The organism is Gimesia sp. (assembly GCF_040219335.1).
In the GTDB taxonomy this organism is placed as follows: Bacteria; Planctomycetota; Planctomycetia; order Planctomycetales; family Planctomycetaceae; genus Gimesia.
This window is the reverse complement of the sequence record NZ_JAVJSQ010000040.1, coordinates 173,015-229,999: the sequence shown is the minus strand read 5'-3', so window position 1 is coordinate 229,999 and position 56,985 is coordinate 173,015. Positions and strand designations below refer to the sequence as shown.

Sequence of the window (56,985 nt, the reverse complement as noted above, 5' to 3'; positions counted from 1 at the left end):
ACTTCGTCTTTTTCCCTGCCTGCTTAATAAACTCGCGCAGTTGCTGAATTTCATCGGGTGAGAGTTCCTCTTCTTCAACAATGAACTGCAACAGCGGTGATAAAGCACCATTGAAGGCGCGGCGCAAGAGGCGTTTCAATTCTCCCCGTTTGGCTTTATCGGGGCTGATCGCTGAGCTGAAGAGATTCAGATTGCGGATTGCTTTGCGGGTCAACAGCCCCTTGGTCACCATCCGGTCCATCGTGGTTTTGACCGTACTGTAGGCCCAGCCCTGCGAATCTGCTAACGCTTCCTGTACGGTCCCCGCTGCACAAGGCTCCTGTTCCCAGACGACATTCATGATGACCCACTCCACATCAGTCATCGCCTGCGCTGGCAGATCAGATTTTGTTTTTTTCGCCATGTGAATCTCCCTGTTCTACATTCGCCGACGTTACACTACATTTGTAGTGCCGTCAAGTCCCTGTCTGCAGATTTATGCAATCTCAGCTTCAGACAAGGAATTTTAAGCCGCGTGCAGACTGTGATTCTTCCTTCATTTTCTCAACAGCATTTCCAGTTAACTCCTGTTCTGATTTAATGTAAGAACCCGGATAGCGATGTGTGTCTCAGATCATTCAGGCTTGCAATACAATTTCCTCTTTTTTTAATTACATAGAACAGAAGTCATGACTCCGCCGACTGATCGCTGGTTATCGCTCCCTCTCAATGAGATTCAGCATTCGCTGGGAGAGTTCACGGGCTGGGTCCTCTGTGGCGGCCGTTCGCTGGACTGGCTGTTGGGAACAGAGACTCGCCCCCACGGCGATACCGATCTGGGTGTGTTCCGCTCAGAACTGGCGGACTGCCTGCGTTCTCTTGATCAGCGGCGCGTTTATCTTTGTGATCCCCCCGGCCAACTCGTTGCCTGGGAAGGGGAGCCTGTGCCGGAGCATGTGCATGACATCTGGATCACCACTCCGGACTTGAGTCACTGGGAAATCCAGTTGATGGTCTACGATGACAATGACGACTCGGTGAGTTACCGCCGGGATTCGAGAATTCACTGGCCCCGGGAGGCGCATGCGATTACAGTACGTAAGATCAGGATACTGAATCCGCTGATCACCCTGCTATACAAGCTGCATCGGCGTGAACTTCAGGAGAAGGACTGTCGGGACGTGGCGAACCTGATTACCGGATTTGCCAACCAGCGTCTGCAGTCGGACTGACTGCTATTACCCAGGATAATTCGAAGAGGAGCACAGCGAATGCAGCCGCAAAAGGAAAGAATGAACCGGTTTGTCTGGTGCATGCTGTTTATCTGTTGCCTGATACAGAGCCCCGCCGTTTTGGCGAGCCCGCCGAATATTCTGTTGATCGTTTCAGAAGACAATGGCCCTGAACTGGGCTGCTATGGCGATCCGTATGCACAGACGCCGCATCTGGATCGACTGGCCGCGGAAGGGGTGCGGTTCGAGAATGCGTTCGTCCCCTACTCCGTCTGTTCGCCGTCGCGGGCCTGTTTTCTAACCGGAAAGTATCCGCACCAGAATGGACAGATTGGCCTGGCGACCCACAAGTTCGCCATGTACCACAAAGAGACGCCCAATTTTGTGACGCTGCTCAAACAGCATGGATATTTCACGGGACTGATTGGCAAGCTGCACGTGAATCCGGAAGCCGCTTTTCCCTTCGATTATCGTGCGATTCCCGGCGCGAATTTCAATCGTCGTCAGCCGGTAACGGCTTATGCAGACAAGGCGAGGGATTTCTTTAAACAGGCACAGAAAGCCCCCTGGTTTTTATCGGTGAACTTTCCCGATGCTCATCTCCCGTTCCTGAAACAGGCGAATGGCAGACCAGCCCAGCCGCTCACCGCAGATGATGTCAAGCCGATGCCCTGGGTGGGCGTCGATACGGCCCGGCTGCGGGAACATGTCGCCAATTATTACAATTGCCTGGCGCGACTCGACATCGGCGTCGGGCTGCTGCTGGAAAAACTAAAGCAGACGGGAGCAGCTGAGAATACGCTCGTCATTTACATCGGCGATCATGGTGCCCAGTTCCCCCGCGGCAAAGGGAGCGTGTATGAAGGGGGCCTGCGTGTTCCACTCATTGTTCGCTGGCCGGGTGTCGCGGAACCGGGACTGGTCCGCACCGAGCTGGCTTCCACGGTGGATCTGCTACCGACCGCCCTGGCGGCTGCCGATATGTCGATCCCCCAGGACCTGCCAGGACGAGACCTGAAACCTCTGTTGACTGCTGGTCCTGCGAAAGACTGGCGGGAGTATATCTTTGGCTTTACCACAGGTTCCTTTGCACGGAACTGCTATATCCAGCATTCGTTGCGGGACGCCCGTTATAAGCTGATCTCCAATCCGCGTCCCGGCACCGAAAACCTGATCGCAGACAGTTATCTGGATGAATCGCATCCCCACTTTGTCATCTCCGGTGCGACTGCCGCCGACCAGAAAACGATTTCACCCCGAACGAAAGCGGCTTTTGCACGCTGGTCGACGCCACCTCGATACGAACTGTATGACCTGCAGCAGGATCCATACGAATGGAACAATCTGGCCGACGATCCCGACTATGCTGAAACGAAGCAGCATCTGATCGACGCCTTAACAGCGCTCCAGCGACAGACGCGGGACCCGTTTCTCGCCCCCGAGAACGTCGAGGCTTTCGTCAAAGAACAACTGGCCCACCGGGATATGCGTTACCGCAAGCAGAAGCAGTTCCGCTGGTCTTATCTTGATACATTCGCCGACTGGCGTTCAGCCCGGTAGAACGATACTTCATTCAAAGGACGCAGTGAGACTGCTCCAGGAAACTCATAATCCATGTTGCCTTTTAACTTCAATGCCCTGTTCTGCGTCATTGGCGGACTTGCGGGACTGTTTATCACTCTTAAATTCAGTGACAGTCGGATAATGATACTGGCTGTGGCGATCGCATCCACCATGCTGATCGATCTCATCATGCGTGTTACCAACGACGAAGTCCAGGACCCGATACTCAATCCCGAGGCGGGCGGTTATATCAGAATCCCCGGACTCGGACCGATGTCATTTATCCCCGTCTGGATTATCTGCATCGCTCTGCTGCTCCTGGTCAGCCTGGCGTATTTTGAAATTGTCTGAATTGATTCAGGCTCCTCGTCACCATATCTCAGGAAAGCCGTCCATGGCTCTCACGCTGCAACCACTGGACCACCCCGATCAACTGGACCTGCTGGCAGAGGAAGCCCGCAGCCAGGGCTATCGCATGCTGGATCGACTGCAGCAGGAATGGCGGGAAGGTACTAATTGTTTTGACCGGGAAGGTGAATGTGTGCTGATCGCGGTAAGGTCAGATCGCATTGTCGGTGTCTGCGGATTGAACCGGGATCCGTACTGCGCCCGAGACGATGTCGGTCGGGTGCGGCGGCTTTATGTATCCGTAGAATTCCGTCGACAGGATATCGGTCGACAGCTCGTGGAGACAATCCAGCAACATTGTCAGGAAAAATTCTCTCAATTCCGACTGCGAACGCATTCTCCTGAAGCGGACGCCTTTTATCTGTCCCTGGGTTTTCGTCACACGACTGAGGATCCCTGTTGTACTCATGTCCGGGAGGTTCAGCCCGTACTGGAAAGACCGATTGTGGACGGCACTTAATTCACAGTGCAGACTGTCAGTTGTTTATTTTTCTGAGTCACCGGAAATGTTGTGAGAAGCCGTAACCATGCCCGAAGTAATCTATACCATTGATGGAAACGATTTTGAAAATCTCACCGAGCTGTCTCAGGTCTTCAGCAAAACCGTTCTACAGAATCACACCTGGCACGGGAATTTCAATGCATTGAATGACCTGCTGCGCGGTGGATTCGGAACGCCCGAAGAGGGATTTACGCTGGTCTGGAAGAATTCAGGTAAATCACGCGATGACCTGGGGCAGAATGCCACTGTGAAATATTACGAACAGCTTTTAAAAGTCTGTCAGCCTGACAACCGTGTGTATCTTGAAGAGGAACTGGAAAGGGTCTGCCAGGGGGCAGGCCCCACACTGTTCGAAATCATCGTGAAAATCATTCATGACCACGGTCCGGGAGGTTCAGAAGCAGAAGATGGCGTGCTGCTGCAATTAGAGTAACCATCACTCCATCTGACAACAGAATAATGAACCGCTCATACTGGTCCAGTCCCAGCATCAGCAAGCCTTCGTGTATCACAAGATACGGTTGTTCAGACATCCATAGTAAAATACAACCTGGGCATGTCCCATATTTTTGATCGATGACATTCTGGTATCAGGAGCTGACTGTAATGACTGCGAAATCTGCTCTGCTGACAGTGCTGCTCTCCATCATCGGCTTTGCTGTCCTGGGTATCTGCGGGAGTCTGCTGGTAAACAGTTTATTGCCCGACTATTACCGTTCGGCCTTCCGGCTGGATGCGAATTCTTCCATCCCTCCCGCCGCGCTGGGAATGCAGTTGGGAGCGTTGCAGGGAGCAGGACTGGGAGTCGTGTTTGCCCTGGGCATGCTTGCTCTGGCAGCAATGAAATCCCCGCGACAGTCCCCATCAGTACCAACGTCTGAGACGACTGTGGCCCCTGTCACCGGTAAACGGCACTGGGGGTTGTTGTGGTTCCTGACTACTGGCTGTCTGATTTTCGTCTGCAGTTCGCTCACCCTGTTTGTCGGCATGATCATCGGGGAACTGCAATATACCCAGCGTCTGACAGCCCAGAAACTGGAGGTCCTCGATCAATTAATAGCGGAGAATTCCTATCCTGATCTGGAATCAGACTACTCCTCGGCAGCGCAGGTGTATCTCGTGGGATCGGTCAAAACCAGGGCAGACTACCAGAGCCTTAAACAGCAGCTGGTGATTACGTTTGGCACTGCTGAGGCAAAAAATATGATTCGGCTGGTCGACGTGCAGCAGGCCGATCAATAAACAAGGGCATCTAATAGTTCGATCAACCTGCTTTCCGTAATAATTCTACTATGAGTCAACTTCCTCCAGTTCCGGATGAAATTCAGATCGAAGTCGAGCATGACATTGGTGGTACCACTTATCGTCTGGCACTAACGCGCGAGCGGACGTATTACATCATCACCTTCCCCGTCTTCCTCATCCTGCACTGTTTTTTTCTGCTCTTTTTCATTTCCCTTTCGCTAAGATTTTTGAGGCTCCTGATACAGGCTCCCGATGTATTTTATCTGCTATTTCTTGCTGGAAGTATTGCAGGCACATTGTGGATCCTGTTCAACATGTACGTACAGATGCGACCGCAGCATCCGGAGATCATCACTCTGAAAGAAAAGGCGTTCTGTCTGGATTCCGGCAGTTCCTCCTTCAAGAGACTTTATTCCCGTTACTTTAAATTACAGCATCCCCATCCTTATGGACTCCTTGGCGGCTATTTCAGAAATCGTATCCAAATTGAAATTGACAGACAGAACCTGGGAGAGATTTATCGGCTCCCCCACAGAAAAGCAAAACTGCTGTATCTGAATTACGATGGGAAACACATCGAAATCGGCGAAAGACTGAATGATACCGAACGCGACTGGCTTAAGGAGCGAATCAGGGAATGGCGGCTGGCATGATTTTCATTACCACTGCTGAACCTGCTCTTCTCTTTGCTGAGAACCCGCTATAATAGACGTTAGACTATCAATGACTGACCGACTGCAGGCGGGAGCCCGTTTCGATGGCTGAGAAGTATTATGTTGAATGCGACTGCGGCAAGCGGGCTCGCGTCGCGCTGCATGAAGCTGGCACTGATAAGCGTTGTGAGGCCTGCCAAAAGACGGTCAGGGTTCCTGATACAATTACCTTGCAGCAGTCTGCGGGTGACAATTACCCGCTCTTGCGACCGCTGCAGAAGATTCTGATGACGCTCCGAAAAGAAGAGCCTCCGTTTGACGGTCTCTGCCATCATTGTGAAAGCAGAGAGGCTGATATTCTGATTCCCGTCAAACTGAATCTCCTCATCGAACGCCATATGAAGAACGATGGGGGGATTCGCCCGACAATCACTGGTGACATCGCCCTCGTCGCTTCTGCTGCGGAAGAATTCTGGAAAGAAGTCTGGTTTCCTTTGCTACTCTGCAACGAATGCCGAGCGCAGTATGTCGAAGACCGGGAACGGCAGCGTCGCAAACGCCGCTGGGAATTATGGGGACTGTTCTCACTCCTGGGGGCATTTCTGGTATTTGCCTATTTCTTCGCGGTAATTATTGCGATGTTTTCGTTTTTCTTCTGGCTGTTACTGGCCTTTGGCTGGGCCTCCCAGTTTCGCGATCGCAAAAAAATGGATGCCTGGCAACTCCCGTGGCTGGAAGAAATCCGCTGGTTCCCCGAAGCGCTGGCCATGGAAGATGAATATAACCTGGAAACCGGTAAATCGCTCGACCTGCATAAAATCAGACAGATCATTGAAGAGTCCGATGATCTGAGTCATGAGTTCACTCCCCTGCAATGGTGGATGCAGCAATTTAAACCCGGCTATTTTGAGTTTCCCTGATCAATAAGAAATGAACAACAGGATCGACATGTGAAAGGATGGTGAAGTGATGCAAAGCGATGAACAGGATATTCGTGATCTGGTCAGCACCTGGCTGGAAGCGACAAAAGCAGGCGACACCGAGAAAGTACTGGAACTGATGGCCGAGGATGTCGTATTCCTTGTTCCGGGAGAACCTCCCATGGTAGGGAAAGCACCTTACAAAGAAGCGGCGCAGCCCCACCCCGAACAGCCGGTTCCGGAGATTGAAGGTGTCAGCGAAATTCAGGAGATCAAAGTTCTGGGCGACTGGGCCTACATGTGGACTGAAATGGCTGTCAAGGTGACGCCAACAGGCGGACATCCCATCAAGCGGGTCGGCCACACACTGTCCATTCTGCACAAAGAGAATGGCAAATGGGTGATCGCCCGCGACGCCAACATGCTGGTACCGGTTACGGGAAACGGATAAACTCAGTTAATGAACGGTCTCGCAATATTCAATTCGACCGGAAATTGTAAGAAGAGAATACCGCCCGACTTCGTCGCCTCAGTCATTTCGGGCGGTACCCCGAGCTTGATATACCAGGCTACTCCGCACCAAGAGCCTTCATGATCTGTTCTACGCGTTTATGCTGCTTACGATCCCCTTCGAGGAGAATGGCTTTCTTCGAATTGATCTGGAGCTGTTCCGCGAAATTAGCAGGCATGACGATTTTGTGATTGTCGTAATCTACCAGGCTATTTTCTGCCACTACCAATTGGAACTGCTGCGCAATTTTGAACGCCTTAATTGTTTTTGCGAACGACGCTGCAGCTTCTTTTGTATCAAAGAAATACGCTCTCACAGAAGACTCAACTCCCCAACTGACCAGCCGGGCATTATTGATCCCTGGTTGATGATAAGTGGCAGTCCCAGGGCCGTTTGCTTCGAGTTTTTGTTCAACTTGTTGATCGGGCTGCGCCAGTTTTGGCGCTGTCGCGGCCGGAGACTCAGCAGATTCTTTCGCTGCACTGACGGGAACCCAGACCAGTCCCAGCAGGCCACAGGTGAGAGTCAACAGGCAGGCTGAGCGTGAAAGAGTGAAGCGGACTTGAGAGCAGGCAACCATTTCTATTCTCCTTTTCAAGGACTGGAATTCACCGAACTGTGCCCCCGCCGCAGGCAGCACAGACTGATTTCCTGACAGTGTAGAAACCACTTTCAGCAGGGTATGAGCATAGGATTGACGCGAGCTGACCGAGCGTTTCATAGCTAATGCATCACAGCTGGCTTCCATCGCAATCAACATCTCGCGACGGGCAAACCAGGCCACAGGATACCACCAGAACAGGCTGGTGACCAGAAAAGCAAAGAGGCTTACCAGAGAATCTCGGCGAACCAGGTGTGCCAGTTCATGCGCCAGTATTTGCCGCAGCTGTTCATCACTGGCTTGAGTAGAGAAGGCACTGGGGAGGATGATCGTCGGGTGACTCAGACTCCTCCAGAGCATCGGTGAACAGGGGATATCCAGCAACACGGCTTCCGGTACCTGCACCAGTTGATAAGATTGGGAAAGTTCTTGAAGAATTCGATTTATCCTCGGAGAAACAGATTGAAATTCCCGAGCCATGTTATGCATCCGGAGATGAATCATGACGGCCCTGCTCCAGAGAATGATTGATCCAAGCAGACTGAGAAACAGGAATAAGAAGAACAGATTGAATCCTGAGACTGCCGGATAGTTGCGATTGAATTTTTCTGGATGCCCTGTTCCCACTTCGCTGCTCTCTTCAACAACAGCCAGACCTGTATCAGTCGTGACAAAGTCGATCACTTTGCTTGCTCTGGCTTCCGAAAAGAAATGTAACTGGGGCAGGACAGGAAGTGCCAACAGGGGAGGAGTAATCAACTTCACCAGCACCAGCATCCAGAGTAACTGCCGGAGCGCAGGCCGGTGCTTCAACCAGGTCGTCCATGAGCCCGTCCAGAGAAACAGGGTAAATACTGAAACCAGCATCAGATTCCACATCAGGCAGTAAAGCAAACTGGACATGAGGCCGTGTTCCTAGTCTTTGATTTGATTAATGATTCTTTCCAGAGTAGCACGTTTTTTGTCATCAAGATCAACCTGTTCCACCAGCGAGAGCAGCATCGGGGTTAAAGAGCCCCCAAAATGATGATCAGCCAGGTGCTTTAACTGTCGACCTACAAAAGATTCACGCGAAAGTGTTGCTGAAAACAGATGTGCAAAACCGCTTTTGTCGACGGTTACCAACCCCTTGTCCATGAGGCGGTCCAGAAAGCTTTTTACACCACCATGCAGGGAATGCTCGTGCCGACCATACATCGCCAATACAATCTCACGAACCGAGCTTCCTTCAGGTCGTTCCCAGAGAATCTCCAGCACTGTGCGTTCTGCTTCGGTCACATCAGTGCTGCTAACGGGTTGATCTTTCTTAGACATGGGATACTCCGACTAATTTCTCTCATACATTCCGCATGAGATGTTAATGCATTTTGCATGAGGTTCAATATCTATTTTGAAATGTATTTTGAAGCGTGACGCTAAACCACAACAGAATAATGAGATGCAACTTTAAGAATTTAATGCTACGAACAGCAGGAAACGCTCGACGGCATCAACCGGGAAGACGATTTGCCTTGTTCTTTACGCGGGACATTTTCTCTGAGAGAAACGACTTCCATAATGCTCATTTCAATCAGGGCACCTTGGGCAGTACTGATTCTGAGCTTCCCTCTGCAGCAACCGGATACTGTGCCTGATGAGATTGCAGACTGTCGATCAGGGACTGCATCATCTGCTTGAGCTTCTGTGGATTCGATTCCGCCAGGTTGTGCTGTTCGAACGGGTCTTTTGCCAGGTTATACAGCTGGTAGTGAGAACCCTCCGATTGTTTGGAGGGGAAATAGTGGTAGATCACCTTCCAGTCGCCGTCCCGGTAAACCGTAAAATAGTCGCTGCGATGCGGTGCATGGGGATAGTTCATCAGGAACGTTTCCGGACGTGAATGGTCCTGCTCGCCCAGCAGCAGTTGATTAAGGGGCATTCCGTCCATGACATAATCTTTGGGCGGGAGGGTGTGCGTCAGATCCAGAATCGTGGGAAACAGATCGTAAACGGCAGCCACCTGGTCCTGAATCATATTTGCGGGAATGGGGAGCTGCTTCTGATTGGCATTTTCCGGATTCGGTTTGGCCCAGGCCGCGATGAAAGGCACCCGCATGCCCCCTTCATAGTGAGCCCCCTTCTTGCCTCGCAGAGGGGCAGCACAGGCAACTTCGTGTTCATGCCCCAGGGGTGCGTCGGAACCGTTGTCTCCCAGGAAAAAGATGAGGGTATTCTCGGCGACTCCCAGTTCGTTGAGCTGCTGCATGATATCACCCAGAGATTTGTCCATGCCTTCAATCAATGTGGCAAACGCCTGAGCGTTCTTTGGTTTGCCTGAATCCTTGTAATGGTCGGCAAAGCGGGGATCGGAATCGAAAGGAGCATGCACTGCATAATGAGCCATGTAAAGGAAGAACGGCTTCTTCTGCTTGACCGTTTCTACCAGCGCTGCATTCGCTTCCAGTGTGAGTGCTTCGGTCAGGAAGGTATCGGTGCCATGATATTTATCCAGACCGGGAACGGCGTGATGTGCCCGGCGGGTGCCCAGACCGTATTTCTTCTCAGCATAATAACTGCCCGGTGCCCCGAACGAAGCGCCGGCGATATTGACGTTGAAGCCCAGATTCAGCGGTTCCGCTCCGGGGAAGTTGTCTGCGCCAAAATGGCCTTTACCGACATGAATCGTCTTATAGCCAGATTTCTGCAGCAAGCGTGGCAGCGTGACGTCTTCTTTTTTGAGACCTTCCCAGTTCCAGTCAGGCGGTCCCTGGGGACCCGCATTATTCTTACGGGGATTGATCCAGTTCGTCGCATGATGCCGGGCTGCGTTCTGGCCGGTCAGAATGGAAATCCGGGTCGGCGAGCAGACACTCATCGCATAAAAGTTATTGAAACGAATCCCCTGCTTTGCCAGGCGTTCCATGTTGGGCGTGATGTAATAATCGTTGAGTGGGTACCGTTTGGGGTTCCCCTCGGCGTCGGTCAGAAAGGGAACCGAAGTATCCATGACTCCCATATCGTCCACGAGGAAGACGACAATGTTCGGCGGTTGCGTCGCATTCAGATTTGCTGCTTTGAGCGTGGAAACTGAACTGAAAATAAGACCACAGATGACTGCGATTAGAGACTGGCGCAAAAATCGTGAATTCATAGGAGATGACTTCCTTCCTGAAAGAGCGCTGCATGAAGACCAACGGCATACTGGCGGAATTTGCATTAGATCCACTATAACAGGCATGCCCCGATCCTGTCTAATGATACCCGTCCGGAACTGCAGCACTGTGGTTCCCCCCAGCAGTTTAAAATCAATATCACTACTGGCAACTGAAAGCGGGAGACAAGCGACAAATCATCAGTTCCTTGAAAATTCAAATTGACAACAATATTTTACTCTAGTAAATTGACATTAGTAAATGACCATCCAGACAAGGAGAGACGGATGAACGCCAGCCAATTGGGTCGGGTCCAGCTGCAGATCATGCAGGTCCTCTGGGATCGAGGCCGCGTCAATGCGCGTGAGATCACAGACGCCCTCAACCAGCATTCGCGTATCGCCCACAGTACAGTCCAGACACTACTACGTCAGCTGGAGGCCAAACAAGCTGTAGCCCACGACGTCGAAGAGCGTACGTTTGTGTTTTACCCGCTGATCAAAGAGGACAAAGTCACGCGGCAGGCTACGCGTGGACTGATCGATGACATATTTGATGGTTCCGCAGCCGGACTGGTTGCCTATCTGCTGGAGAACGAAAAGATCCCCAAATCGGAGTTACAACAGCTGCGTAAGCTGATCAACGACGAGTAATCACGGAGCATACACTACGGGCAGGAGGACGAGTCATGATTGAGACAACGGTCGCTTATTTTGCTGTGCTGGTGCTCCTGCAGTCTACTCTGCTGATAATGACCGGTTGTCTGGCCATGCGGTTCTGTGGTCGACAGAAGCCGGTCGTGCAGTCTGTGATCCTGCGTGTCACTCTGCTGGCGATACTCGTCTGCCCGCTGGTATCACTCACCTTCCATCATTTCGGCGCGACGAGCTATGCCCTGCTCCCTGCCTGGGAGATCAATGCTGTCGCTGTCACAGACAGCATTCCCGCTACTGAAGTCTCGAGTCCACGACCGACTGAAGCTGGGAACAGCAAGGGGCTTCCTGAGTTACAGGCTCCATCAAAGCCAATTCATTTATCGCAAGATTCCGTTATGACCGGGAATATTCCTGTAGCAGGAGATGCCTCCCCCCCAGCTGCAGATAATGCGACGGTGTCAACAACAGTGATCGAGAATCAATCAACAGAATTCAGTCTCAAGGCTCTGATCGCCTGGAGTATTACACTGATCTGGTTGTCCGGCACCTTCGTGCTGTTGACGAAGCTGCTACGGGCGTATTGGGGAATAACCCGGGTGGTCAGGAACAGCCTTCCTGCGGAAGCGCAGCTGCAAAACCTCTGTCGGGAGACAGCGGAACGTCTGGGACAACACCCACCCGAGGTTCGCCTCTCTCCCGTCGTGCATGCTCCCTGCCTGACGGGGATCCGAAATCCGCTGATTCTGCTGCCCGCACAAAACGACCTGTCGGACAGTGTGCAGCGGGATATTTTTCTACACGAACTGGCGCACCTGGCGCGACGGGACTGCCTGTATTTTCTGCTGGCCCGTGTTGCGACTGTGGTTCTATTTTTTCAACCGCTGGTGTGGTGGCTTTCGCGACGACTGGAACAGCTGGCGGATGATATCTGTGACGACTACGTAATCCACTACGGTTCCGGTCGGAAGCATTACGCGAACACGCTCGTTGATTTTGCGGAACGGCTGCCAGCCCCTGCACTGACGACCGAAGTGGGGCTAGCCATGGTTTCGCAGCGTTCCGCGTTGAGCCGTCGCATGCTGCGTATTCTGGATACATCCCGCGTGCTGAAACTCCGCCTGCCGGTGAAATGGGGTGCCCTGATTCTGCTGCTGGGGATCTCCGCAACCACCAGTGCCGCTCTGCTGGTGACGACCCGGGCAGAGGAATCAGCACCGCAACAGGACGCACCGGCACAGTCAGACGAGAATCAGGGAACAGCGGTGAAACCGAATTCATCCGAACAAAAGCAGGAGAGCGAGAACACGGGATTACACCTGCGAGGGAACGTCGTCAGTCCGGCGGGACAACCGGTTCCGCATGCATCGATTGGTTATGTCAGTACCGGCTGGGATCAACGCCAGCGGACCAGGCTGGCCACCAGCGATGCACAGGGGATTTTCAACATCACAATTCCCGCCTCAGATCCACGCTACGCTGCCCTCCACAATGACAGTATGCTGGTCGCCCTGGCCGACGGTTATGGCCCGGTAATTGAAAGTGTCTATCAGTTCGATGCTTCCAGGGAAATGCGCAAATCAGTGTTGAAAAAAATTGAGAACTTCCACTACTCCCCTGAACAGAGAAATCAGATCCGACAACGAGTTCTCAATGCCAAATCCACCTTTCAGCTGGTGGCAGATGACACTCCCCTGACGGGCCGCGTCGTGAATATTAAAGGACAGCCGGTACCTGGCGCCAAGGTTGAAGTTGTCCGGTTGAAATATTCGGAATCGGGGAAACTTGACGAGTGGGAACAGGCAACTCAGAAGGCTGGGATCGACCACTTTCATTTAATGCGTCTGCTGACGGGATCCCTGGGGAATGATGTGGGTGGTGCGACGCTGGAATACCTTCCGACCGTCATCACGGATCAAGACGGCCGGTTCACTTTCCAGGGCCTGGGAGACGAGCGGCTCGTCAGGTTGTTGATTTCCGGTCCGGGAATCGCCGCCAGCGAAGTCTATGCCCGTACCCGCCCTGGGAGTCGCATTGAAGTCCCCAAATCGGTCAGTGGATCTTCCAAGGAGAACATCGTCTATCATCCATATGATTTTACACACATCGCCGGACCATCAGTGCCTGTAACAGGAGTCGTTCGCGATGCGAAGACAGGCCAGCCCCTGTCGGGAGTCAAATTGAGAAGTTACCACCTGACAGGCCGCCGCGTGATACACCAAAGCGAAGGCCTGACCCATACTGTCACCGACGACCAGGGACGCTATCGCCTGGAAGGACTACCGCTCGGAAAAAACGAAGTCATCTTTCTGCCTCCCCCGGATCAGCCTTACCTGATCTACCAGTTCAAAACGGAGCTGAAAGCAGGGAGTCCGGCCATCCAACGGGATGTGGGACTGATTCGAGGAGTCTGGGCAGAAGGTCGTGCATTTGATAAAGCGACTGGAGAACCGGTGCGCGGCGGACGCATTGACTATGCTCCACTAAAGGGGAATCCCTTCGCCGAACTGATCAAAGAGTCTTTTGGGCTGCTCCCCAATTATTTCCGTCTGGAGGAGGATGGAACCTATCGGATTCCCGTGCTGCCGGGGCCCGGAGTCATCGCGGTCCTCGCAGACGACTTCAGGAAGTACCAGCGCGGCAGAGGCGCTGTGAACCTGATTGATACGACCCAGGCAATCAACGTGTTGAAAACGACACCTTCAGCGTTGGTTGCATTTAACTACCATTTTCTGGCTGAAGTCAATCCGGCAGAAGATGCCGAATCTGTCCAGGTCGACTTGCCGTTTGACGCGGGTCGCACCCTCAAAATCAAAGTGGTGCAGCAGAATGGCCAGCCGGTTTCGTTCGGTAAGTATACCGGCATGTTGGAAGACTTCCCCACCTGGTATCGCTTCACTGACGGTCAATTGGAAATCAGAGGCTATCGCCCTGACCGCCCCCGTAGGGTACAGGTCTTTGCCCCAAAAAGCGGGCAGGTCAGTTTTCATGTCATCGATGAGAAAGATCCCCGGGAGTTAAAAATTACACTCGAACCCGGGGCGGAAATCACGGGCCGTCTCGTCGACGAATTCGGAGAACCGAAAGCCAATTTCATGTTCTCTGACGCTTACGGAAGCACCGCAGAGACTCCTGAATATGCTTTACTGCCCCCGAATCCCGAGCAGACATCAGGAGGATCGGCGAAACATCACACTGACAAAAACGGACGTTTTCGGATCAGGGGTCTGGTTCCCGGGAAAAAATACAACGTCTATGCCCGCGAACTTCGTCAGAACAGCACTGCGGTCTACCTGGGTGATCTTATTGGTGAAAAGCCGCTCCAACCAGGTGAGGTGCGCGACCTGGGAGACATCTCAATCAAACGGGCATCCAAAACAGAGTGATTCAAACGCCTTCTCTTCCGAGCTGTGGATCAGCATCCAGATCGTCTTTGTCAGCAAGGGTAATTTACCTGACTAACTTTTCTTCCATGCCGTCTTGACACCTGGGACACAATGTCCTACCCTTGCCTGCGACATAACGTCCCAGGCTTGGAAAAAGGAAGCATTGACCATGGTCAAGACACCCCGTGATGTGACGGAAGCGGAACTGAGTGTACTGCAGGTCCTCTGGCAACAGGGACCGGCGACGATTCGCGCCATTACCGAACAACTCGAACCCGACCGGGTTGACGCGTATTACTCCACCGTCAAAAAACTGCTTGAACGCCTGGAAACAAAGGGTTTCGTCAAACGGGAACCGGCGGGAATCGCCTTTGTGTATGAAGCTTGTATCGCGCGTGACGAACTGGTGGGGCGACGCCTGCAGGAGGTGGCGGAGACGCTGTGTGAAGGATCGCTGACGCCGCTGCTGACACAACTGGCGCAACACACGGATCTGAACCGGAAGCAGCAGAAAGTGCTGATGGATCTGATCGACGAACTTGCCAAAAAGAATTCAAAACCATAAGGAGATGGTCATGGATCTGCTCTGGAAACTGCTGATCAGCAACGCGGCGATCGCCGGCGGACTGTTTGTTATCGTGCTGTTAATCCGCCGATGGATCAAAAACCCGGCACTGCTGCACATGCTGCTGGTGCTCGTGCTGATCAAACTGATTACCCCGGCCGTCTGGCAGCCGCAGGTTGCCTTACTTTCACCCGGCACCAGTTCGAGCGTCTCGCCGGTCGAAAAAACCCCGGTGACAGATGGCACTGGTCTGCTTGCTGAAAATAAGTCCAACGCCAACACAGAACTGAATGCTTTCAATTCTCTGCGAAAGCGAATGCAAGAGACCAGCAAAGGCTCGTCTCCTGCTACGATTACTGAAACTGTATCCAATACCTCGACAGCTCAGGCTACGACAGAGATCCCAGTAAGCAAGCCAGCTTGGTATTTGAGACTGGCTGCCGCTTTCACAGCCCGTGGATGGACCTGGGCAACATCGTTATTTCTGATCTGGACTATCGGGACAGCAGTCTGCTGTTTCATTGCAGCGTTGCGTATCTTTCGTTTCCAACGACTGCTGAAGCTCGCACGGCCTGCCTCCGAAGCACTGCAGCAACGGGCCGGGGCACTGGGCACGCGCATCGGTCTCAAGTCGGCCCCACAGGTTGTGTTGCTTCCGGGAGCGATCTCTCCCCTGCTCTGGGCGTTCTGTTGCAGAGCACAGATTATCCTGCCGGAACGACTGCTTGCAGAACTGGATGAAGCAGAACAAGACACGCTGCTCCTGCATGAGCTGGCGCATTACCGTCGCGGCGATCACTGGGTGCGTCTGATTGAACTTGCCACCACGGCGCTGTACTGGTTGTATCCGGTCGTATGGTGGGTGCGTCGAGAAATCCGTCTGACCGAAGAGGCGTGTTGTGATGCCTGGGTTATCCAGACAGAACCGGACAAACGGCGGGCATATGCAGAGGTGCTCGTCAAAGCGACCGGCTTCGTTTCCCAGGCGCAACGCATTCCCATCGCCACCGGCATGGGATCAGCCCGGATTCTGGAACAGCGTCTGACTTCGATTATGTGTAATACATTAAAGCACCAGGTTTCGCGGCGGGGAAAATTTCTGCTGGCTACAATCGCTCTGCTGTTATTATCGCTGGCCCCCCTGCCGGGTACTTCGCAGGCGGAGACCAAAGTAGCAGAGAAACCGGACCAGTTGCCGAGTGTGGAAGAAATTCTGAACGGTTACCGGGACAACTTCCAGCGTTTGTTACCGCTGGAGATGACTTACCGGATCACGGCGCAGGAGAATATGAACTGCATCACGCGGGACCGCCAGAGCCTGAAAGCACTCAAACATATTCAGAATGCCGATCGGAATGAGGTCAAGTTTGGTGACAAGGTCTTGAGTGAGCAAGAGTTCCAGATGATGGTTGACTACTCGATTCCTCAACAGGAAATGTTTCTACAAAGCCAGTTGACCAAGGAAGCGGTTCAGAAACGGATGAGCGAAACAGTGATGGATCAACGTTACTTCTGGACTGACGGACGGGCCTTTCATCAACGACGTCCTTATCAGTTACAACAGAAGAACTATAACTTAGAACAAGGACCGGTCTGGCCGGCGGAGAATTTAAATCAGCATTATAACCAGATCGAGCTGATCTCGTGGTCCGATCAGAACCAGCCTCCTTTGCGGCGCTGGTACGGCAGGAAGAAGCGCCAGCAATTTCCGCAGGGTGAAATCGGCAACGAACTGAAGCAGATCTCCAACCTGAAGACGACTGCGCCGCTGGGGCTCAAAGAGTATCAGTGGGCAGAAAAGTTGTCGGAATACAGTCTGGATGCCTGTCTGACAAAGCCGCCACACCGGTATCGTGTTGTGGGACGGGAAAACCGGGACGGCAGAACGTTGATCCTCGTGGAGTACCTGAACGAACCGCATGAGCAGAGCCCGGAGAAACGCTGGCGGATGCGCGCCTGGGTCGACCCTGCCCAGGGTTATCTCCCCTTACGGATCGAATGGGGGTATGTCGACCAGGAGCACCGGCTCGCCTGGGGTTTGAGCCAGCATGCAGAGGTGTTGCAGGTCAAACAGGTTGACGGCAGCTTTTATCCGACACGTATCAAATACCAGGAATACACGTCTGACGTCCGTAAAGAACAGGAGCAATACGAGAAACTGAAGCCGGAAAACCGCCTACTGAAGAACTTTCCAGTCGTCCCTATGGTTCCCGGGCGGAGTACCATCTGGGAGGCTCTCGACATCCAGCCGCATCAGCAAATCCCCCCTGAGACACTGGCACTGCGATTTCCAGAGGGGACCGTGTATGAAAACCTGCTTGATGGCCAGAATTATGTTGCCGGTACGGAAGAGCCACTGCCCGAACCGCCCAGGCCTCCCGAGATGCTACCTCTTTTCGCGCAGGCTCCTCCCCTGCAGGTCGTAGAATGGCTGGACGGCAACCAGCATCAACTGCACGACTTCGAGGGTAAAGTGGTCGCACTGTTATTTATCAGTGGCATAGAAGAAGGAGATTATTCCGAAATTCCTCCCGATGCGCAAGAGCAGTTTTCCATGATGTTAAAATTAATGAAAGCTTTCCATACAAAGTATTCCAAGCAAGGAGTGGTCTTTGTCGAGATTCATTCGCCAGGCACGACCAAAGAAGCAATTCGTACCTTTCATCAGTTTCGCAAATTCGAGACACTGGCTGCGATCGATCAGGGCGATCTGCGTAGTGGCATTACTAACATCAAGTTTAATGGGAGCAGCAGAGACCTGAGTCTGTTTCTGATCGGGCGTGACGGCACAATCGCCATGAACCAGAGCCTGCTGGAAGGAGACCATGCCGAACTTTATTATCATCGCGCTGCTCATAAACTTTCGATCCCACTGAAGTTCAACCAGAGCCCTTCCATGGAAGAAGGGATGCGGATTGTGGAATTCATGATCAGCGAACAGATCGATTACGCACTGGCCGGGAAAAAATTCCCTTTCCGGATTCCTGTCGAAGAATGATGCCTGCCCGAGATTATCAAGGGGCTGAATTAGCCAGTTTCTTCCGCACCAGTTTCGACTGTTCGTCATTCAGAATTTCCCAGCAGGCCAGGCCGTTGCCGACGAGGTTGAAATCGTCGAACTGCCAGACGATCTTGCGGTTCTCGTCGAGTTCCAGGATCTGTGGATTCTCGGGGCCGGCGTGGCAGTTGCCGATGACCAGATTGCCGTTGTCGAGTTCCTGCAGACAGGTGGTCCATTGGAGGGCCACATCCGTGCCCGGCACGCGTTCCTTGACTTCCCAGATGGTCCGTTTGTCGGGGGTGACTTCGCGGACGCTGTGACCGCTGCCCGAGGCGATCAGTGTGTTCCCGTTCTCAAGCCGCAGAGCGCCGTAGACGCGGGTACCGATCGGATATTCCCAGATGATTTTCCCGTCGCGATCATATTCAAGCACCACGCCAGGCTGTTCTGAACAGACCAGGTAGGTTCCCGCGGGAGTGATCCGCATCAGCCGCGTGGATTGTGTGCCCCCTTTCTTCAAAGGGAACTGGTGCACGAGCTTGCCGTCGCGATCGACTTCGATAATCCGTCCGACTCCACTTTCGACGATTACCGTATTGCCATTGGGCAGGCGTTTGAAGGCGTGCACATCCACCCGCTTCCCGGCGTTGCCGTTACTGCTGGCTGAATCGTATTCCCAGACAATCTCTTTATTGAGATTGATCTCTTTGAGCCCGGTCCAGCTGTCGTGAAACAGGATGTTGCCGTTGGGCAGCAGCTGCACATCGTGATGGCCGGCATGACCTTTGGCAGGCCCCGCGGTTTTGTACGACCAGAGGACTTTACCTTTTGCATCACAGATCGCGAGAAGATCTTTCTGATAGGAAGCGCTCACCAGAACCAGTCGTTCCGCGGAAGCGACTGTGGTGACCATAAGTGTGCAGAGAAGGACGATGAACTGTGCGGCGCGTTTCATGTTCCTGTTATTCCTGATTAACGAATAGAAGTGAGCTCTTTAACCGACAGGCTGAAAGACATCCTTCTCATCATATCAATGAAGGCAGGTCTCTGAAACTGAATTCAGCTTTCGTCAAGAATCATCCCTGATCCCAGCGTTCGATGACAAAGCTGTCGTTGATCTCTTCGATGCGGGACTGCAGAGCCAGCACCCGTTCTTGAGACAGCGCGTGCGTCAGCATGTTGAAGGCGGATTCCGGACAGGGATTGTGAAAGTATTCTTCGGAAGTCTGACGGGGCATCATCGTATCCAGCGGAAAGTTACTGGACCGGACAAACGCGAGCAGGCAGCAGATCAATTGATCATCGTTGAGATCAAACTGCTCAGATCCCAGATGGGGCTCCAGTCGGTACTCCAGCAGGCAGTTCCAGACAATGTGCTGCATTTCTGATTCGGGATGAAACAGATCAACCAGATACGCGGGCAGGAATTTCAGGAACCCTGCATAAGACATTGAGAGCGGCGCTTCGTGATAGCGCGAGATTAAAGCATGATCCACCTGATCCCAGGTTTTGTGAGCATAGTCCCGGAGGATGGCGTCGCCTTCAGCATCGGACGTACGAAGCAGATCGGTGCCATCGACGTGGGTCAGATACTGTTTCGGTGGAAAGGCTTCGCGGATCAGTCGGATCACCGTCTGATCGTAATTCTGTCGCCAGTCCTGATTTTGTAAAAGCATCATATCCTTGACCCTTTATGTGACCAGCGCTTTGAAACACATCTCAGGCGTCTGATTCCATTATACGCCAAAATACACATCAAGCTCTATTTATCTCGTGCAGACGAAATGCTTGCAATCCCAGTTTTTTTTCAGAATGCCGGTAGTTACGAGGAGGGGTTCCCCGTTGATGGTTAATGAAGGGGCCTTTCGCTCAGGCCCTGACAGCATACATTTCATAACCTTTTATATATTTCATATTTAGAGTTCAGAATTATTTCTGTTCGATTTCATCCTCCAACTGATTCTGTCAGGCAGCCCCCATGGAGCACCTGTGAAGGGCACTGATTAAAACGCGTTTCAACAGTATCGGGCCAGCTGTTTTTTATTTCGACACTTTGAGTCCGATAAGGGGGAACCTGCTTATGCGAAACCTCAGTACATTTCTCACTTTGTTTGCGTTGCTGCTGTTTGCCAGCGATGCCTTTGCCCAACGGGGCGGAGGTGGTCGTGGCGGTGGCGGTCCGCGTGGCGGTGGTGGCGGGATGCAGATGGGGCAGGGAGGCGGCCAGTGCCAGAGAGGTGGCGGCGGCGGTGGCGGTGGTGCCGGCGGCGGAAATCAGATGCAGATGATGATGGGGGGCAACCTCACGACGAACCAGTCGACAACGGATGCGGTCGAGATGGTCACCCAGATGATGATGTCGATGGACCGGAACAGGGATGGCATGATTTCGGCCAATGAAGTACCTGCGCCATTACAGAGCCGTTTAAATGGTGCTGATGCAAACGGTGACGGAGTTCTAAACCGACAGGAACAACTGGCAGTGATTGACCGGACCAAAATTCTCAGCGGCAAACCTTATGCAACGGGAATCGGTCTGAATGCGGCCATCTTTCGACAACTCGATCGTAACCGGGACCAGACCATTAGTCGCAACGAAGTACCCCCTTCCCTGCAACGGCTGTTCCGTACTCTGGATTCAAATCAGGATGGGGCTCTCGATTCTGAGGAGCAGACTGCGATTCTGGCTAAAGTTCAGAATCGCTTGAATCCGGGAGCGCAACGTAAGAAGGATCCAGCCTTGTAAATTACTCTCAGCTGTGTGTGAACAGCAAATGTGCCGGGAATCAATTTGAGACATATGGTGTGCTCCTTGGGGGCGACTGCAGCTTCGAGTTCCGAGATCGAGTCTGCAGCCTGCTTTGCCTGTCACAGAGGGGTTCCCGGCACTCTTTTCTTTCTTCTACTCCCTTCTACCAGTGTTCCACTGTGAGTACATCCCATTCAGACGAACAGCGGATTTCCCCAGCGTAAATCTGTTCTATTCTGGATTGTTCTGACAGTCGCTTTTAAGATAGAGTCCTGCGATTCTGCTGACCCGCCGGAACTCTACACCAGCCAGAAGAAAGCGACTCGATGAAAGCTGTTGTGCGTCTGCCATTCCTGGTTTGCCTGCTCTGTTGTACGTTTCCTTCACTGATCTTCTCCCAGGAACCGTCGAGTTCCCTGGAACAACAACTGCAACAGGCCCCCTTAAGCAGGCTGGCACAAGAAGCCCGTCTGCGCGGGAATCCGGAACGAGGTGCACTCGTCTTTTATAAATCAGTCGCCGCCTGCATCAAATGCCACGACAGCGGAGCCAACGCAACACCTCTCGGCCCAGACCTGACCAAGGCAGACAAAAACGTCAGCGATGAATACCTGGTTGAATCGATTCTCTTTCCGTCCCGCAAAATCAAGCAGGGGTTCGAAACGGTTAACATCATCACCAGTGCAGGGAAGCTGATTTCCGGCCTGGTTGCAAAGGACCGTCCCGATGCACTGGTGCTGCGTGATGCAGCCAACCTGGGTCAGGAAATTGTCGTCCCCCAAAATGAGATCGACGAACGGACCAGCGGCAGTAAGTCGATGATGCCCGAGGGACTCGTGGCGACGCTGCACGATCAGGCGGAGTTTTATGACCTGGTCAGCTATGTCTTCGAGATCGCCCGCGGCGGTGCGCAAAGGGCAGCGGAACTCAAACCCTCAGCAGAAGCACTCATCGTCAAAGACGATACTCAAAACCTCGATCATGCAGGAATCATTAAAAGGATGAACCAGCGTGACCTTGTCGAGGGGGAACGTATTTATCACGGTCTGTGCAAGAACTGTCACGGTGTGGACGGCAATACGCCTTCGCTGCCCACCGCCCGGGCCTTTGGAACTCAGCCGCTCAAATTCGGAGCGGATCCCTATCGAATGTTTCTCACGCTCTCAAAAGGAAACGGTCTGATGGGCCCGATGCAGCATCTGAGCCCCAAAGAACGCTATCAGGTCGTGCATTACATCCGCGAAAAATTCATAAAGCCGAGCAATCCCGCCTATCAACGTGTGACGCCTGACTATCTCAAGCAGCTCCCCCCGGGGACGGAATCGGGGGAATTCGATCTGAAAATCGAACGCGACTTCGGGCCGGCTCTCGCTTCGCAGCTTTCCCGAATCACCACCAGCGCGTTGACCGTCAAACTGAATGCAGAGACGACCATCTCCTATGATTTGCATACATTGAATCAAGCGGGACTCTGGCAGGGCGGATTTCTCAATTTGAGTGAAACCCAACATATCCGGGGGCGTGGCGAAGGAGTTCCTGAACCAGAGGGCAAGCAACTCGCCGGACTGGCTGGCTGGCAGTGGGGTCATGAAGGAACGCTCGATTATCCTCGTGAGCAATTACGCCCCCGTGGACCGCTGCCCGCTGAGTGGATGCGATATCATGGTCACTATGTGCATGGAAATCAGCTGGTACTTTCATATGCCATCGATGACCGGGAAATCCTGGAACTTCCCCAGGCGATCCCAGGCAAAACCGCGGTCCGGCATAGCCTGCGAATCGGTCCCGGGAAGGCACTGGTTCTGGCTACGGCTGCACCACAGATTCCTGATGCTTTTACCGGAGTCTTTGTTCCTGGAAATCAGCTTTCTCCAGAAAACGAACGGGACGCAAAGGGAGCTATGGCCTTCTGTAATCAGTTGGGGGAGGACCAGGCCGGGAGATTTACGGTATGCGCAGTTCGTGGAGACACCAGAGGGATGATCTGGAGTGTCGACGACAAACAACGCTTCGTGCTTTCGATTCCCGCGGATCAGGCATCACGGCTGATTGAAATCACCCGTGTCACCGGTACAGGGAAAGCAGAGGACGCTTCGGCACAAATCCTGTTCCGGGAAGCGGAGCAGACAGAAGTGACCGATCCCCGGTCCCTGATTCAGGGAGGCAAAGCCAACTGGCCCGATGTCCTGACCACCGTCGGTTATCCGGGGTTGGAGACGGGCGCTTATGCTCTGGATACGATCACCATTCCTCGTGAAACGCCTTGGAATACGTGGTTTCGGACTTCGGCCCTGGATTTCTTTCAGGACGGACGGATGGTGGTTTCCACACATGGGGGTGATATCTGGATCGTCTCCGGTCTCGATGAAGGTCTCCTGAATTTGAAATGGAAACGCTTCGCGGGAGGACTCTACGAACCCTTCGGCATCAAGGTGGTCGATGGTCTGATTTATGTGACCTGTAAAGATCGATTGACGCGACTGCACGATCTGAACCAGGACGGCGAAGCCGATTTCTATGAGAGTTTTTCCGCAGACACGGACGTATCACGGTTCTTCCACTCTTTCAACTTCGATCTGCAGACCGATTCGCAAGGTAATTTCTATTACACGAAGTGTGGTCAATACACGAGCTATGCTTTGCCGGGGGCGGTGATCAAAGTCTCCCCCGATGGCAAGCAGCGGGACGTTGTCTGTACCGGCTTTCGCACGCCCAACGGGATGGGCATGCTGCCCGATGATCGGATGACCGTGAGTGACAACCAGGGAAACTGGATTCCCGCTTCGAAGATCAGCCTCGTCAAGCCGGGTGGCTTTTATGGGTACGTCCAGACTCATGCAGGTGGGAAGAACTGGGCCCCTGATGGAGGGCGGATCGATCATCATAAGGTGATTCGCCCGAAAACATTCGATCAACCGTTGATCTGGATGCCCCAGGACTACGACAATTCCTCAGGAGGCCAGCTATGGGTAGATGATCCCCGCTGGGGACCGCTGTCAGGGCGTCTGTTGCACACCAGCTTTGGAAAGGGCTGGATGTATTATCTGATGCTGCAGGATTTCGAAGATGTGAGCCAGGCGGCGATCATTAAGCTCCCCTTTCACTTCAGTACGGGTATCCATCGGGCCCGCATCAACCCGGCAGACGGTCAGGTTTATGCAGTTGGGCTGGATGGCTGGAACGGCGGGGGACGCAGAGGTCTCCGCGACCAGGGGATTCAGAGGTTGCGATACACGGGCAAGCCTTTATCAATGGTGACGGACTGCCAGGTGGAAGCGGACGGACTGCGGATCGATTTTAATTTCCCCCTCGATCCGAAGAGTGCTACGGATCTCAAATCCTACTTTGCCGAGCAGTGGAATTACCACTGGCGACCGGAATACGGTTCAGACATGTTTTCTCCTGCGACCGACCGTCCCGGGAAAGAGAAGCTGAACATATCGGGTACCCTGCTCTCCGCGGACGGGAAGAGCGTGAAACTAATGGTGCCTAATCTGAAACCAGTGAATCAGGTACATCTCAAGTTGAATCTCATATCGAAGTCAGGTGAACCATTTGCTGAAGAGATTTACTGGACGATCAATCGGGTGCCCAAGCCTTAACTCCGGTTACTGCTTGCGATCCACTTTGGAGTGCGATGCGCCGCTATCCTCTAGCTTACCAAACATGATGCGTTCTTTGCGACTCGGCGAATGATCTCCCTGAGTGACTGCCAGCCAGATTGCTCCGTCGTACTCACAAAAAGTGGGATACTGGAACGAGTGAGGCGTCTCAAAACGGTATTTGCGTTCCCAGTTTTTCCCGTCTCGTGAAATATCGATATTGAAGACACTCCGCGTGACGCCATCGACTTTTGTGGCTTCCTGCCAGCCGAGGTAATAAGTATCGCCAAACCGATCGAAAGTCGGTTTGGAATTCGTCCCATCAGAAACGAATGGCAGCTGTTTACCGACACTCCACGTTCGACCGTCCGGGCTGGTGGTAAAATAGTAATTCCGCTTGCCGCCATCATTGCGACAGATTGCCATCCAGGAGCCGTCCGGCAGACGATTCACCGCAGACTCACTGAGTGCGACTGACTGTGGTTCGTTATAGTGCCCGATGATTTCAAACGTATCACCGTCTGGATTGACCTTCGCCAGCGCGTTCTGTTTGCCTGGAAAATTATTAATCGCGACATAGGTCTGGCCGTCGAACTCTTTAAACGAATCAAACAGATAGAGTCCGAAATCTTTCGCTTTCTTCTCGAATCCCTGTGACGCCGCATCTGCGTGAAAATACCGGGGCTGCATCTCGAAGGTTCCCGCGGCGGTCTTCACTTTTGCTTTGTGGATGGTATCAGCGAAGCTCTGCGTTTGCAGGTTAAAATCGCGATACCAGGTTTGTGCCTGTCGTTTGCCTGGTTGCTCGCTGGCGAAGTAGCAACGCAACGTGTGCTTATTCAACTGTAGAATGCGGGGCACAAAACAGGCGCCCACGGGCAGTGTGGCATTCTGAAATACCTGTTCGCTGCGAGCGAAGGGTATGACTTTCTCAAGCGTTAAGGTCTTGAGGTTGACGATCGACAGGGCACAGTAGATTTCCGGCCAGCCTGCACTTTCCCCGGCACGGGTGTCGTTGACTTCAGCCACGATATAAGCACGATTGCCGGTCAGCACCATTTCAGCATCGTGGGCTCCTTTGACTTCTTTGCCAGTCACGGTCACCAGACATTCCATCACCTGATTACCTGCCTGAACAGGGTCCCATTTCTGCCGGATCAGGGTGGTGACAGGCTCCGCTGCGATGAGAAACGTATAACTGCATAGATTGAGGATCAGAAATGAGAGTGCGTATTTCATATTGATGTCATTCGAGCGACAGAAGAGACTGATTGGGAATTCAAAGAATTTTTATTGAGCCGGTTTACCGTTACGCCGATCAAAGTGAAACGGATTGGATTTGTCCTGCGTGACAGTGATCTTCAATGGCGGAGCAATGCCCCCCTGGTCGACCTGCACACGCAAGATATTTCTGGCTGCATAAGGTCGATCATAAATCCAGACGTGTCCATCGCCGTGGATGTAGAGGATAGGCTTCTGGAACTTCAGGGCTTCTTCAGTGAATGGTTCGAAAAATTCGTTGTGGTTTTTGGCTGGTTTGGCATGCCCCATCAGAACCAGACTGCTGACTTCCTTACCGAAACGGCGCAGATTGTGGCGGACCCAAGCCAGATCGTCTGCGTGGCGCTGCTTCCATTCCGCAGCGTCCTGCACGCGACCACCGACAAGATTTAAACCAATAAACAGCACGCCCCCTTTCACAAACGAAAAGTTCTCTTCCCGTTCGAGCTGTCGGAAGACCGGAAGTGTGTGCTGCCAGCGACGATCAAACCGCATAAAGTACTTGTTCCATAACTGCCAGGCCTGCTCTGGATTGCTGCAATCGTTCCACTCGTTGTCACCCGGAATAATAAATACGGGCTTCACGGACTGTCTGAGCATGCCGAATACTTTTTTGTAAACAGCCTCGTCGCAGGGAGTCTTACCGGTCTTGATATCACCGAGATGTATCACAAACTCAGCATCTTCGGGAATGTCAGCAATCTGCTGTGGCAGGTGTTTATCTTCTGCCGGCTTGTAGGGAACATCACCCATCACATAGAAGGTGACCGGCCCCGCGGCGTGATCGTCTGGCTCCGGTTGGAGATCCTGCCCCACGGCGGACGAACTGATCAACGACAGCAACAGGATTCCCAGGGACAGTATCTTATATGGCATCGGAGGTGTTCCTCAGCGGGGTGCAAATGAATTTCGAGCAGGGTATCAAAATACCTGACTGCAGCTGAAAAGTCACCTCTGGAGCTCTGACAAAAAACCTGCACACTTGCGAGTGATTCATTTCTTGATCAAATCATAATATTCAATCACCTGATTGAGATCAGGAGGCTCGCAGCGGAGTGCAATATGACCATCGGGGCGGATCAGTAACAGGCTGGGATCGATGATCCCCAGTTTTGCATGTACGCTACCTGTTTCATCAATTAACCATTTGACCCGAGTAGAATCTGTCTGTTCGAGTTTTATCGGCGATGTTGTGGAGATGACAACGCAGGTATCACCGGGCTGCAGAACGGATGCGAGATCAGCGGCATTGGGTGCTTCTATCTCATCCGTGGCCAGCCAGAGGAGCAGATGACCGGTTGATCTCAACAAATCGAACAATGTGAGTGTTGCGGCTGTCTGGGGATGTAACAATGGGCCGGCTTCGGGTAGACAGTCGCCGGGTCGGGGGCCGAGCCAGTTCTGTTGTGCGGTTGCTCCAGAGGTATGATAGCCGCGGACCAGGGGACTGTCGCGATAGTGAAAGCTGATTTCGGTTTCGCCTCGGCTGCCTGCAGTTGTCCCCGGACGGGGAGCAGCATGGCACACAAGGCACGCTTGACCCGTTCGACGGCCGCTGGTTCGTCGGGGATCGTGCGTAATTCTTCGGCAACGTCCCCCGAGGCACCAACCGCGTTGGCAATGGGGCGGCGTTCGAGCTCGTAGCTGTTCAGCAGACCATCGCCGGCTTCTCCCCTGATGACGTGCGCCAGTTTCCAGCCCAGGTTGAAGGAGTCCTGAATGCCCGTATTCATGCCATGCCCTTCAATGGGACTGCAGGCATGTGCGGCATCACCTGCGAGGAGCACCCGGCTGGAACGGTAATGGGCACTCAACTGGCGAAAGGTGTGATAGAGCATCGGCTGATCCGGATTCTGCAAACGGGTTCCGGGAGAGATTGAAGCCAGCCCCGCGTCGATCTGTTCCAGCAGATTGTCTGTCTGGGTTTCATCGAAAACCCGGAAATAGATTCGCCAGCGATTGCCTGGCATGGGAACCGGATTCAGGGCAGGCGCGTCGATCTGAATCGCGGCCCGGTCCGGTTCGTGTTGCCAATTGGGAAGATATCCGTCGACGACGCCCCAGCGGGCCGGGTACTGATGACCGGAGACAGCCACTCCAATCGATTCCCGGACACGACTGTGAATACTATCGGTGCCGACCAGCCAGTCGGCTGTGACGGTTTTCTCAACTCCCTCGGCTGATTTGAGGGAGGCGGTCACTCCAGTGTCGGACTGATTCAACCCGTCCAATGACCAGCCTCGAGAGCCCCGGCCTCCCAGGCTTTCCAGTCGCGTGGTGAGAATTTCTTCGGTTTCATTCTCAGCGAGATTCAGGTCATAGGGATGGCGGCACTCCAGACTTTCAAAACTGGTCTGTGCGACGATTTTTCCAAAGGCGAAGATATTAAAGCCCCGCATGATGTGACCGCGTGCGAGAAATTCGTCGATGGTGCCCATGCTCTCGAAACATTCCAGCGAGCGACTGTGAATCACGGTGGCCCGGTCAAAGGGGAGCGGTGCGGGATTGCGGTCGATGAGCAGACACTCAACGTTCCGCCGCACGAGTTCGATGGCTAGCGAGAGGCCCGTCGGTCCGGCTCCGACAATCAAAACCGGCGTATGTGATGGTAGTGTCTGCGAGTGACTCACAATCTGTTCCTCTGCTGCATCTGGGATTTGCCTCAACCGGACCTGACAGTTTTACGGAAACCAGTTTAGCAGTTCTACAGCCGGAATCTGCGTTTAATTCGATTTTTTCGCGACGGCCTGTTGCATGGCCTGTAGAGACTCGCGGGCGAACTGTTTCTGTTTGCTGCGGACATAGGGGTAGGCAATTTTAGAGAGCAGCGTGTTTGGTCGAGAAAACGCATAGAGATCGTACCAGACGGAATCATCATCGGGGTGCCATTCTACCTGGAAACGTTCTTCGCCACACTCGGCGTGGACGGGAAGCGTGCCGTAGGCAAATGCGAAGCGGGTGAAGGGCTCTGTTTCTTCCAGTACGTAAACGATCCGACAGGCATTCAGAACCCAGATTCCGAGCACATGTGCCAGTGCGGCGACGGTCTGTCCCGCGGCCGGCGGTGCGTCGGGGCGATGCAGATACAGCCAGTCAAAGCGATAATGCTGCCAGTCCGCCAGGGCCTGTTTTGCCTGTTCATAGACTGCTGCCCCCTGCCCCAGTCGGATGCGATTGTGATCGACGCGGAATCCAGCAGGGGGCGACTGATTGCGGGTGGCCTCCCGATGAGGATAGGTAAACTCCTGCTGTGCCTGTGATTCGATAAACTGGAGTATCTGCAAGGAGTCGGGCTTTCGGATCAGTAGCTGCATCTCAAGAAGTCCGGCGTAAGAATTAATTCCTGTGAGTCACCAGAGTTTGTTACAATTCTGCTGATTCATTTTGAAAGGGTGTTCCATGAATCGATCTGATCATTCTGCAGACAGAGATAAATCTAATATAAGCACCACATTCCCCTGGCAGATTATAGCATTCTGGTCTGGAGGATTACTACTGGCGACTCTGATCGGTGGTGCTTTCGTGTTGTTCGGACTCCCCTATCTACTGAGGCCCCTCTTTCCTCGAGGGCGGTTTATGGTTTACCTGTTTCGTCTGCTGCCCCTGCTGTTCATCAGCATCTGGGGAGGGGGAATCTACATGGCCTATCGTAAGCATCGCTCATCCAGAATCACAGTCTCTCTCATCCTCGTCAGTGCCGTCGTTCTATTTACTTCTCCCGTGTGGGGTTACCTGTTAGTCCTGATGCTTGCCGGTGGATGGAACGTAAAATGAACTCACCTGAAAAACAAAACAAACGTTTTTCATCAAATTTTTACGAATATCTTGAGCACAGGCAGAATAATTGATCCAAGGACGACCAACAGCGTTTCACTATTCAAAGAGACCGCCTGGTATTCTACTCGAACAGTGCCTGTCAATTATGAATGTAGATATTGCGAATAAAGCATCAACCCCTACCCCTGATAATGAAACGCTGACCTTTCACCCTCCAAAGGATTATCGCGATGGCGGGTTATTTTCCCTGATCTTTTTTACGCTTATCGGCATAGCCTGGTGTAGTTTGATGATAATGGCGACACCACCAGATCGTCATATTTTTGTCATCCTGTTTACAGTCACGTTATGGAGCGTTCCTGCGATTCTCTCCTGTTGGATGTTGCTGAAATACCGAAAAGTTTCACTTACAATTGAATCGGGAACCATCACCGTTCAAAGTATATTTTCTCGTAAAGTCATCGATCTCGTAGAGGTGCAGAAAGTCTGCTGGCGACTGTTCCCCATCGGATTACGTGTTCATACAAATCACTTTGAAACGGTCTCTCTCACTGTGAGTCATTTCAGCCGTGAAGACCAGGTCTGGCTGATCCGCTATTTTCGTCAGGTCTTTCCTGAAGCGATTCAGGAGAACTGGCCGTTGTACTGCCTGCATGCAGCCAACCGATTGAGACCAGAGAAACATACGGTGGTACCGCCGCCCGGCCCGGATGAAATCATGATTACGCGACAGCGCTATGATCGCATACTCATTCCCTTAATTCTTGTTTCCACTGTCGCAGGAATCGTTGTCGTATTCACACACCATGATTTCGCACTATTCATCCTGCCTGTGCTCTGTCTTATGTTCTGGTTCATGTTTAAAATAGTGACTCCAAGGGAAGGACGTATTCAAAAACGACTTATCGCCGATAAGGAAAACAGAGGGGTATTCGTCCTAATGGGTTGTTGGGGAGTCTTGCTTCTCAGCTTTCTGTTCATTCAGCGACTGGAAATGCCAACATCATCAAAAAACACCTGGATGCTGGTATCGACTGTCGCACTTCTTCCCGTAATGATTTCAGTTATCATGCGAGCAGAAAAAAAGCGAAAGCAGCTTGACTTAATCAAAGCGGAACAGGCGGCGCGGGAGTGGGAAGCGGAAGCAGCGTACTTCCAAAGCCGCACTGAACAAGGTCCCGCAGAATGACAGACCGGCCTGTAGAGATTCAAGACATTTCCCCCTTCGGTCAAATCGAACGGGTTATCCGACCACCAAAAACGTTTCGAACAGAGGGAATCATCAACCTGATATTTTTCTCAGTGATTTTTTCCGGTTTTGGATATGCAATGTGGTTGAGCGCACCTCCAGATCGTGGAGTCTATGCATGGTTGCTTGCAGGAATTTTCTGGCTGTTAATGGCCTGCATTTCAATCTGGGGTATCCTCATCTGGAAGTACGTTTCAGTTACTTTCCATCAGGGAGATTTAAGCCTGGTTTCCATTTACTCCAAACGCGAACTGAAACTGTCTGAAATTGAGGTGGTCCACTGGTCTCTGTTTTCACATGGGCAGATCAAAGTCAAAAATGACACTGCAACGGGCAGGATCAATCTATACTACTTCAGTAACAAGGACCGACTCTGGCTGATTCAATATTTTCTTTTTCGATATCCACACCAGATCCAGGAGAACTGGCCCCTGTTCTGTCTGAAGATTGCATTACCACTACGAAACAAGCTGAGCGATAAGCCGCGCAAACCGCGTGCTGATGATGTCCTCCACACGCGGCAGGACTGGGACCGTCTCATCGTTCGGATGACCTTAATCGCAGCAATAATTGGAATTCTGTCTGCCTGGTTTTTCTCCCGACCTGGTTTTTTATTATTCCCATTGGTTTCTATTGCCTGCTGGTTTTTTCGCTTCTCAACCCCCAGGGAAGGAGAATATGTGCCGTCAGTGAGTGCAGACAGAGAATTTATAAATACGTGGAAATTTCTTCTCTGGTGGTCGCTGGCCTGGCTGGCATTCTGGATTCCGTTCTGGCTCGATTTACTTTCGGCACCTTTCAGTCCAGGATTTGGATCGACAATAGCAGCCTTCTGGACAGCTGGTCTGTATGGGAGAGTCATCCTGATGTATCGCAGGGAGATTCAGAAAGATCTCGAAAAAACAGCAAGTGCGGTGAAAGAATGGGAGTCGGGTTCTGCTAAACTACTCCCCCATGACCAGGAAGGTGCTGCACCATGATCGATCTGACTGATATTTCACCCGACTCTGGAAATGACCCTCTGATTTTCCGGCCATCGAAGCAATATCTGTACGGGGAACTGTGGTCGCTGATTCTCTGCCTGATCAGCTTCCTGGGGATTGGAATTCTGATCGTGCTTGATGACCCTTTCAATATGTATCTTTCTGGTTTCCTATTTGTGGGATCTCTGGCATTGATCCCTGGCTTGATTGCCCTGTGGGGAATAATGGTCTATCGAAATGTTTCGCTCTCTCTTCACGATAATATCGTGACGCTGCAGGAGGTCTTTCAGCGTCAAGAGGTCAACCTTTCAGAGGTGACGGAGGCCAGATGGGGAAGCGACTCCGAACTTTTTCTGAATTCCCGTCCCAATAGCGTTGTGATCAATCTCAAGTATTATCATTTTGAGGATCGGCTCTGGCTGATTCGCTATTTCCATCGTGAACTCAAGGAAACCGCTCAAATTCATTGGAACCAATTCTGTTTCCAGGTCGCGATCCCGCTTGAGGAGCGTCTGCAATTGCTTAAACCCCCTGAGACGGAGCTCCGCACTCCGGGATCGGAAGAGATTCTGATCACCCGCAGACGTTATGATCGGATTGGAATCCCCCTGAATGCCATATTAACGCCGACTGTCATTTTGATTTCATGGTATCAGGGTCAGTTTGGTTTCCTGATACTCCCAGCAATGACAATCGGCTGGTGGCTTTTCCTGCGTTACAGTATTCCCAAACGAGGTATGATTCAGAAGCGAATCTGGGCGCGTGAGGATTTTCGAGTGATGACTTACCTGCTCGTGGCCTGGGGAAGTGCAGGACTGATCGGCTTTGTGATTCTCCTGAGGACTGAGTTGCCTGAGCTCGTCAAGGTCATAGGGGGCCTGTGCCTTTTCCTGCTATGTTTAGAATTACTTCTGAAAATGTATGACAGCGCGACAATACACTGCCAGGAAGAGCGACGAAAAACGAAAGCAGCAGCGGTCGAGGAATGGGAGGCCGGGCAGAAAACAGACCTTTCGTGAGCACCTGCTGAATCATCAGGCCTGTTGCGTACTATTTTCTCTGTAGACGCAGGCGGGCGGTAGAGGCTCGGGCCAGGTCTGTCACTTTTTCTGCCAGGCGGGCGCCCCAGCCGATCATCGGGCGTTCTACTGCCTGATAGGAAAGCTGGGCTACCACGAAAGTGAGGGGGACTGAAACGACAGCCAGAAGCAGGCTCAACAGTAGTGGATAATTCGCTGTGGTTTCCACACTGACCAGATGGAGCAGTCCCCAGGCGAGCCAGTACATAATGATGAAGTGATAGATGTAAAAAGAATACGAAATCTGCCCGAGTTTGTGGACCAGCGGTAAATCCAGCAGGCGGCTTCCCCAGACCTTGACGGTTCCTTCCGCCAGAATGGCGATAATCGTGGCTGCAGCCAGTGCTTCGAGCAGGACGGTAAAAAAGCGTTCCTGAGGTGCAAACAGGGAGCGGGCACACAGCAGAGCGATGACACTGACCAGAAACAGGGTGTGCCGGGCTGACGGGGCGACTGCCTGTTTCAGTTTTTCTATCAGGGCCGGCAGCATCAGTCCCAGGTAGAAGACGAACCCATACAGCAGATAAATAATTCCCGGTAGAATACAGGAAAGTGCCATCAGAATTAGCAGGATGACATAATTCCCTTTCTGTGCGCGTTTTCGACTGAGGAGATAAAAGAGCGGAAAGCCGAACGACATTACCAATTCTACTTTCAGCGTCCAGGCAATCTGATTAAGGTTTGTCTCCAGCAGGGCATAATTGGCCAGTGCGTTGTTCCAGGTGATATTCTGCTGATACCACTCCTGAAACCAGAGCGACGTATTCGGGAACCGCTGGTAAGTATGGAATCCCATGATGGAAGCTATGATCAGCGTGAGACAGACGAGATACGCGGGATAGATTCGCAAGACGCGTTTCACATAGAACGCCAGATACGTCATCGACTGCCGAGGCTTGCGATCGAGCGACAGTCCCAGGACATAGCCACTCAGAACGAAGAACACCGTCACCGCGGCGCCGCCGTTACAGGGAATCAGCAGCAGTCTGGTAAGGAAGGCCTGGGTCCCCTGCGTTTCCCGGAGACTGGTCGTCCAGATCATCGGATTCTGATCAACGGTAAACACGATCAGACAGTGACTGAGCGCGACCATCAACGCAGCAATCCCGCGCAGAGATTCCAGTTGTTTAATAAACATCGGTCAAATTCGCCGGTCGTATCTCAGATGTTCTACTTCAGAAAACTTACGCAGAGAGAGCAGGTGTTGACACCCAGTGTAAGCTTGTTGCAGGGGGAGTTTCAAAGAGAAAAACGGTAGCGGAACTGATTTCGAACGAAGCAGCCGACATCGGTTGCTGTAAATGCATTGATGTCGGCTGATATTCCTCTTTCTCCCGGTTAACCGTAAGTGGGCTTCTGGGGCCAGCCGGCTGGGGAATCTTCGAATTCTTCCTGGCGACCATAGGGGGTCAGGTCCAGCAGACGAAAGGAATCGGTCAGGCTTTCACATCCCCGGGCGTAGGTCGAATAGGTGTGATAAACGTCGTCGTGCACGCGGAAAAAGACACTAACGCCGTGCAGTTCGCCCGAGAGGAAAAACGGTTCTGCCTCCTTACGCTCCTGCAGTTCCTTCTGGCTGCGATAGTTATATTCAGGCGAGGCAACGGTGTCGTCGAGAGTGACATGGAAATCGTAATTGAAGTCACTTTCGAATGAAGAGACCCAGGTGCGGTCCCATCCCTGTTCGGCCTGATATTTCTGAAGTTTCTCCAATGGTGCTCGGGAAACCAGAACGAATGTCGTATCCCGTTTATTGAGCAGAGACAAATCACCGAGACTGTTGACCAGCATGGTACACCCCTGGCAGCCCTGCTTCCAGTCCGGCGCGAACATGAAGTGATAGACAATTAACTGACGACGACCCGCGAACAGATCGATTAGACCGAGTTGGCCTTCAGGACCTGCGAACCGATAATCCTTTTCGAGCTTCACCATCGGCAGGCGCCGTCGTTGAGCGTTGACGCGATCCCGGTGCCGGGTAAGTTCTTTTTCTGCTGCCAGTAATTCGAGTCGCTGTGTGCGCCATGCGTCGTGGGTAACCACATCCGGATGTGCCAGCGTCTGTTCGGTTGAGTTCATCGCTTCTCCAGTTCAGGTTGATTGTGATACAGAAGGGTTCTCTCTGTTGTGAGCCGAGTTGCGAACACACGCCGCAACCGTATGAGAATCACCAGAATCAGAACACCAGAGCTGCCCCCAATCAGGAACAGACGCAGCCAGGAGGCCACCGTCAGCGAAAGCCCGACACCCGTCAGACAGGTAATCCAGGCTGCCAGGCAGAGCGGGCACTTGGGCATTAGAATCAACAGGAATGCCGAAACCAGTGTCATCGAGGCCTGCTGGAACCATGCGAGACGAGTCTGCGACGGTGAATGTTCCGCAGCACACGCTGACTGGCGCGAGACTCTTTGGCAGCCACAGGTAACGGAGGGCTTCATCGGATGTTCCTTGAAGACAGGGGAGAATGGTGTTCTACCCTGTAGTCGATTGGCACGAGGGGCGATCGACAGGAACTCCGAAATAATTTTCAATTCGAACGATTTTTTCAGATCGATTTAAATATCAGTTGGAACGGGCTTTAGGGCTTCCAGCGGCAGCGTCTCCTGCTTTTCCGGTTCCGGATGAGCCTTGAGTACCGTCATAACGAAGGCATAGATTTCGCCGCCTGATTCCGGAGCGGCTACGCGCGGACAGGGAACCATGTAGGTCTGACCGCCGTTTTCGATTCGCAGCTTGAGCCTGTCCGGTTTGATCCAGTGCCGGTCCTCTTTTCCGGGCCAGAATTCGGAATCACTGAGCATCACTTTCAGGTTCCAGTTTCCCTGTGTATCGGTGGTTGTGGAGGCATACTTCCGGTCTCTGAGAAGGAGAGTCACAGTGGTCCCCTGCACGGCCTGTTGCTCTGCCCCGGCCAGTAGCTGACCTTGCAGGAACAATGGGTACGAGAAACTGCAGCCCGGCAGGTACAAGACCAGAGTCAACAGTAAGAGAGAACGACAGCGCCGGTAAGTCTGTTGCATGCGCATCACCTCAGATCGACAGGACCAATTCCCGGTCTCAGTAATAAAAGTCTCGTGAGTTCACTGATAGAGATCTAATTCAGGTGGGTTCTATTCCACTCAATTTCAGAAATTGAGGACTCAGTTTCTGAAAATGCCGCTTTCAAGAAGTTGTTTCAGTTGAAGAGTTTGTTTGCCTGAGGATAGACGAAGATAAACCAGAGACCACTGAGAGCAGCAAACGCGGAGAGTATTGAGTACTGGGGTTGAATGTAATCAGGAAAAATCAGCCAGGCAATGAAAGTACCAAACATGAACCCAACCGGCAGGTACCAGCAGGCATGATAAACACGGCACTTTTGCATCAGTCGCCGATGATTATCACCACTCGGTGAAAAAGGGTCGATGTCTTTGTCGACATAATTCAACCCAAATCCCTCGTATGTATCTAGAAATGGAAAGAGGAAGAACAGTGCCCCGATTAAACAGACCATGCCAGTTGAGTCTGAATGTGTGAACTGAAACAAGGAAATCCGACTGGCGTATGCAAAAACTGCCATGCAGATTCCATAGAGGATTGCCAGAATGCCGAACAGGTTGGTGGCCATGAGTGATGCCGTTGTCTTTCTGATGCTGCCATTGTGAACAGCCAGGCCCCCATCTTCTTCTTGGGATTAATAACCGCGAAAGAACAGGATGTATGACCAGGCCGACAAAACGAAACAGTCCAGCAGAAAACTGATACTTACTTTTTTCTGTTGAGATGGAGTCAACGCAAGACCGGTAAAGAGAATATCCAGCAACAGAAAAAATGAATAGACCTGGATCGGAAAAAATATTATGCCCAGGACGGCGGCTTTAAAAGCACGATTCACCTCCTGATCCAGGTCTCGCTCAGCAGCCGATTCCACAACGGTTTCTTGTGCATCGTCTTCCGTGGCTTCATCCTCGTCCCAGCCGTTCTCGAAGCCTTCGACGGTTTTCCAGTCTTCCTCGCTGATGGTCACCGGATCGTGTTCATCGAGTAGTTCAAAAGCGCGATCGGCGTCTTCAGAAGCGACCTGAACCTTAATTCCGCCGAGTGCATTCCCAAGATACCAGGCCATACCGACGGCCTCTTCGTCTGAGAGATAGACCCGAATTCCCTCCGCTTCCAGCTGGTTGCGGATCAGGCTGGCTTCGGTGGGGGTGCTTGTCGTGGCGATGGTGATGAATTCATCAGACATGACCTCTCCTCTCGTGGAAGATTAAGGTACACGGACTTTGACATTGTCGTAATGGATCGACTGTTTGGGGGTGACCAGGCCGATCATGTCTTTGGTGGGATGGGCAATGCCTGGGGAACGGAGGGAGCCAATCAGCTTGCCGTCGATGAAAGCCTGCATCTGGTCCCCTTTAATGCGGACGGTGACGGTGTACCACTCGCCTTTTTTCAGTTTGACCGGGAAGACGGCCTGGGAGCGTTCCAGGATCTCCTGTTCGGCTTCAGTCAGTTTTTCTTTATTCTGACGTTTCTTGAAGATCTCATTATTGAAGACGCCGGTCTTGCCGTCACGGAGTGTGACTTTTGTGGGCGAAACCACCACGCGGCAGAGATGGCCTGCATGTGAGCCTTTGAATTTATGCTGATTGAAGGTCAGATTCGTGTAGGGTGAACCCTCGAACTTGAGATCGACGGTGAGTTCGACATCGCTGTAGGGTTCGGTCTTCAACTGATGGACGGCTGCGTGTCCGCCCCCTTCGAGTTCGACGCCTTGCAACACACCAGCTTTCACGACTGAGGAGCCTTTATAGAGGCGCCACTGCTTGCCGAGTTCGGGCCCGGAGAAATCATCTGAGGCCAGCGTCTGCTGATAATGGTCTGCGGAAATGGCTTCCGGTGCTCCCGCGAAGACCGATACCGGTGCCAGCAGACAGGCCACAGTAAGCAGATAAGATTGAGCGGACATAATGAGCACCTTTATGCTAAGCAGAAATGGGATGGATCAGGAAGCCTGCTATGGTTTTGGAAAAACAGAGCAGTGCTTCCGGGAATCCAATGTACTCACCCGTTTCTGTTGCGTCAATTTAATTGTGTGCAACGCGGATATCCTGCGGGAGACGCTGTTACTTCGAAGTGAGCGGGAAATCGATCTGATTGCTGCCCGGCTTCACCTCAGCTGTGAGCGTGGTCTGGGTATGATATTTTGCCGGCAGCAGTTCGGCACGTGCTTTCCGGTCTTTACCTTCGCCGGTCTCGTCCGAATAGGCATCCATGGCGGAAGTAATCACGACCTTGTGAGCACCAATCAAGGCCCCGGTGCTGGTGCCCGTGTAAGACAAAGAGTAATTTCCTGCACTGTCGGTTTCTGCGACCGAGGGACGACCATTTTCAGGCTGAAATGTAACCTGGGCATATTCCAGTGGCTCCCCGTCGAGAGTCACGACTCCTGAAACCTGGCCCAGTTGGGGACCATCGCTGCCGCTGCAGGCACACATTCCACAGGCGAGGATCAGGACGCTGAAGATTTTTCCGAGACGATAAACGAACATGTGATAGAACCTTGATGAATCTGAATGAGAAGGTGGCGGGTTCATCAGCGCGGGGAGCACTGCGAAACGAAAGCGACCGCGGAGCGTCAGGCTCCCGGCCGCTTGAGAAAACAGCGGTGCGGATTAATATTCGCCGAGAATGGCGCCATCCGAAATTGAAGAGAGACGTTCGAGTGTGCTGTCGACGACGCCCCCGTTGGTGATGTTCGTATCGATGTTTTCGCTGATGAAGCGAACTGCACCATCGCCCATCAGGAACTGAGCTCCGCCCACGTGCCGACTGCTGTATCCGCCATTAGCCTGATCGGTTGAGGAGATCGGATTGATACCGAAATGAGTGGTGCCGGTAATGCTGAGCAGCCCCTGGTTCGCAGCGGTGTTTCCGGTACAATTGGTACACGTAGGTCCCAGTCCGAGATTGTCGCGGACGGCGAACAGCATACCCGCATACATGGGATTGCCCGGAATCTGGTAGGCGCGCTCGCCGGCCAGGATCGTGTTGCTCAAGCCGTCGGTCACATCGCGGAAGCGACAATTACTGTTACCCCAGAATGCGCCGGTGCCTCCCGTGGTGCCATCAAGATAGTTGGTCGCCCGGGTCGCACGGTGATAGGCATTGTTATTCGAGACAACATAATTGGTGACCGAGACACCGACGTTGGATGTCCGGCTACCAGAAACAAAATAATCGATTGTGTAGCCGGCTTCCGTATGCGTTGCCGGTCCGGTATCGGACGGACAGCGAAATACGGGGTAAGTCTGTTGCATGGCCTGAATGTTGTTGCCGAATGCGTAGCTGGCCGGTGTGTTTCCCACCTGGAACGCATTGTAGACCGAGGTTAATTCAATATGAGGGGCAATAAAGGCGGACCAGGTCCAGTGGCCTTCATCATCTCCCACATTGGGATCACGTACATAAGCGGGGGGCAGCATCTGGAACGTGGAATGGTAGTTGTGCAGTGCGAGACCGAGCTGCTTCAGATTATTTTTACAGGTACTGCGGCGGGCCGCTTCTCGAGCCTGTTGTACAGCCGGCAGCAGGAGTGCAATCAGAATAGCGATGATGGCAATGACCACCAGCAGTTCGATCAAGGTAAAACCTCGATGTGATCGCGAGCGTCTTGGAATACTCATGAATCAGTCTTTCATTCAACGTAACCAGAAATAAATCGGAACAATACGATAAGTACGCAGCGGGAAAATGACTCGACAGCCAGGAAAGGCGAACGACGCTGGACCAGAAGTCTTCGCATCAGGAATGAGCAACCACCGGAAATCACACTTCCGGGTGATTTCGCCTGTGTCAAATTACAAATGAACACATCCCACTAAGAGCATTCGTATGTAAAGGCGGACACTTACCGATGAAAAAAGAAGTTTCCATCAATTTCCTTTAATTTGTTCTTCATTCTATTCGTAACCTATTACTAATAGAATACTTAGAGCCAGATACACAATTAGGCGAAAATGATGCATTTCTTAACCTGGTTATGAAATACTGCGGAAGGACCACCGAGCCTGTCAGGCAAAAATATACACAGAACTCTAATCGCGCAAAACGAGAGTAATGGTAGACAAAGAAAGCTGGGGGGTGTGTAATCGCAGTGCAAATTCTCAGGTAGAGGTTGGGACCAGTATTACATCACTGGAACCAGGAACTGGAATGGTTCTGCGGGTTGGAAGCCGTGGGACTGGTCGCCGGCCAGGTCGGGGTTGCCGTCCAGGGTCAGTTTCTGGACTGGGGCGCCTGCGCTGAAATCGAGCTGGCTCAAACGGATCCAGACCAGTGAGGGACTGGCTGTGTTTTCGAAGAAGTAGACGCGGTTCTTCTGATCGCTCACGGTACGCCAGATGGTTGTGGAGATATTGGGTTGATCGGGAGTACTGATGCCACGGGGGACGCTTACGTTCCGCATCACGCTGAAAACGCTGGCCACTGCTTCGCGGGCGTCGGCTGACTGATGACAGGCGTTGACGTAAAAGGATGCCCGGGCAAAGCGATCCGCGGCCCGGTTGGTGCCCGGCAGCATGACCGTACCGCCGATCTGTTGCCAGTAGCGGTTGAGAGCCAGCTGTTCGTCAAAGATGGGGGAATTGGTCATCACCTGGTGTTCGCGGGCGTGATGGATTCGCAAGCTCCCGTTGATGTATTCCAGGATCGCCGAATCTCCCGTTGGATCCGAGATCGAAAGATGCACGGTGCCTTCGGCGCCATTCGGTGCAACTACGGGGACAACGCGGAATTCTTCTCGACTCAATTCTTCAACGGCTTCGGCTACGGTGGCAAACTGATCGAGGACGTACTGAGCCCAGGCGGTGATTACCAGGGCCGGTCGTGAGTCGTCTGCCGGGGGGTATTCTGATTCCACCAGATAGAGCAGATTGGTCACCAGCCCTTTCTCATTCATGCCATCGGCTGTCCCGCCTTCGTAAACGGAGGCTACCAGGCTGCCATAGCGACTGGTCCAGGTGATGGAGTGCTCTCCCAGTCCACAATCACGGTCCATACCACGCGGAAAGACCCAGAGGTTGGTGTGCATCTCTTCTTTCCAGTCCATTGTCCGGCCGGTGACGATCTGGTTTTCCTTGCCAAAATAGACGGCGCGTGTGCACATGACTCTCTGACTTTCTAATAGGATTCAACGTTAGCGGGATAACTGACCAGGTCGTATTTCTTAATTCGAACGAAGCATACCAAAGACAGCCCAACCGAGGCTAATGCCCTGCGGCTAATTTATCTTTTCTGCTGTCGATGTTCCAGAAAATAAGGTCACGGTACAACATCGGCTACCGTTATTTCTTACCTGGGCCGAGTTAAAAAAGTCCTCAGAACTATAAAAAATACGATCCAGGGAGGATAACCGATCTGCAGGCTGACTGAATTTATAACTTACTCAGTTCGTACACATAGAGTATCGGCATGACGAGCAGGAAAAACCAGCCGATCAAGTCCAGCAGTGATGGAGGTGAATCGCGTCGCAGACCTCGTGTCAGGCCAGTGACGGACAACGCTTCCTTATTCCAGATCACGAGCATTCCCGGCAGTGACATCAGGACGGCGAACGTCGCTTCCCAGAGTCTGCTGTCGGAAAACTTGCCGATGGTTGCTCCCAGGATGCCATTGGCGATGACTGCCAGCAGCGTGATGATGCGTTCTTTCGTCAGGTTCATCTGCTGATTCTCCTCAGTGGATGCGTGCGACTTTGCGGCGGGTCATCTCCATGATACGAAGAAATGACAAAACAGCAAAAGGGCAGCTGTATGAAAATCAAGATATCGGTACTGCGACCAGGTGTTTTAATAAGGCATCGATTTCCGGGTTCAAAGAGGTCCCTGGATATTCTTTCTGAAGAAAGTGATCCGGATCCAGCTGAGCTCGTGAATCTTAATTGAATAATCCACTACTTTCTCTTTGCAGTAAGTCAGGGAATCTGTCACTATTCAGACAGGCTTACTCATATCCTTTGTAAAATGGAAATCATGCATCTGATCTCATGTCGAAATATCACGATGATAACTCTTATGCCAGCGATCCGGGGGGCATCTCACTGAGTCGCAGCAAATTAATGGCGTTCAAAAAAGAACTCCCTTTTTTCATGAGGCTCTTTTCCCGCATCCGACATCCAGAGGGATTGCTGGCAGAGCATCTGCGTCTGGGAGACAGCCGGGCTGCGATGGTCATGCCGACTTCGGGCAAGCTGGTGATTGCCGCCTACACAGACGAACTGGATTGCGTGGCTCTGCTGGCCTTTCCCGACCGCGTTGCACACCAATATAAACTTAACCCCGGCGACCGCTTACTGACGGTAAACACGTATTACCGGGGATCGAATGTTGTGCCCGATCTGGAGCATGGCGAATACAGTCATCGTCGCTATAACAATTTTTTCCCACTGATCGCAGAATTTCTCTCCGAAGACAGTCTGTTGATTGAGCACCGCAAGGCACATATCAGCGAAGAGGAGTGGGTCGCGACCTATGTGAAGGGAGAAGAAAAACTGAATCGAGAGGGGCTGTTCATGCGAAACGGAAATCCCTATCTGAGCCAGATCCCTGCCAGTGGAGATCCCTTGAAACTGGGCCGGTAAATGCTGCATTGCTCAAAGCAATCTTCATTTTGACAATTGTCGTTTTCCTTATTGACAAAAAGACATTTGTCGTTATTAATGAAGGCATGAATCAGTCCAAACAAAAAATCCCGGATGCGGAACGTGATGTCCTGGTCTGCCTGAATCAGCTGGGGGAGGCCACGGTGAAAGAGATCAGCCAGGCGCTGGAGCCGGTGCGGAAGATGGAGCCTTCGTCTGTGATGACGCTGCTCAAGCGGCTGGAGGCCCGCAAGCTGGTGACGAAGCGCAAGGGGGACAAAGGGAAAGCCTTTCTGTTTCGGGCTACCCGGGAGTCGGTGCGGGCGTATCGGCATCTGTTAAACGACCTGTTTCAGGGGGTGTTCGGTGGTGACACGCTGGCTTTCATGTCGTCGTTCTTTGAAACGCGGAAGCCAAGCGAAGAGGAAATCACCCAGTTACAGGAATTGCTGGATGATCTGCGCGAACAGAAGAAAAAGGGAGATCGGTCATGAGTGAGTTCTTCCAGCAAACCGTAAATACCGGGAGCACGTTCCTGCTGGTGGCGGGAGTGCAGGCTGCGTTTGTAGCTCTGTTCGTGTTTGTGTTACTGCTGCTGACCCGGCGTTTCACCAGTTCTCCCCTGCGGTATGCACTGTTGCTGATTGTGCTCGTCAAATTCGCCACTCCTCCGTTTTATGGATTTGCAACTGGGGTCTTTACGCAGTACTCCGAAATTCGCAACCACCCGACCATTGCCCCGGGACCGCCGATTGTAGTTTATGAAGATTACGTTCCCCCGATTGTGATCTCTCCTCAGAAAACTGCTGCTACAGCAGCACAGTCCTCTGTTCCGGCAGTTGCGGAAACAGCGAAAGCAGAACCCGCTCCTCTCAAGCGAAACGTGCCAACTGCTCCTGAGCCAGACAAGGACTTTCGCTGGGCGCCGCTGCTGATGTTGTTCTATCTGACGGGCACATTGTTCGTTGTGGGGCGATTGCTGCTGCAATACCGACGTATCAGACGCCTTGTTCGCGACAGTACGATTGAAACAGAAGGCGCCTTGTGGACTGAGTTGAGTCAGGTTGCGGAACAGATCGGACTGCGCAGGGTCCCGAGGTTACGGATCTCCGACGAAACAGACGGCCCCTTTGCCATCGGCACCTGGCGTCCGACGATTGTACTACCCCGCGGGCTGGCAGAGGAATTGCAGGCGGATCAACTGACGATTGTGCTCGCACACGAGCTGGCACATGTCCGTCGCCGGGACCTGCTGGTTGGCTGGTTTGAAACGCTGGTGAGTATCGTCTGGTGGTTTCATCCGGCACTGTGGTGGTTACGCCGTTCGCTCAGACAGACCCGCGAGGACTGTTGCGATGACCTGCTGCTGGCCAGAGAGCTGGCTCTGCCGGAACGGTATTGTGAAACGCTGATTGAGGCTGCGGCTCGTCAACACAGCCGACTGGCGGAGCCGCTGGTCCTCGGGTTTGTGCATCGCGAACATCCTACCGCGCGGCGAATCAGGCGATTGATGGATGCGTCGCTCTTTCGGTCAGATCGCCTGCGGTACCCTGCCCTGTTCCTGGTGCTGCTGATTGCTTTGATCATGTTGCCGGGGATTCAACCGGAAACACAGCCGGTTACTTCTACTACGCTGGAGGGGATCGGCGGCTGGAGGAATCTGGCTTTTCAACTTGATAAAAAAGAAGAAGCGGTCATTGAAGAGTGCAAGCAACTGTCACAGACCTATTTCCATATGCGAAGCGATAAACGAGTATTCAACGATACAGAAACGCGTGACAAGCTGACCGCGATTCTGAAACAGAACCCTCAATGTTTCTATGCCCAGTATCTGCTGGGGACGTGGTATCGCCTCCAGGGTAATCGGGAAGAAGCACAGCGACTGATTCAACAGTCTCTGGAGAATGCACCGGTCATGCTGACACAGACCTACAAACTGGGGACAGGACAACCGGCCGCGGGTATCGAAGTCTCCGCCATCACAATCGAATGCAACCGCGTAAAGGACCACTATCTGGATCCGAGCCTGAATCTACAGTATGTCGGCCTGATCACCGATGCCCAGGGGACCGTGAAACTGCCCGTATTTGACACCGTTTTTCGTACGAGCAGCCAGTCTTATCCTGAAGGATATCAGGCCGAGTTTCAGAACCTGGGCTGGTTTGAATCCAAGTCCCATCAGGGGACCTTACCCGATGTGTTGGTCTGGAAAACCTGGTCGCGTCCACGGGACTTCACCCGCACGGCTGCGGAATCGAATCTGCTCAGGAAAGCAGAAGGAACCCGCAGCCTGGAACTGGACCTGGATGAGAACCGCTATGCGATCGGGAGTGTCTCTCGCGGACAGGCGGACGGCACATTCCTCAGCGAAGATGGCAAAGGTCATTCCGTCAAATCGACCAGCGGCCCCTTGCCTGAACTTTCCAATGCCTCTTACATGGATCACGCACTGATTGAACTGGTGTCTCCGGCCGAGTCACAGTTTGATCTGGAACAGGTCAACGTGCTGGACTCACAGACGAAGGTTCCTTTAACGACTTTTCAATATGGTGCCGGCTTTATCTGGGATGATTCCCGCCGATTTCATCTGTTCTCACTGTGGGAGCGGTTGCCAAGGACGATCGATCTGGTGCTAAAGGTCTATAACTACGAGTCGGACCATTTTCGGTACAAGATTCCGGCCCAGGTGGGAGTGACCATACAACATGCCGGAGCGACGCTGGAAATTAAATACCTGGAGTCCGGCAATCATATAGGCTGGAGTTCGAATAAAGGCTTTTATGGTGAGGCCCAAAACAAGCGGAATACTTCCGAAACGATCATCGATCTGATTCAGGGAGAGAATTTGAAAGCGACGTTATGGGTTGTTTCCAAGTCGGGAAGGCGAATCAAGCTGGATCGAGGTGGCTGGTCTTCCGGTAACATCGGAACTCCCCCCATCCGAATCCTGCTGCCTCTCAGCGAGATCGATCATTTCGAACTGTTGCCCAATGTTGCTGCCCAGACAATCTACTTTGAGCAACTTCAATTACCGACGCGTGAGACGCCACTGGATCAACAAGTGCCGGAGATTGTCTTTCCGGTCAAGGGGCAGGCCCGGAAGTTTACTTCCCACGTCCTGAGTCCTCTGCTCATCCATTTTGAAAGCCAGCGGGGGAATCTCTATTCGGGTATGGGTTCGACGATGTCGACGTTCGAATTTCAGGAGCGTGCACCAGCAAATCAGGATCCCAAGTCTCAGTCAACCGTCAGCTGGTACTATTATGCCACGACCAGCCTGAAACAGCGTGTGGAAGTTTTCACTATAAACGATGCCGGTAAGTCTGGCTTATTAAGCTCTTCCTGCACCAGTATCTGGGGCGCCGCCGGTTACGCGAGACGAAAGGTCCCGGTGGAACTACTGGATTCGGTCCGCCTGGAATTTTTGCCTCAACCGGCCGACTGAGGTGCGATTGCATCAGAGCTGGTCAAACAGCGAACCCGACTGAGGTAGAAACAGGTTACTGTAGAGCCGGCTGGCGTACACGTCGGTCATGCCTGAGACGTAGTCTGAGAGGATGCGTTTGGAGCCGGTGACTTTGAAGCTTTCGAATTCGTCCGGCTTGAGCAGTCGTTCCGGATTCTCGAGAATTGCTTCGAACAGTTTCTCCACGATCATCTGCCCTTTGAGTTCCAGGATCTGATTCTGACGCTGTTTGATGACGTGCTTGAAAACGAAGTTCTTGAGAATATTCAGAATCGCTGCCGAGTCGGTTGTGAGGCAGGCATTAAAGCGGATCAGTTCATGCTCACCTGATTCCAGGTCGCGGATTTCGATATCGCGGATCAGCCCGCCTACGATATTGCTGATGCCGTGCTTGAGTTGTTTATGCGAACCGGAAAACAATTTCTCGGTATAACGGGTGATGATATCGGCCAGTTCCGTCCCGGAATGATTCGGAAGCTGCTCCATGACTTCGGCTTCCCAGATCCGGTGAGAGACCAGTCCCATGGCGATGGCATCTTCCAGGTCATGCACGCCATAAGCGATGTCGTCGGCCAGTTCCATGATCGACGTATCGAAGGATTTGCGGATCGTTTTGGCGTGCCCGGTCGGATTTGACTTGAGTTCGGTGAGGATTGCGCGGTCGGATTCCGAAAAAGGTTTAATGATCCACTCCAGGAGGTCGGCGTCATCGTCGTGAATACATTTAGGCGGTTTGTAAAGGGCGAGTTTTGAACTGGTGTCGCTGTGATTCGCCTGGACCTGGTCGTAGTTGGCGACCTGGGAATGGATGGCGGGATACTTTAATAATCCCAGCAGGGTACGGCGGGTGAGATCGAGACCATGCTGTTCCGAAAATTCGCCCAGGCGACAGACGATACGCAGGGTCTGTCCGTTGCCTTCAAAGCCGCCGTCCTGATACATGAATTTATTGAGTGAGTATTCGCCGCCATGCCCGTAGGGAGGATGCCCCAGATCGTGAGCCAGGCAGATGGCCTCGATCAAACTGTTGGAGGGAATCAGAGTGGAGATCTGATCCCGATGACCGGAAAACCGCAATTGCGAAGCGATGCTGGCCCCAATCTGTGCCACTTCGAGGGTGTGGGTCAGGCGGGTACGGTAGAAGTCGCTGTCTCCCAGTGAGAAGACCTGGGTTTTCGACTGCAGACGGCGGAAGGCGGACGAGTGAATAATCCGGGCTTTATCGCGCAGGAACTGCGATTCGTAATTCTCCGAGTCGGGGTCGTTAAACGTCTTACGGGGGTAACCTTCTTCATCCTCCCGTCGGCGTAATATCCAGTGATCTTCCATTATGGTCTCAAGGTCTCTTCTGATTCAGCTGCAGCAGTTTCGTTATCATACACGGTGCGGGATTATACACAGATCCGGTGCAAATCAGAAGGAAGTGAGTCCGCTGGAACGGAGATGTTATTTACTTTTCACACAGCGCCTCGGTTAATGAATCTGCGGCCAGTGGTCGGGGACGATGAAAACCCGTTCGCTTTCGCGATAGTATGCGTCGTGTGCGGTTAAGACGCTGATCAGAATCGGGCGTGTTGACTTTTGGAAGTGCGCTGCGAGGTGACGGTGCAGTTGGTCAAAGTCGATCAGAGCCGGGTCTGTGCTGTTACAGAATGCGGGGGAGAGCCAGTCCGGTTTTTCCCGAATAAGGAAACGAGGATTCGAATCCTGATTTAAGAGTCGGTCCAGCTCTTTCAAGTGGAGCCAGACGCCCTGGGCATGCTGCGGGGAGAGATGGTCCGGTAACTGCGTGGGAGGTTCGTGATCGGGATGATAGAACAGCCAGCCTTTGACGAAGGCCTCTCTCCGGGTGACATCCGGGAAATGCTGCTTGCTCAACGGGAGCTGATGCGCGAAGAGTCGTTGCATTTTCCTTTCGAAAGTATCTTTGACATTCGGACCGACAAAGTGGCTGCCCGTCGCATTGACCTCGGGGCAATACAGATAGAATTTGACAGCGGTTTCCCAGTGTGTCAGTTCGCCTGCTTCATCCTGGAACAGAAAATCAATTTCGCCGATGGTCTGTTGATTTTCAAAGACCTGCTGATGCTGGGCTATGATATTGACGCCCCGGATCTGCTCCAGCCAGTAGAGAACCAGTCCCTCGAAATATTCGCCAATGCGAAAGCGGGCATACGGTACCAGAAACGCTTCCAGTTCCCGCGGGTCGATCTGGCTGAGTGGGGGCAGATCAGGAGGCTGGATCCTCTGATCGAGCTGCGTAATGAGCGAGGGACTTTCGATGGCCCATTGCAGGTCGCGGAGTGCGCGGGACTGTCTGAGTTCGGGTTCCTGATACATAAAGCAGACAATAGCGAGCACTGGAAAAAATAAAAAGGGTGGGAGCCTGATGCCCCTCCCGGAAGCATTAAAGCATCCCACCCCGGGCCTCTCAGTTCCGAGCTATCTCGTCCGGGCTCATTCCACCATCGCCGGAGCAGCGAAGGCCCCTTCCACAAGATCCGTAGTAATGCTCAGATCGGTCTGTGGCTTCAACAGGGCATCGTAAAGATGCGACTTCTTGATACGCAGATAAGTATTTTTTTCCCCACCCCAGTGTGAGTCGATGACTTCACAGACCGCCCAGCCCACGACGTGGAATTCCACGTGGCTGCCACCGCTGTCCGCGGAATCATACACGGGAATCAGACGTTTCTGGCCTTCGATGGCATTGATGGCCAGCTTCAGACCGGAAGAGAGCCCCGGGTCGCCTGACATGTATAATGGAACCCGGCTGTCAATGTATTCATTCGAAGGAATACGCCCCTGCGTATGCAGCGCGTCGAGGTCATACTGCCTTAAGCCGTTTAGAATCTGGTCCCGCATGTCGTCGGTACTGTTCAGACTCCCGCCGATATCGAGGGTCCCCCAGTTCCCGGGGATCGGGGCTCCGATGTTGTCTTCCAACCGACCATCGCCGTAGATGCTCCAGACATCCCCCAACTCGGTGTTATCCCATTCCGACTTGGGGATGGTAAAGGGGAGAACCCCGACGCCTGGTGTCAGCAGGCTGCCCTTCTGCAGGATGGCCGTTGAAGAGGCGCGAACGGCGGATTCGTTAATTCCCAGGATGCGGGCGAAGAACAATGAGACAGGCGAGTTGGCTGTCTGATCGAATCTTAATGTGACTCGAACGGTGTCGAAGGTGCCCCAATCCAGAATGGTGAAGTCGTCGTAGACTGAGGAGGGATCATAGCGACCGATTTCGATATCGGAATCGAGGACGGCGAAATCGGGAATGTCTTTCAGATTATAGGCGACATACTCGCGAACCCGCGCACGGACTTTTACCAGGTCCTGGTAGCCGTCTGCATCGGGTAACAGATCCCGTACCGCTGCCAGTACAGCCGCATCCGCAGCACGCTGCAGGTCGGCCCGTTTTTTGAGGAGGTATCCATAGTCAACGGTGAACGCCACCATTCCCAGCAGGGGAACCATCAGCACGGCTGTGAAGACCGCAATTGCGCCTTTGCGATTCCGTCGCTGTCTGTCTTTCGCGATTACTGTCCGATGAACGCGCATGTTCTTTTGCCTCTCTACCTGATTTCGACTTTTACCTGCTCTGATTTCGCCTGCAGTCATTCACGTCGCATTACGGTGGTGGTCTCGACGGATCTCCCGTCAAGTCCCGGGAAGCCGGTTAACCAGCGAACGGAGTCGTAGCGAAAGATGACCTGGACGGCGACCGGCTCTCCGGTAATAAGCGTCGAAAGGTCACCATTTAAAACTGCTGTTAGATCACCTTCGAGCAGTGAGATATTCAGACTGCGGTAAACATTGACCGTTAAAGCACTGTCAATTTCTGTGGCCGAGACATGGGGAAACTGCTGGACGAAATAATTCAGAACAGCAGCCCGAACTTCGGACCGATTGAGGGCCGTATTCTGAGAGGCCTGTCGCGCTCCCGCATAGGAGGCGTCATTGACGACCTGGGCCATATTCACGAACTGGCCAGAGTCGATTGCTCCCAGGGTAATCAGCACCAGTAATGGTGCCACCAGGGCACACTCCACTGCTGCGACGCCTTTTCGTTGAGAAGATTTCTGAGCTAAAGCTGTTTTGCGCTGGGTGAGCATGCTTCAGTTCCTCCCGTTGGTTCTATTGTTGAGCGGACGGTCATTCCCGTTTCATCGTCGACTGTCCTCGCAGGACAGACTGATTCAAGAAGCGGGGAACTATCCAGGAAACGTCGGAGTAATTGACTTCGACGGTAGCAGTGATGGTGGTACCAGATTCCAGTCCTTCAAGCTCGGTCGGCTCAAAATCGATGCGGCAAAGGCTGGCATCATTGGCACTGGCGATCGTGGCCTGCATGTGATTGCGGATAATGGATTCCGCGTTAGAAGTGGTAATCGTGCCGACAAGTACCGCTTTCCGGCACCCGGCCCGGGCGGCGTCGGTCAGGGCCTGCTTGACCATACCCATGCGGGTAAATTCAACCAGCCCCATGATCAGCAGAAAGAAAAGCGGAGCGACGATGGCCATCTCAACCGAGGCGGCACCAGAACGCTGATGAACATGACACAATCGTGATTTGATGTGTTGCGTATTCTGCATGATTCTGATTTCTCTGGAATGTTTTATCTATCCAGCATTAAGTTTACCCCATTTTTCAAGATGAGTGTTTTTCTCCTGAATTTCCTGAGAGAATCTGGTGCGATCCCTGTTTGACTCTGCGATTGGATGAATTGTACGGGATGTCCCGACGAAAAAGTGTTTTCCTTTCGCAACAAGTCACTATACAATCGACGGCTAGAGAATGCAGGCACACCATGAAAACATGTGAGTTAACGTAGCGGATTCTAATCCCCGCTACCGGGATGACTGGAGACTACCATGATTAAACTGTCTGCCTGCAGGTGCATTATTTTCGTCTGGCTGATGCTGTTTTTCTTGCCAGTCAGCCCGTCCGCCGCTCCTCAGCAGGACCAGCAGTCCGAACAAGATCAAGAATTGCAGGCACTGATCAGCGAGTTGGAACAAAATGAAGCGTTCTACTCTGAACTGAAACTCAAACTGCACGAGAATTACCAGCAGCCGCCTGGTAATACCCGCCCCACGTGGAAGGTCGAAAATGAGACGGAATACTCGATCCTGGTCCAGGGAGAGAAATTCCGCCAGGATGAGATCACTGCGGGGAAATTTCGACTACATACACAGAACCCCCAGAAAAATCAGAGGCACTTCCTGGAGGGGATGAATACGACGCTGACGCTGTTTGACGGAACCACCTATCGTCGCTTCCATGAAATTGATCATGAATCCCCGGGCGCGGTCGGTCAACGCAATCGGAACAAACTGGGAGAAATCTCAGATTTACCCAAGCGAATGGAAAACTACGGACGGCCGCACATGCTGCTCGAGAGCTCGCCCCACGTCCCGCTTTCGATTTTCTTGAGCGGAAAGAAAGCCATGGTTCATTTTCCAGGATTACCAGTTCATCCCAAGCCATTCCAGGTCAAAGCCTGGATTGAAGGGACGGGAGAGATTCAGGGATTGAAGTGCACCCAGGTCGTGGTCGAACGGTTGAATGACAGTGGTGTCCGGTTCTCGAAGCAGATCTTGTGGCTGGCCCAGGAGCGGAACCTGATACCGGTGAAGATCGTAACCTATCACGACCAGTTTTCACGAGAGAAACCGATCAAAGAGGCGTTCGTCGACGAATGGCAGCAACTGGGTGCCGGCGTCTGGTTCCCGCGTCAGGCTCACATCGATCGCTATAATCTGTTTTTATTCAAATATAATGGTAGCTACGAGATCGACTGGCGGAGACAGTACACCGTTCAAGAGATCACGCTCCATCCGAAAGTGCAGCAGCAGGATTTTTCGGTCCTCATGTTTCCCAAGGGGACCACGGTGAGATCCCGGTTCAATCACCAGCAGAGTAAATATATCGTCGGTGAAGAGAAAATAAGACCGGCGGAAAAAGAATAAAAGGAGTTTCCCATGCAGGCAGGCAAATCGATTTTGATTTCTGGATTGCTGGTACTGTTGCTGATGTCGGCTACGCGCATCCAGGCAGACCAGCCACAAGGCAAGGAATCAGCAGAGCTGCAGACACTAATTCGAGACGTGGAACAGCAGGAAGCCTTGTATCGGAATCTTAAGCTCCAGATGCAGTTAGTCTATCAACAACCCCTCAAACCCGCTGATCCTGAGAAGCAGGTAAAATTGAAGTCGGAACTGACTCTGATTGTGCAGGGAGAAAAATATCGTCAGGAAAAACAGACTAAAGGACGTTTTCAACAGGGTTACTTCGTTCCCCCCAATAAACCGTATCATCATTTCAGCAACGGTACACAGGAGTCGTGTCAGGTCTATGATGGCGAGACTCTGCAAAAGTTCTCTCACTATGACCGGGACCGCGGTCTCACCAACGACGAACGACAGACAGGAGGATACGGCGACATCACTCACGAACAGGTACGTATGGAGAATCTGTTAAGACCGCATATGCTACTGTTTAATCATGGGCCTCGGGTTCCACTCTCCACCTGGCTGAAAGGAACTTCCGCGGTCGCTGCGTCTCCCGGCCTGCCCAATTACGACAACCGGACAGCATATACAACAGAAATACTGGGAGAGGAAACCGTCCAGGGGCTGAAGTGCATCAAAGTGCAGATCGATCGGAGACGAAATTCGGGCAAGTCTGAACTTCGAGATGTGCTCTGGCTGTCCCGCGAGCGGAATCTGCTTCCGGTGCAGGCAGAGACTTATCAGCTTTCCCGATCGGCAGAAATCCCTCAAAGCGAAGCCTGGGTCGATGAGTGGCTGGAAGTGCGTCCCGGCATCTGGTTCCCCCGGACTTTTCATACGGACCGCCTGGACTGGATCATGTATGTCCTGAAAAAGAAACAACAGGTCGGATGGCAGAAGGCGTATGTCGTCGAATCGGTGGAATTTGACCCGAGTCTCCCGGCGGATACCTTCACGAAACTCGAATTCCCGGAGGGGATTGTCATTGATGGAAAACATCTGTTGAAAAATTAAACAAGTTTTCTAATAGACAACAGGTGAGAATCCCCTCTCGAAGATCCATTGGGTATCCCTGACACATTTTCCGATCTATCCCCTGAACCTGCGGGACCCGTTGACTGTCCCAGAGGTGGTAGTATCGACCAGAACTGTTTTTCTTCCGTCAGAAACCACTCCCGATAAAATGATCTGCGGGAATCAGTCTCGGTCCCTGAATAAAGAAGCTGCCATGCTTCCGTCCCGTGAGATTCCCCAATATCAAGATGATTCAGACGACTGGTTACGTTTTCTCGACAAGGCGGCGAAGGGGTCGATCAAGGCAGAAGATTGTCTGCACTCAGCTGACCTGGCCTTCATGGTCGCGTTGACGGGAGATCCTGAATCACCGAACAAGCTGGATCTGGGTGAATATGCAGAACAGTTTCGTCTGACGTTTCCCGCATCTCCTCCCGGCAATACGATTCACGAGCTGATTGAACTGGCAGTGGAACACCGGTGGTTCCCACATTTGTTTTGCGGCTCTGAAACACGCATTCATCCGGATGCAGACTACGCACAGCTCTGGAAACGGAGGCGCTGTGTGCGAACGGCTGCGTTACTGAATGATGCCCTGCTGCATTGCCTGGAGCACTGGTCAGCCAATGACTGCCTTCAATGTCTCGATGAGTATTCCGTCGACTTTAACTCGCGGATTATCGTTTCGGGAATGCTTTACCTGAGTTTCACCTGGCCTGAAGAACCGCGTTCTTGAATTCAGGAATTGAGTCAGATGGGGGTTACGCTGCACCGTGCTTCTGCAGTGCCTGCTGGAGATTGCTCCAGAATGCTTTCTGGCTCTCATACTTGTCGGCGGGGAGTTCGTTCTTCCTGGCTTCCAGGGCTTCGAGTTGATTTTTGACTGCGGTGCTGTAGGAGTAGTCTGCATTCGCGAAGGGATTTTTGAACTCGGGATCCCCCGGCTGGTGCTGGCGTACAAACTGTCCGTTTTCGTCGATTTCGATGTTGGCCGTCAGCATGGGTAGCATCATCTGAATCTGCGCAGTGGCGATCTGTCCGAAGTCCATGCCCTGGGTTGCTTCATTCCAGGCAGCGACGACCTCCGCGGGTGTGTTGCTGTTCGGGAAGCGGAGACCATAGGCTTCTCCGTTACGGGTGAAGCCATCGCGATTCAGGTCGATCTGGGCTGCTCCCGGGAGCAAGAGATTCAGTGCCCCTTCCTCGGTAAGTGCGTCGACGTCAATCGGCTCGGCGAGGCCCTGTACTTTCTGTACGACTGCCAGTTCCTCAGGGGAGAGTTTCTGCAGGAAGCTCTGTGGATCGACGTAGCCCCCTTCATTATGGGCACGCACGATGAGATTGCCGAAGGACTGCTGCAATTCCTCGGGTTTCTCAACCTGGCTGTAACGTCCGGTCCGCTGGCTGTTAAACCAGCTGTCCCAGGAACGCTGCAGGCTTTCAACCGTGGGTGGCTCGGCGTCGGTCATCTCGGCAGACACGTACCCCTGACGTCCCACCTGGGCCAGCATCGCACTGAAGATGTTCTGCACCGCGTGGTCCTGGTTTTGCTTGTCCTTGTTCGGCGTCAGCAGATTGCTGAGACTGGAAGCAGCATCGATTTTCAAGGTCATCCCCTTTTGACTGTCAGAGCCAAACAGTACCGGTTTGAAAAGTGCGCAAGTACACCCTGTTGAAATATATCGAATGTAACGATTATCCAACTTGAGTCTATTCCCGGTCCGCAGCGGGGAATCGCGACCGGAATTGGCATAACCCCCTGCTCTTGTGCTGCGATCCGTGCAGAAAAACATGTCAATCTGACTGAATTTTTGTATAATGCGTGTCGAACAGCGTCTGATTGACCAATTCGCTGCTGGCAACGACATCTGAATTCAGGAGTTTCTTGATGCGCGTGACACGTCAAATCGTTTGCTTCCTCTGCCTGACCCTGCTGACGAGTGTCTCCCGGAGCGCTCCCCCAGAACTGGAAGCAAAACTGCAGGAACTGATTCAGGCGCTTCAGAAGAATGAACGCCTCTACCCGAGTCTCAAGGTAGAACTGACACGCGCTCACACCGACGAACAGGCCTGGCTGTCGATCCCGGGCAAAGAACGAATTGAGCGAGTGGCGAAGATCTCCCTGGTGACTCAAGGCAAGCAGTTCCGCGAACAGATCCGGGAGGAAGGCGAGTACGCGGTCATCTCAGTTGGCTTGGGTCGGCCGAGCGCGAAGGAATCAAATCCCAACCGAATCAAAACCGGCACTGAAATCTGGACCGAAGTCAGCAATGGCAAGGTTTGCCGGATTTTGAACGAGAGCCTGTTTCCGGCGGAAAAAGAACCGCGTACCCTCAACGGTCAGATCACTGATCGAGTCCCGCCGCTTCCGAATCTGGCACGTCCGCATATGTTCCTGAGCACCGGTTTGAATGGTGACCCGCTTTCCGTTTCTCTACGGGGAGACGACGCGGCCCGCGCTGATCAGGGAAGCTCTTCAGATAAGAACCGGGAACACCCCCTCATCCGGGTACTCGACACCGTGGAATACCAGGGACACCCCTGCATCCGCGTGCGCAGGGAGACTTCAAACGTGCGACGCGAGTACTGGCTCGCAGAGGACCGCAACCTGATCCCCGTGCGGATCTTGAGCTTCGATGATCGCGGAACAGAATTCCTGCCGTCATCAGAAGCGGTCGTCGAGGACTGGTGGGAGCTCCAGCCCGGCATCTGGTATCCCCGCCGCGCGACCATCAAACGCTTTAAGACATCGCGATTCCGCCGCGAAGAGAAACCGGTCCTCGCCTGGCGAATGGATTTCGCTGTGCAATCCGCCGAACTGAATCCCAAAGTGGAAACCTCGCTGTTTTCCAGTCTTGATTTCCCACCGGGAACCAGTGTGAGTGTGTGGGAAGACGGTAAACAGGTTCGCACGTATGAGCAGGGCAAATGAGCCTCGGCACACCACAGGTTATAAATCATTATGGCAGTTCTACTCTGTGATTCCTTAAATCTAAAAAATATCCAAGTGAAGGATCTACACGATTCCAGAATCTTCAAATCCATTATTTTTGTTTCTCTATTCCTGTCGATGATGCACAACCTCGTTGTTTCAACGAAAGCGGGTTCTGTAAACAGGAGCGTGGAGGCCCGAAAGCCACAGGATCCAGACGAACCTTTTTGCCAACTGCAAAATGAGGTTCAAAGACTGGGAGGAACGATTGAATTTGGGAACAATCTGAACCTGAACTTCATAACAATCACTTTTCCTGAAAGTGATAATCCCGATGCAAAGCTTCTGCTTCTCAAAAAAATAAGTGAGTATGAGATCCTCAAACTTCCTGAATCTGATGCTTTGAAAGACAGTCCTGCCCCCGTCACGAAAAAGAGACCGGGATTCGCCCTGAGTTTTGAAGGGAGCAGGCTCACACAAGAGATGATAGCAGTGATTTGCCGAGATCTGGATCTGATCGGTCTCTCCCTGAAATCGACAAATGCCGCGGAATTAGACCTGTCACCTTTGAAGGATCAAACGAGCTTGAAAGCCCTCGATCTTTCAATCAATGAGCTTACAGATCAGGATTTGGCGTGGCTTAAAAATCTGGTCAACCTGGAGGTGTTGAATCTCAGTGCAACTGATGTGACAGATCATGGAATTCAACAGCTGACGGGTCTGAAGAAACTCAAGTCACTGGATCTCACCCTGGCCCCCCGTATCAGCAATACTGTATTTTCTTCTCTCGCTCAACTACCCGAATTGAAACGTCTCTGGCTGGCGGTCACTTTAGTTGGTGACGCAGGAATGCCTGCGTTGGCAAAACT

The 56,985-nt window shown here is 52.7% G+C and carries 55 protein-coding genes (2 of these 55 only partly in view); 27 read left to right on the top strand and 28 right to left on the bottom strand.

The features are described from left to right. Positions 1-403 carry the 5' portion of a BlaI/MecI/CopY family transcriptional regulator gene (locus RID21_RS29305; RefSeq protein ID WP_350195178.1) on the bottom strand. It extends 2 nt beyond the left edge of the window, so 403 of the gene's 405 nt are visible here — the first part of the coding sequence; it begins with the start codon at positions 401-403; the stop codon is cut by the window's left edge — 1 of its three bases falls inside, at position 1. Positions 404-668: 265 nt separating this feature from the next. On the opposite strand from RID21_RS29305, the gene RID21_RS29300 reads away from it, so the two are divergent. The 9 genes from RID21_RS29300 (at position 669) to RID21_RS29260 (ending at position 6,953) form a co-directional block, all read left to right on the top strand. Beyond that, positions 669-1,211: a hypothetical protein gene (locus tag RID21_RS29300; RefSeq protein WP_350195176.1), complete on the top strand. Its 543-nt coding sequence runs from the start codon at positions 669-671 to the stop codon at positions 1,209-1,211. Between the two features lie 39 nt (positions 1,212-1,250). Beyond that, positions 1,251-2,771, top strand: a complete 1,521-nt coding sequence (locus RID21_RS29295) for a sulfatase family protein (protein ID WP_350195174.1) — start codon at positions 1,251-1,253, stop codon at positions 2,769-2,771. Between the two features lie 54 nt (positions 2,772-2,825). Continuing rightward, positions 2,826-3,125, top strand: coding sequence for a hypothetical protein (locus RID21_RS29290; RefSeq protein ID WP_149337753.1), 300 nt, complete (start codon positions 2,826-2,828; stop codon positions 3,123-3,125). Positions 3,126-3,168: 43 nt separating this feature from the next. Then, a complete protein-coding gene (locus tag RID21_RS29285) occupies positions 3,169-3,642 on the top strand; it encodes a GNAT family N-acetyltransferase (RefSeq protein ID WP_350195172.1) in 474 nt (157 codons plus the stop codon). Between the two features lie 67 nt (positions 3,643-3,709). Then, complete coding sequence (locus RID21_RS29280) at positions 3,710-4,117, top strand: barstar family protein (RefSeq protein ID WP_350195170.1); 408 nt, start codon at positions 3,710-3,712, stop codon at positions 4,115-4,117. A 173-nt stretch (positions 4,118-4,290) separates the two neighbouring features. Further along, a complete protein-coding gene (locus tag RID21_RS29275) occupies positions 4,291-4,926 on the top strand; it encodes a hypothetical protein (protein ID WP_350195168.1) in 636 nt (211 codons plus the stop codon). 50 nt (positions 4,927-4,976) lie between these two features. After that, positions 4,977-5,582, top strand: a complete 606-nt coding sequence (locus tag RID21_RS29270; RefSeq protein ID WP_350195166.1) for a hypothetical protein — start codon at positions 4,977-4,979, stop codon at positions 5,580-5,582. 104 nt (positions 5,583-5,686) lie between these two features. After that, positions 5,687-6,502 (top strand): hypothetical protein, encoded by an 816-nt coding sequence (locus tag RID21_RS29265; protein WP_350195164.1) that lies wholly within the window; start codon positions 5,687-5,689, stop codon positions 6,500-6,502. A gap of 49 nt (positions 6,503-6,551) precedes the next feature. Next, positions 6,552-6,953, top strand: coding sequence for a YybH family protein (locus RID21_RS29260; protein ID WP_350195162.1), 402 nt, complete (start codon positions 6,552-6,554; stop codon positions 6,951-6,953). Between the two features lie 118 nt (positions 6,954-7,071). Here the strand turns inward: RID21_RS29260 and RID21_RS29255 are convergent, their stop codons facing one another. From RID21_RS29255 to RID21_RS29245, 3 genes are all read right to left on the bottom strand, one after another. Then, on the bottom strand, positions 7,072-8,517 hold the full coding sequence (locus RID21_RS29255) for a M56 family metallopeptidase (protein WP_350195160.1): 1,446 nt from the start codon (positions 8,515-8,517) through the stop codon (positions 7,072-7,074). Between the two features lie 12 nt (positions 8,518-8,529). Further along, positions 8,530-8,928, bottom strand: a complete 399-nt coding sequence (locus RID21_RS29250) for a BlaI/MecI/CopY family transcriptional regulator (protein ID WP_197999370.1) — start codon at positions 8,926-8,928, stop codon at positions 8,530-8,532. 256 nt (positions 8,929-9,184) lie between these two features. After that, positions 9,185-10,744: a sulfatase gene (locus RID21_RS29245; RefSeq protein WP_350195158.1), complete on the bottom strand. Its 1,560-nt coding sequence runs from the start codon at positions 10,742-10,744 to the stop codon at positions 9,185-9,187. Positions 10,745-11,032: 288 nt separating this feature from the next. Here RID21_RS29245 and RID21_RS29240 point away from each other — a divergent pair, with 288 nt between their 5' ends. The 4 genes from RID21_RS29240 to RID21_RS29225 all read left to right on the top strand — a co-directional run bounded on the left by RID21_RS29240 (position 11,033) and on the right by RID21_RS29225 (position 18,347). Then, a complete protein-coding gene (locus tag RID21_RS29240) occupies positions 11,033-11,398 on the top strand; it encodes a BlaI/MecI/CopY family transcriptional regulator (RefSeq protein WP_350195156.1) in 366 nt (121 codons plus the stop codon). Positions 11,399-11,433: 35 nt separating this feature from the next. Further along, positions 11,434-14,784 (top strand): M56 family metallopeptidase, encoded by a 3,351-nt coding sequence (locus RID21_RS29235; RefSeq protein ID WP_350195154.1) that lies wholly within the window; start codon positions 11,434-11,436, stop codon positions 14,782-14,784. A 169-nt stretch (positions 14,785-14,953) separates the two neighbouring features. Next, on the top strand, positions 14,954-15,349 hold the full coding sequence (locus tag RID21_RS29230) for a BlaI/MecI/CopY family transcriptional regulator (protein ID WP_145041889.1): 396 nt from the start codon (positions 14,954-14,956) through the stop codon (positions 15,347-15,349). 10 nt (positions 15,350-15,359) lie between these two features. Continuing rightward, a complete protein-coding gene (locus RID21_RS29225) occupies positions 15,360-18,347 on the top strand; it encodes a M56 family metallopeptidase (RefSeq protein WP_350195152.1) in 2,988 nt (995 codons plus the stop codon). A gap of 16 nt (positions 18,348-18,363) precedes the next feature. Here RID21_RS29225 and RID21_RS29220 read toward each other — a convergent pair whose 3' ends face one another. After that, positions 18,364-19,305 (bottom strand): outer membrane protein assembly factor BamB family protein, encoded by a 942-nt coding sequence (locus RID21_RS29220; protein ID WP_350195150.1) that lies wholly within the window; start codon positions 19,303-19,305, stop codon positions 18,364-18,366. A gap of 121 nt (positions 19,306-19,426) precedes the next feature. Further along, positions 19,427-20,029, bottom strand: a complete 603-nt coding sequence (locus RID21_RS29215; RefSeq protein ID WP_350195148.1) for a hypothetical protein — start codon at positions 20,027-20,029, stop codon at positions 19,427-19,429. Between the two features lie 401 nt (positions 20,030-20,430). Between RID21_RS29215 and RID21_RS29210 the strand changes: the two genes are divergently transcribed. Further along, positions 20,431-21,096, top strand: a complete 666-nt coding sequence (locus tag RID21_RS29210; RefSeq protein WP_350195146.1) for an EF-hand domain-containing protein — start codon at positions 20,431-20,433, stop codon at positions 21,094-21,096. A 329-nt stretch (positions 21,097-21,425) separates the two neighbouring features. Next, entirely contained in the window at positions 21,426-24,701 is a 3,276-nt protein-coding gene (locus tag RID21_RS29205) for a DUF6797 domain-containing protein (protein ID WP_350195144.1), read from the top strand. Between the two features lie 6 nt (positions 24,702-24,707). On the opposite strand, the gene RID21_RS29200 is transcribed toward RID21_RS29205, so the two are convergent. The 5 genes from RID21_RS29200 to RID21_RS29180 all read right to left on the bottom strand — a co-directional run bounded on the left by RID21_RS29200 (position 24,708) and on the right by RID21_RS29180 (position 29,296). After that, a complete protein-coding gene (locus tag RID21_RS29200) occupies positions 24,708-25,940 on the bottom strand; it encodes a sialidase family protein (protein WP_350195142.1) in 1,233 nt (410 codons plus the stop codon). Between the two features lie 51 nt (positions 25,941-25,991). Continuing rightward, entirely contained in the window at positions 25,992-26,858 is an 867-nt protein-coding gene (locus RID21_RS29195) for a metallophosphoesterase (RefSeq protein ID WP_350195140.1), read from the bottom strand. 117 nt (positions 26,859-26,975) lie between these two features. Continuing rightward, complete coding sequence (locus tag RID21_RS29190) at positions 26,976-27,290, bottom strand: hypothetical protein (protein ID WP_350195138.1); 315 nt, start codon at positions 27,288-27,290, stop codon at positions 26,976-26,978. Next, positions 27,287-28,612: an FAD-dependent monooxygenase gene (locus tag RID21_RS29185; RefSeq protein ID WP_350195136.1), complete on the bottom strand. Its 1,326-nt coding sequence runs from the start codon at positions 28,610-28,612 to the stop codon at positions 27,287-27,289. Before RID21_RS29185 ends, RID21_RS29190 begins: the two co-directional genes overlap by 4 nt. A 93-nt stretch (positions 28,613-28,705) precedes the next feature. Continuing rightward, a complete protein-coding gene (locus tag RID21_RS29180) occupies positions 28,706-29,296 on the bottom strand; it encodes a DUF1990 domain-containing protein (RefSeq protein ID WP_350195134.1) in 591 nt (196 codons plus the stop codon). Positions 29,297-29,381: 85 nt separating this feature from the next. On the opposite strand from RID21_RS29180, the gene RID21_RS29175 reads away from it, so the two are divergent. From RID21_RS29175 to RID21_RS29160, 4 genes are all read left to right on the top strand, one after another. Then, positions 29,382-29,756 (top strand): hypothetical protein, encoded by a 375-nt coding sequence (locus RID21_RS29175; protein WP_350195132.1) that lies wholly within the window; start codon positions 29,382-29,384, stop codon positions 29,754-29,756. A gap of 148 nt (positions 29,757-29,904) precedes the next feature. Beyond that, on the top strand, positions 29,905-30,948 hold the full coding sequence (locus RID21_RS29170; protein WP_350195130.1) for a hypothetical protein: 1,044 nt from the start codon (positions 29,905-29,907) through the stop codon (positions 30,946-30,948). 209 nt (positions 30,949-31,157) lie between these two features. Then, entirely contained in the window at positions 31,158-31,988 is an 831-nt protein-coding gene (locus tag RID21_RS29165; protein ID WP_350195128.1) for a hypothetical protein, read from the top strand. Then, positions 31,985-33,010, top strand: a complete 1,026-nt coding sequence (locus tag RID21_RS29160; protein ID WP_350195126.1) for a hypothetical protein — start codon at positions 31,985-31,987, stop codon at positions 33,008-33,010. Before RID21_RS29165 ends, RID21_RS29160 begins: the two co-directional genes overlap by 4 nt. 31 nt (positions 33,011-33,041) lie before the next feature. Here the strand turns inward: RID21_RS29160 and RID21_RS29155 are convergent, their stop codons facing one another. From RID21_RS29155 to RID21_RS29105, 11 genes are all read right to left on the bottom strand, one after another. Next, positions 33,042-34,208 carry an acyltransferase family protein gene (locus RID21_RS29155; RefSeq protein WP_350195124.1) on the bottom strand — a complete coding sequence of 389 codons (1,167 nt, stop codon included), beginning with the start codon at positions 34,206-34,208 and terminating at the stop codon, positions 33,042-33,044. Positions 34,209-34,408: 200 nt separating this feature from the next. Further along, positions 34,409-35,149, bottom strand: a complete 741-nt coding sequence (locus tag RID21_RS29150) for a DUF899 domain-containing protein (protein WP_350195122.1) — start codon at positions 35,147-35,149, stop codon at positions 34,409-34,411. Beyond that, on the bottom strand, positions 35,146-35,508 hold the full coding sequence (locus tag RID21_RS29145) for a hypothetical protein (RefSeq protein WP_350195120.1): 363 nt from the start codon (positions 35,506-35,508) through the stop codon (positions 35,146-35,148). The genes RID21_RS29150 and RID21_RS29145 overlap by 4 nt, the downstream gene beginning before the upstream one ends. Before the next feature lie 117 nt (positions 35,509-35,625). Continuing rightward, on the bottom strand, positions 35,626-36,090 hold the full coding sequence (locus RID21_RS29140; protein WP_350195118.1) for a hypothetical protein: 465 nt from the start codon (positions 36,088-36,090) through the stop codon (positions 35,626-35,628). A gap of 155 nt (positions 36,091-36,245) precedes the next feature. Beyond that, positions 36,246-36,677: a hypothetical protein gene (locus RID21_RS29135; RefSeq protein ID WP_350195116.1), complete on the bottom strand. Its 432-nt coding sequence runs from the start codon at positions 36,675-36,677 to the stop codon at positions 36,246-36,248. A gap of 66 nt (positions 36,678-36,743) precedes the next feature. After that, entirely contained in the window at positions 36,744-37,295 is a 552-nt protein-coding gene (locus tag RID21_RS29130; RefSeq protein ID WP_350195114.1) for a putative signal transducing protein, read from the bottom strand. A gap of 21 nt (positions 37,296-37,316) precedes the next feature. Next, positions 37,317-38,018, bottom strand: coding sequence for a 3-keto-alpha-glucoside-1,2-lyase-like domain-containing protein (locus RID21_RS29125; protein ID WP_350195112.1), 702 nt, complete (start codon positions 38,016-38,018; stop codon positions 37,317-37,319). A 157-nt stretch (positions 38,019-38,175) separates the two neighbouring features. Continuing rightward, positions 38,176-38,601, bottom strand: a complete 426-nt coding sequence (locus RID21_RS29120) for a transthyretin-like family protein (protein ID WP_350195110.1) — start codon at positions 38,599-38,601, stop codon at positions 38,176-38,178. Positions 38,602-38,724: 123 nt separating this feature from the next. Beyond that, positions 38,725-39,735, bottom strand: a complete 1,011-nt coding sequence (locus RID21_RS29115) for a DUF1559 domain-containing protein (RefSeq protein ID WP_350195108.1) — start codon at positions 39,733-39,735, stop codon at positions 38,725-38,727. A 503-nt stretch (positions 39,736-40,238) separates the two neighbouring features. Further along, positions 40,239-41,216 (bottom strand): linear amide C-N hydrolase, encoded by a 978-nt coding sequence (locus tag RID21_RS29110; protein ID WP_350195106.1) that lies wholly within the window; start codon positions 41,214-41,216, stop codon positions 40,239-40,241. Between the two features lie 268 nt (positions 41,217-41,484). After that, the gene (locus RID21_RS29105) at positions 41,485-41,772 is read right to left on the bottom strand and encodes a hypothetical protein (RefSeq protein WP_350195104.1); all 288 of its coding nucleotides are present in this window, start codon (positions 41,770-41,772) and stop codon (positions 41,485-41,487) included. Between the two features lie 323 nt (positions 41,773-42,095). Between RID21_RS29105 and RID21_RS29100 the strand changes: the two genes are divergently transcribed. From RID21_RS29100 to RID21_RS29090, 3 genes are all read left to right on the top strand, one after another. After that, positions 42,096-42,689, top strand: a complete 594-nt coding sequence (locus RID21_RS29100) for a hypothetical protein (RefSeq protein WP_350195102.1) — start codon at positions 42,096-42,098, stop codon at positions 42,687-42,689. An 86-nt stretch (positions 42,690-42,775) separates the two neighbouring features. Further along, positions 42,776-43,183, top strand: a complete 408-nt coding sequence (locus tag RID21_RS29095; RefSeq protein WP_350195100.1) for a BlaI/MecI/CopY family transcriptional regulator — start codon at positions 42,776-42,778, stop codon at positions 43,181-43,183. Then, the gene (locus tag RID21_RS29090) at positions 43,180-46,134 is read left to right on the top strand and encodes a M56 family metallopeptidase (protein ID WP_350195098.1); all 2,955 of its coding nucleotides are present in this window, start codon (positions 43,180-43,182) and stop codon (positions 46,132-46,134) included. Before RID21_RS29095 ends, RID21_RS29090 begins: the two co-directional genes overlap by 4 nt. A 12-nt stretch (positions 46,135-46,146) precedes the next feature. Here the strand turns inward: RID21_RS29090 and RID21_RS29085 are convergent, their stop codons facing one another. From RID21_RS29085 to RID21_RS29065, 5 genes are all read right to left on the bottom strand, one after another. Continuing rightward, positions 46,147-47,484 carry an anti-phage deoxyguanosine triphosphatase gene (locus RID21_RS29085; RefSeq protein WP_350195096.1) on the bottom strand — a complete coding sequence of 446 codons (1,338 nt, stop codon included), beginning with the start codon at positions 47,482-47,484 and terminating at the stop codon, positions 46,147-46,149. Between the two features lie 144 nt (positions 47,485-47,628). Further along, positions 47,629-48,495 (bottom strand): DUF1853 family protein, encoded by an 867-nt coding sequence (locus RID21_RS29080; RefSeq protein WP_350195094.1) that lies wholly within the window; start codon positions 48,493-48,495, stop codon positions 47,629-47,631. A 117-nt stretch (positions 48,496-48,612) separates the two neighbouring features. Beyond that, the gene (locus tag RID21_RS29075) at positions 48,613-49,716 is read right to left on the bottom strand and encodes a pilus assembly protein TadG-related protein (protein WP_350195092.1); all 1,104 of its coding nucleotides are present in this window, start codon (positions 49,714-49,716) and stop codon (positions 48,613-48,615) included. A 56-nt stretch (positions 49,717-49,772) separates the two neighbouring features. Further along, the gene (locus RID21_RS29070; protein ID WP_350195090.1) at positions 49,773-50,270 is read right to left on the bottom strand and encodes a TadE/TadG family type IV pilus assembly protein; all 498 of its coding nucleotides are present in this window, start codon (positions 50,268-50,270) and stop codon (positions 49,773-49,775) included. Between the two features lie 40 nt (positions 50,271-50,310). After that, positions 50,311-50,751, bottom strand: a complete 441-nt coding sequence (locus tag RID21_RS29065; RefSeq protein WP_350195088.1) for a TadE/TadG family type IV pilus assembly protein — start codon at positions 50,749-50,751, stop codon at positions 50,311-50,313. Positions 50,752-51,030: 279 nt separating this feature from the next. On the opposite strand from RID21_RS29065, the gene RID21_RS29060 reads away from it, so the two are divergent. From RID21_RS29060 to RID21_RS29050, 3 genes are all read left to right on the top strand, one after another. Further along, positions 51,031-52,128 carry a LolA-like protein gene (locus tag RID21_RS29060; protein WP_350195086.1) on the top strand — a complete coding sequence of 366 codons (1,098 nt, stop codon included), beginning with the start codon at positions 51,031-51,033 and terminating at the stop codon, positions 52,126-52,128. A gap of 12 nt (positions 52,129-52,140) precedes the next feature. Further along, the gene (locus RID21_RS29055) at positions 52,141-53,184 is read left to right on the top strand and encodes a LolA-like protein (protein ID WP_350195084.1); all 1,044 of its coding nucleotides are present in this window, start codon (positions 52,141-52,143) and stop codon (positions 53,182-53,184) included. A 214-nt stretch (positions 53,185-53,398) separates the two neighbouring features. Then, the gene (locus tag RID21_RS29050; RefSeq protein ID WP_350195082.1) at positions 53,399-53,920 is read left to right on the top strand and encodes a hypothetical protein; all 522 of its coding nucleotides are present in this window, start codon (positions 53,399-53,401) and stop codon (positions 53,918-53,920) included. A 25-nt stretch (positions 53,921-53,945) separates the two neighbouring features. On the opposite strand, the gene RID21_RS29045 is transcribed toward RID21_RS29050, so the two are convergent. Continuing rightward, positions 53,946-54,791: a hypothetical protein gene (locus tag RID21_RS29045; RefSeq protein WP_350195080.1), complete on the bottom strand. Its 846-nt coding sequence runs from the start codon at positions 54,789-54,791 to the stop codon at positions 53,946-53,948. Between the two features lie 281 nt (positions 54,792-55,072). On the opposite strand from RID21_RS29045, the gene RID21_RS29040 reads away from it, so the two are divergent. Together RID21_RS29040 and RID21_RS29035 are read left to right on the top strand one after the other, a co-directional pair. Further along, entirely contained in the window at positions 55,073-56,116 is a 1,044-nt protein-coding gene (locus RID21_RS29040; protein ID WP_350195078.1) for a hypothetical protein, read from the top strand. 492 nt (positions 56,117-56,608) lie between these two features. Beyond that, a protein-coding gene (locus tag RID21_RS29035; protein WP_350195076.1) for a leucine-rich repeat domain-containing protein crosses the window boundary here: on the top strand, positions 56,609-56,985 show its beginning. The gene runs 907 nt beyond the window's last position; the window shows 377 of its 1,284 coding nt (coding positions 1-377); the start codon lies at positions 56,609-56,611; the stop codon falls past the right edge of the window.

What these genes read in the sequence shown, in the direction of transcription:
- RID21_RS29300 (WP_350195176.1), top strand. Translation starts at nt 669, where the DNA reads ATGACTCCGCCGACTGATCGCTGGTTATCGCTCCCTCTCAATGAGATT.
- RID21_RS29295 (WP_350195174.1), top strand. Translation starts at nt 1,251, where the DNA reads ATGCAGCCGCAAAAGGAAAGAATGAACCGGTTTGTCTGGTGCATGCTG.
- RID21_RS29290 (WP_149337753.1), top strand. Translation starts at nt 2,826, where the DNA reads ATGTTGCCTTTTAACTTCAATGCCCTGTTCTGCGTCATTGGCGGACTT.
- RID21_RS29285 (WP_350195172.1), top strand. Translation starts at nt 3,169, where the DNA reads ATGGCTCTCACGCTGCAACCACTGGACCACCCCGATCAACTGGACCTG.
- RID21_RS29280 (WP_350195170.1), top strand. Translation starts at nt 3,710, where the DNA reads ATGCCCGAAGTAATCTATACCATTGATGGAAACGATTTTGAAAATCTC.
- RID21_RS29275 (WP_350195168.1), top strand. Translation starts at nt 4,291, where the DNA reads ATGACTGCGAAATCTGCTCTGCTGACAGTGCTGCTCTCCATCATCGGC.
- RID21_RS29270 (WP_350195166.1), top strand. Translation starts at nt 4,977, where the DNA reads ATGAGTCAACTTCCTCCAGTTCCGGATGAAATTCAGATCGAAGTCGAG.
- RID21_RS29265 (WP_350195164.1), top strand. Translation starts at nt 5,687, where the DNA reads ATGGCTGAGAAGTATTATGTTGAATGCGACTGCGGCAAGCGGGCTCGC.
- RID21_RS29260 (WP_350195162.1), top strand. Translation starts at nt 6,552, where the DNA reads ATGCAAAGCGATGAACAGGATATTCGTGATCTGGTCAGCACCTGGCTG.
- RID21_RS29255 (WP_350195160.1), bottom strand. Translation starts at nt 8,517, where the DNA reads ATGTCCAGTTTGCTTTACTGCCTGATGTGGAATCTGATGCTGGTTTCA.
- RID21_RS29250 (WP_197999370.1), bottom strand. Translation starts at nt 8,928, where the DNA reads ATGTCTAAGAAAGATCAACCCGTTAGCAGCACTGATGTGACCGAAGCA.
- RID21_RS29245 (WP_350195158.1), bottom strand. Translation starts at nt 10,744, where the DNA reads ATGAATTCACGATTTTTGCGCCAGTCTCTAATCGCAGTCATCTGTGGT.
- RID21_RS29240 (WP_350195156.1), top strand. Translation starts at nt 11,033, where the DNA reads ATGAACGCCAGCCAATTGGGTCGGGTCCAGCTGCAGATCATGCAGGTC.
- RID21_RS29235 (WP_350195154.1), top strand. Translation starts at nt 11,434, where the DNA reads ATGATTGAGACAACGGTCGCTTATTTTGCTGTGCTGGTGCTCCTGCAG.
- RID21_RS29230 (WP_145041889.1), top strand. Translation starts at nt 14,954, where the DNA reads ATGGTCAAGACACCCCGTGATGTGACGGAAGCGGAACTGAGTGTACTG.
- RID21_RS29225 (WP_350195152.1), top strand. Translation starts at nt 15,360, where the DNA reads ATGGATCTGCTCTGGAAACTGCTGATCAGCAACGCGGCGATCGCCGGC.
- RID21_RS29220 (WP_350195150.1), bottom strand. Translation starts at nt 19,305, where the DNA reads ATGAAACGCGCCGCACAGTTCATCGTCCTTCTCTGCACACTTATGGTC.
- RID21_RS29215 (WP_350195148.1), bottom strand. Translation starts at nt 20,029, where the DNA reads ATGATGCTTTTACAAAATCAGGACTGGCGACAGAATTACGATCAGACG.
- RID21_RS29210 (WP_350195146.1), top strand. Translation starts at nt 20,431, where the DNA reads ATGCGAAACCTCAGTACATTTCTCACTTTGTTTGCGTTGCTGCTGTTT.
- RID21_RS29205 (WP_350195144.1), top strand. Translation starts at nt 21,426, where the DNA reads ATGAAAGCTGTTGTGCGTCTGCCATTCCTGGTTTGCCTGCTCTGTTGT.
- RID21_RS29200 (WP_350195142.1), bottom strand. Translation starts at nt 25,940, where the DNA reads ATGAAATACGCACTCTCATTTCTGATCCTCAATCTATGCAGTTATACG.
- RID21_RS29195 (WP_350195140.1), bottom strand. Translation starts at nt 26,858, where the DNA reads ATGCCATATAAGATACTGTCCCTGGGAATCCTGTTGCTGTCGTTGATC.
- RID21_RS29180 (WP_350195134.1), bottom strand. Translation starts at nt 29,296, where the DNA reads ATGCAGCTACTGATCCGAAAGCCCGACTCCTTGCAGATACTCCAGTTT.
- RID21_RS29175 (WP_350195132.1), top strand. Translation starts at nt 29,382, where the DNA reads ATGAATCGATCTGATCATTCTGCAGACAGAGATAAATCTAATATAAGC.
- RID21_RS29170 (WP_350195130.1), top strand. Translation starts at nt 29,905, where the DNA reads ATGAATGTAGATATTGCGAATAAAGCATCAACCCCTACCCCTGATAAT.
- RID21_RS29165 (WP_350195128.1), top strand. Translation starts at nt 31,158, where the DNA reads ATGGCCTGCATTTCAATCTGGGGTATCCTCATCTGGAAGTACGTTTCA.
- RID21_RS29160 (WP_350195126.1), top strand. Translation starts at nt 31,985, where the DNA reads ATGATCGATCTGACTGATATTTCACCCGACTCTGGAAATGACCCTCTG.
- RID21_RS29155 (WP_350195124.1), bottom strand. Translation starts at nt 34,208, where the DNA reads ATGTTTATTAAACAACTGGAATCTCTGCGCGGGATTGCTGCGTTGATG.
- RID21_RS29150 (WP_350195122.1), bottom strand. Translation starts at nt 35,149, where the DNA reads ATGAACTCAACCGAACAGACGCTGGCACATCCGGATGTGGTTACCCAC.
- RID21_RS29145 (WP_350195120.1), bottom strand. Translation starts at nt 35,508, where the DNA reads ATGAAGCCCTCCGTTACCTGTGGCTGCCAAAGAGTCTCGCGCCAGTCA.
- RID21_RS29140 (WP_350195118.1), bottom strand. Translation starts at nt 36,090, where the DNA reads ATGCAACAGACTTACCGGCGCTGTCGTTCTCTCTTACTGTTGACTCTG.
- RID21_RS29135 (WP_350195116.1), bottom strand. Translation starts at nt 36,677, where the DNA reads ATGGCCACCAACCTGTTCGGCATTCTGGCAATCCTCTATGGAATCTGC.
- RID21_RS29130 (WP_350195114.1), bottom strand. Translation starts at nt 37,295, where the DNA reads ATGTCTGATGAATTCATCACCATCGCCACGACAAGCACCCCCACCGAA.
- RID21_RS29125 (WP_350195112.1), bottom strand. Translation starts at nt 38,018, where the DNA reads ATGTCCGCTCAATCTTATCTGCTTACTGTGGCCTGTCTGCTGGCACCG.
- RID21_RS29120 (WP_350195110.1), bottom strand. Translation starts at nt 38,601, where the DNA reads ATGTTCGTTTATCGTCTCGGAAAAATCTTCAGCGTCCTGATCCTCGCC.
- RID21_RS29115 (WP_350195108.1), bottom strand. Translation starts at nt 39,735, where the DNA reads ATGAGTATTCCAAGACGCTCGCGATCACATCGAGGTTTTACCTTGATC.
- RID21_RS29110 (WP_350195106.1), bottom strand. Translation starts at nt 41,216, where the DNA reads ATGTGCACACGCGCCGTCTATTTTGGCAAGGAAAACCAGATCGTCACC.
- RID21_RS29105 (WP_350195104.1), bottom strand. Translation starts at nt 41,772, where the DNA reads ATGAACCTGACGAAAGAACGCATCATCACGCTGCTGGCAGTCATCGCC.
- RID21_RS29100 (WP_350195102.1), top strand. Translation starts at nt 42,096, where the DNA reads ATGTCGAAATATCACGATGATAACTCTTATGCCAGCGATCCGGGGGGC.
- RID21_RS29095 (WP_350195100.1), top strand. Translation starts at nt 42,776, where the DNA reads ATGAATCAGTCCAAACAAAAAATCCCGGATGCGGAACGTGATGTCCTG.
- RID21_RS29090 (WP_350195098.1), top strand. Translation starts at nt 43,180, where the DNA reads ATGAGTGAGTTCTTCCAGCAAACCGTAAATACCGGGAGCACGTTCCTG.
- RID21_RS29085 (WP_350195096.1), bottom strand. Translation starts at nt 47,484, where the DNA reads ATGGAAGATCACTGGATATTACGCCGACGGGAGGATGAAGAAGGTTAC.
- RID21_RS29080 (WP_350195094.1), bottom strand. Translation starts at nt 48,495, where the DNA reads ATGTATCAGGAACCCGAACTCAGACAGTCCCGCGCACTCCGCGACCTG.
- RID21_RS29075 (WP_350195092.1), bottom strand. Translation starts at nt 49,716, where the DNA reads ATGCGCGTTCATCGGACAGTAATCGCGAAAGACAGACAGCGACGGAAT.
- RID21_RS29070 (WP_350195090.1), bottom strand. Translation starts at nt 50,270, where the DNA reads ATGCTCACCCAGCGCAAAACAGCTTTAGCTCAGAAATCTTCTCAACGA.
- RID21_RS29065 (WP_350195088.1), bottom strand. Translation starts at nt 50,751, where the DNA reads ATGCAGAATACGCAACACATCAAATCACGATTGTGTCATGTTCATCAG.
- RID21_RS29060 (WP_350195086.1), top strand. Translation starts at nt 51,031, where the DNA reads ATGATTAAACTGTCTGCCTGCAGGTGCATTATTTTCGTCTGGCTGATG.
- RID21_RS29055 (WP_350195084.1), top strand. Translation starts at nt 52,141, where the DNA reads ATGCAGGCAGGCAAATCGATTTTGATTTCTGGATTGCTGGTACTGTTG.
- RID21_RS29050 (WP_350195082.1), top strand. Translation starts at nt 53,399, where the DNA reads ATGCTTCCGTCCCGTGAGATTCCCCAATATCAAGATGATTCAGACGAC.
- RID21_RS29040 (WP_350195078.1), top strand. Translation starts at nt 55,073, where the DNA reads ATGCGCGTGACACGTCAAATCGTTTGCTTCCTCTGCCTGACCCTGCTG.